This window comes from Curtobacterium sp. MCSS17_006, from assembly GCF_003234215.1.
Lineage (GTDB): Bacteria > Actinomycetota > Actinomycetes > Actinomycetales > Microbacteriaceae > Curtobacterium > Curtobacterium flaccumfaciens.
Window position 1 is genome coordinate 55,330 of record NZ_QKSO01000012.1, and the last position, 57,671, is coordinate 113,000.

At 70.4% G+C, this 57,671-nt stretch carries 46 protein-coding genes (2 of these 46 only partly in view); 25 read left to right on the forward strand and 21 right to left on the reverse strand.

Annotation, left to right across the window (positions count from 1 at the left end):
* Positions 1 to 261, forward strand: partial view of an SDR family oxidoreductase gene (locus DEJ21_RS12475; protein ID WP_111224771.1) — the end only. Its footprint begins 435 nt before the window's first position; 261 of the gene's 696 nt are visible here — the last part of the coding sequence; the start codon falls outside the window, past its left edge; it ends in the stop codon at positions 259 to 261.
* Positions 262 to 316: 55 nt separating this feature from the next.
* Here the strand turns inward: DEJ21_RS12475 and DEJ21_RS12480 are convergent, their stop codons facing one another.
* Positions 317 to 1,948 carry an ABC-F family ATP-binding cassette domain-containing protein gene (locus DEJ21_RS12480; RefSeq protein WP_111224772.1) on the reverse strand — a complete coding sequence of 544 codons (1,632 nt, stop codon included), beginning with the start codon at positions 1,946 to 1,948 and terminating at the stop codon, positions 317 to 319.
* Between the two features lie 274 nt (positions 1,949 to 2,222).
* On the opposite strand from DEJ21_RS12480, the gene DEJ21_RS12485 reads away from it, so the two are divergent.
* Complete coding sequence (locus DEJ21_RS12485; RefSeq protein WP_017886408.1) at positions 2,223 to 2,648, forward strand: DUF3151 domain-containing protein; 426 nt, start codon at positions 2,223 to 2,225, stop codon at positions 2,646 to 2,648.
* Between the two features lie 49 nt (positions 2,649 to 2,697).
* On the opposite strand, the gene DEJ21_RS12490 is transcribed toward DEJ21_RS12485, so the two are convergent.
* From DEJ21_RS12490 to DEJ21_RS12525, 8 genes are all read right to left on the reverse strand, one after another.
* Positions 2,698 to 3,672 carry a hypothetical protein gene (locus DEJ21_RS12490; RefSeq protein ID WP_181435867.1) on the reverse strand — a complete coding sequence of 325 codons (975 nt, stop codon included), beginning with the start codon at positions 3,670 to 3,672 and terminating at the stop codon, positions 2,698 to 2,700.
* An 8-nt stretch (positions 3,673 to 3,680) separates the two neighbouring features.
* On the reverse strand, positions 3,681 to 4,193 hold the full coding sequence (locus DEJ21_RS12495; protein WP_111224774.1) for an SdpA family antimicrobial peptide system protein: 513 nt from the start codon (positions 4,191 to 4,193) through the stop codon (positions 3,681 to 3,683).
* A gap of 63 nt (positions 4,194 to 4,256) precedes the next feature.
* Positions 4,257 to 4,931 carry a hypothetical protein gene (locus DEJ21_RS12500; RefSeq protein WP_111224775.1) on the reverse strand — a complete coding sequence of 225 codons (675 nt, stop codon included), beginning with the start codon at positions 4,929 to 4,931 and terminating at the stop codon, positions 4,257 to 4,259.
* Positions 4,932 to 5,023: 92 nt separating this feature from the next.
* Complete coding sequence (locus DEJ21_RS12505; RefSeq protein WP_181435868.1) at positions 5,024 to 5,335, reverse strand: SdpI family protein; 312 nt, start codon at positions 5,333 to 5,335, stop codon at positions 5,024 to 5,026.
* 307 nt (positions 5,336 to 5,642) lie between these two features.
* Positions 5,643 to 8,684, reverse strand: a complete 3,042-nt coding sequence (locus DEJ21_RS12510; protein WP_111224777.1) for a glycoside hydrolase family 2 TIM barrel-domain containing protein — start codon at positions 8,682 to 8,684, stop codon at positions 5,643 to 5,645.
* Positions 8,681 to 9,616 (reverse strand): carbohydrate ABC transporter permease, encoded by a 936-nt coding sequence (locus DEJ21_RS12515; protein WP_027464914.1) that lies wholly within the window; start codon positions 9,614 to 9,616, stop codon positions 8,681 to 8,683. Before DEJ21_RS12515 ends, DEJ21_RS12510 begins: the two co-directional genes overlap by 4 nt.
* Positions 9,613 to 10,728, reverse strand: coding sequence for a carbohydrate ABC transporter permease (locus tag DEJ21_RS12520; RefSeq protein ID WP_111224778.1), 1,116 nt, complete (start codon positions 10,726 to 10,728; stop codon positions 9,613 to 9,615). The genes DEJ21_RS12515 and DEJ21_RS12520 overlap by 4 nt, the downstream gene beginning before the upstream one ends.
* Complete coding sequence (locus DEJ21_RS12525) at positions 10,725 to 12,083, reverse strand: extracellular solute-binding protein (protein WP_111224779.1); 1,359 nt, start codon at positions 12,081 to 12,083, stop codon at positions 10,725 to 10,727. The genes DEJ21_RS12520 and DEJ21_RS12525 overlap by 4 nt, the downstream gene beginning before the upstream one ends.
* 204 nt (positions 12,084 to 12,287) lie before the next feature.
* Between DEJ21_RS12525 and DEJ21_RS12530 the strand changes: the two genes are divergently transcribed.
* Together DEJ21_RS12530 and DEJ21_RS12535 are read left to right on the forward strand one after the other, a co-directional pair.
* Positions 12,288 to 12,629: a hypothetical protein gene (locus tag DEJ21_RS12530; protein ID WP_111224780.1), complete on the forward strand. Its 342-nt coding sequence runs from the start codon at positions 12,288 to 12,290 to the stop codon at positions 12,627 to 12,629.
* The gene (locus DEJ21_RS12535) at positions 12,610 to 13,776 is read left to right on the forward strand and encodes a Vms1/Ankzf1 family peptidyl-tRNA hydrolase (protein ID WP_111224781.1); all 1,167 of its coding nucleotides are present in this window, start codon (positions 12,610 to 12,612) and stop codon (positions 13,774 to 13,776) included. Before DEJ21_RS12530 ends, DEJ21_RS12535 begins: the two co-directional genes overlap by 20 nt.
* Before the next feature lie 77 nt (positions 13,777 to 13,853).
* Here the strand turns inward: DEJ21_RS12535 and DEJ21_RS12540 are convergent, their stop codons facing one another.
* On the reverse strand, positions 13,854 to 15,065 hold the full coding sequence (locus tag DEJ21_RS12540; RefSeq protein WP_071404949.1) for an MFS transporter: 1,212 nt from the start codon (positions 15,063 to 15,065) through the stop codon (positions 13,854 to 13,856).
* 98 nt (positions 15,066 to 15,163) lie between these two features.
* On the opposite strand from DEJ21_RS12540, the gene DEJ21_RS12545 reads away from it, so the two are divergent.
* A complete protein-coding gene (locus tag DEJ21_RS12545) occupies positions 15,164 to 15,865 on the forward strand; it encodes a GntR family transcriptional regulator (protein ID WP_231564062.1) in 702 nt (233 codons plus the stop codon).
* Between the two features lie 79 nt (positions 15,866 to 15,944).
* Here DEJ21_RS12545 and DEJ21_RS18260 read toward each other — a convergent pair whose 3' ends face one another.
* Positions 15,945 to 16,094, reverse strand: coding sequence for a hypothetical protein (locus tag DEJ21_RS18260; protein ID WP_155896754.1), 150 nt, complete (start codon positions 16,092 to 16,094; stop codon positions 15,945 to 15,947).
* A 228-nt stretch (positions 16,095 to 16,322) separates the two neighbouring features.
* Between DEJ21_RS18260 and DEJ21_RS12550 the strand changes: the two genes are divergently transcribed.
* The 7 genes from DEJ21_RS12550 (at position 16,323) to DEJ21_RS12580 (ending at position 25,286) form a co-directional block, all read left to right on the forward strand.
* Positions 16,323 to 17,423 (forward strand): LacI family DNA-binding transcriptional regulator, encoded by a 1,101-nt coding sequence (locus DEJ21_RS12550; RefSeq protein WP_071250632.1) that lies wholly within the window; start codon positions 16,323 to 16,325, stop codon positions 17,421 to 17,423.
* A 235-nt stretch (positions 17,424 to 17,658) separates the two neighbouring features.
* Positions 17,659 to 19,419: an ABC transporter substrate-binding protein gene (locus tag DEJ21_RS12555; RefSeq protein ID WP_258375042.1), complete on the forward strand. Its 1,761-nt coding sequence runs from the start codon at positions 17,659 to 17,661 to the stop codon at positions 19,417 to 19,419.
* Positions 19,416 to 20,396 carry an ABC transporter permease gene (locus tag DEJ21_RS12560; RefSeq protein ID WP_111224783.1) on the forward strand — a complete coding sequence of 327 codons (981 nt, stop codon included), beginning with the start codon at positions 19,416 to 19,418 and terminating at the stop codon, positions 20,394 to 20,396. The genes DEJ21_RS12555 and DEJ21_RS12560 overlap by 4 nt, the downstream gene beginning before the upstream one ends.
* Complete coding sequence (locus DEJ21_RS12565; RefSeq protein WP_111224784.1) at positions 20,393 to 21,343, forward strand: ABC transporter permease; 951 nt, start codon at positions 20,393 to 20,395, stop codon at positions 21,341 to 21,343. Before DEJ21_RS12560 ends, DEJ21_RS12565 begins: the two co-directional genes overlap by 4 nt.
* Positions 21,340 to 23,196 carry an ABC transporter ATP-binding protein gene (locus DEJ21_RS12570; protein ID WP_111224785.1) on the forward strand — a complete coding sequence of 619 codons (1,857 nt, stop codon included), beginning with the start codon at positions 21,340 to 21,342 and terminating at the stop codon, positions 23,194 to 23,196. The genes DEJ21_RS12565 and DEJ21_RS12570 overlap by 4 nt, the downstream gene beginning before the upstream one ends.
* Positions 23,193 to 24,065, forward strand: coding sequence for an alpha/beta fold hydrolase (locus DEJ21_RS12575; protein WP_111224786.1), 873 nt, complete (start codon positions 23,193 to 23,195; stop codon positions 24,063 to 24,065). Before DEJ21_RS12570 ends, DEJ21_RS12575 begins: the two co-directional genes overlap by 4 nt.
* A gap of 24 nt (positions 24,066 to 24,089) precedes the next feature.
* The gene (locus DEJ21_RS12580; RefSeq protein ID WP_111224787.1) at positions 24,090 to 25,286 is read left to right on the forward strand and encodes a glycoside hydrolase family 1 protein; all 1,197 of its coding nucleotides are present in this window, start codon (positions 24,090 to 24,092) and stop codon (positions 25,284 to 25,286) included.
* 108 nt (positions 25,287 to 25,394) lie between these two features.
* Here the strand turns inward: DEJ21_RS12580 and DEJ21_RS12585 are convergent, their stop codons facing one another.
* The gene (locus DEJ21_RS12585) at positions 25,395 to 26,582 is read right to left on the reverse strand and encodes an ankyrin repeat domain-containing protein (RefSeq protein ID WP_146247764.1); all 1,188 of its coding nucleotides are present in this window, start codon (positions 26,580 to 26,582) and stop codon (positions 25,395 to 25,397) included.
* Between the two features lie 144 nt (positions 26,583 to 26,726).
* Here DEJ21_RS12585 and DEJ21_RS12590 point away from each other — a divergent pair, with 144 nt between their 5' ends.
* The 7 genes from DEJ21_RS12590 to DEJ21_RS12620 are packed head-to-tail and all read left to right on the forward strand — an operon-like array spanning position 26,727 to position 34,681.
* A complete protein-coding gene (locus tag DEJ21_RS12590) occupies positions 26,727 to 27,347 on the forward strand; it encodes an acyltransferase (protein WP_111224789.1) in 621 nt (206 codons plus the stop codon).
* Positions 27,344 to 28,441 (forward strand): DegT/DnrJ/EryC1/StrS aminotransferase family protein, encoded by a 1,098-nt coding sequence (locus DEJ21_RS12595; RefSeq protein WP_111110425.1) that lies wholly within the window; start codon positions 27,344 to 27,346, stop codon positions 28,439 to 28,441. Before DEJ21_RS12590 ends, DEJ21_RS12595 begins: the two co-directional genes overlap by 4 nt.
* Complete coding sequence (locus DEJ21_RS12600) at positions 28,438 to 29,454, forward strand: Gfo/Idh/MocA family protein (protein WP_111224790.1); 1,017 nt, start codon at positions 28,438 to 28,440, stop codon at positions 29,452 to 29,454. The genes DEJ21_RS12595 and DEJ21_RS12600 overlap by 4 nt, the downstream gene beginning before the upstream one ends.
* Positions 29,451 to 30,758 carry a nucleotide sugar dehydrogenase gene (locus tag DEJ21_RS12605; protein ID WP_111224791.1) on the forward strand — a complete coding sequence of 436 codons (1,308 nt, stop codon included), beginning with the start codon at positions 29,451 to 29,453 and terminating at the stop codon, positions 30,756 to 30,758. The genes DEJ21_RS12600 and DEJ21_RS12605 overlap by 4 nt, the downstream gene beginning before the upstream one ends.
* Before the next feature lie 4 nt (positions 30,759 to 30,762).
* Positions 30,763 to 32,055: a lipopolysaccharide biosynthesis protein gene (locus tag DEJ21_RS12610; protein WP_111224792.1), complete on the forward strand. Its 1,293-nt coding sequence runs from the start codon at positions 30,763 to 30,765 to the stop codon at positions 32,053 to 32,055.
* A 41-nt stretch (positions 32,056 to 32,096) separates the two neighbouring features.
* The gene (locus DEJ21_RS12615; protein ID WP_111224793.1) at positions 32,097 to 33,275 is read left to right on the forward strand and encodes a glycosyltransferase; all 1,179 of its coding nucleotides are present in this window, start codon (positions 32,097 to 32,099) and stop codon (positions 33,273 to 33,275) included.
* A complete protein-coding gene (locus tag DEJ21_RS12620; protein ID WP_111224794.1) occupies positions 33,272 to 34,681 on the forward strand; it encodes a right-handed parallel beta-helix repeat-containing protein in 1,410 nt (469 codons plus the stop codon). Before DEJ21_RS12615 ends, DEJ21_RS12620 begins: the two co-directional genes overlap by 4 nt.
* A 1,600-nt stretch (positions 34,682 to 36,281) precedes the next feature.
* On the opposite strand, the gene DEJ21_RS12625 is transcribed toward DEJ21_RS12620, so the two are convergent.
* From DEJ21_RS12625 to DEJ21_RS12650, 6 genes are all read right to left on the reverse strand, one after another.
* The gene (locus DEJ21_RS12625; protein WP_111224795.1) at positions 36,282 to 37,424 is read right to left on the reverse strand and encodes a glycosyltransferase; all 1,143 of its coding nucleotides are present in this window, start codon (positions 37,422 to 37,424) and stop codon (positions 36,282 to 36,284) included.
* A 47-nt stretch (positions 37,425 to 37,471) separates the two neighbouring features.
* Positions 37,472 to 38,779 carry a glycosyltransferase family 4 protein gene (locus DEJ21_RS12630; protein WP_181435869.1) on the reverse strand — a complete coding sequence of 436 codons (1,308 nt, stop codon included), beginning with the start codon at positions 38,777 to 38,779 and terminating at the stop codon, positions 37,472 to 37,474.
* Positions 38,776 to 39,417, reverse strand: coding sequence for a sugar transferase (locus tag DEJ21_RS12635; RefSeq protein ID WP_111224797.1), 642 nt, complete (start codon positions 39,415 to 39,417; stop codon positions 38,776 to 38,778). The genes DEJ21_RS12630 and DEJ21_RS12635 overlap by 4 nt, the downstream gene beginning before the upstream one ends.
* Before the next feature lie 14 nt (positions 39,418 to 39,431).
* Entirely contained in the window at positions 39,432 to 40,796 is a 1,365-nt protein-coding gene (locus DEJ21_RS12640; protein WP_111224798.1) for a polysaccharide biosynthesis tyrosine autokinase, read from the reverse strand.
* A 124-nt stretch (positions 40,797 to 40,920) separates the two neighbouring features.
* Positions 40,921 to 41,349 carry a DUF3060 domain-containing protein gene (locus DEJ21_RS12645; RefSeq protein ID WP_111224799.1) on the reverse strand — a complete coding sequence of 143 codons (429 nt, stop codon included), beginning with the start codon at positions 41,347 to 41,349 and terminating at the stop codon, positions 40,921 to 40,923.
* Positions 41,350 to 41,443: 94 nt separating this feature from the next.
* Positions 41,444 to 43,738 (reverse strand): hypothetical protein, encoded by a 2,295-nt coding sequence (locus DEJ21_RS12650; RefSeq protein ID WP_181435870.1) that lies wholly within the window; start codon positions 43,736 to 43,738, stop codon positions 41,444 to 41,446.
* A 997-nt stretch (positions 43,739 to 44,735) separates the two neighbouring features.
* On the opposite strand from DEJ21_RS12650, the gene dnaK reads away from it, so the two are divergent.
* The 4 genes from dnaK (at position 44,736) to DEJ21_RS12670 (ending at position 48,846) form a co-directional block, all read left to right on the forward strand.
* The gene (gene dnaK / locus DEJ21_RS12655) at positions 44,736 to 46,601 is read left to right on the forward strand and encodes a molecular chaperone DnaK (RefSeq protein ID WP_111224801.1); all 1,866 of its coding nucleotides are present in this window, start codon (positions 44,736 to 44,738) and stop codon (positions 46,599 to 46,601) included.
* A gap of 2 nt (positions 46,602 to 46,603) precedes the next feature.
* Positions 46,604 to 47,263, forward strand: a complete 660-nt coding sequence (locus tag DEJ21_RS18480; RefSeq protein WP_111224802.1) for a nucleotide exchange factor GrpE — start codon at positions 46,604 to 46,606, stop codon at positions 47,261 to 47,263.
* Between the two features lie 41 nt (positions 47,264 to 47,304).
* The gene (locus tag DEJ21_RS12665) at positions 47,305 to 48,309 is read left to right on the forward strand and encodes a DnaJ C-terminal domain-containing protein (RefSeq protein ID WP_111224803.1); all 1,005 of its coding nucleotides are present in this window, start codon (positions 47,305 to 47,307) and stop codon (positions 48,307 to 48,309) included.
* A 126-nt stretch (positions 48,310 to 48,435) separates the two neighbouring features.
* Entirely contained in the window at positions 48,436 to 48,846 is a 411-nt protein-coding gene (locus DEJ21_RS12670) for a heat shock protein transcriptional repressor HspR (RefSeq protein WP_111039442.1), read from the forward strand.
* A 63-nt stretch (positions 48,847 to 48,909) separates the two neighbouring features.
* On the opposite strand, the gene DEJ21_RS12675 is transcribed toward DEJ21_RS12670, so the two are convergent.
* Positions 48,910 to 50,835 carry a hypothetical protein gene (locus DEJ21_RS12675; protein WP_111224804.1) on the reverse strand — a complete coding sequence of 642 codons (1,926 nt, stop codon included), beginning with the start codon at positions 50,833 to 50,835 and terminating at the stop codon, positions 48,910 to 48,912.
* Between the two features lie 220 nt (positions 50,836 to 51,055).
* Here DEJ21_RS12675 and DEJ21_RS12680 point away from each other — a divergent pair, with 220 nt between their 5' ends.
* Positions 51,056 to 52,414, forward strand: a complete 1,359-nt coding sequence (locus tag DEJ21_RS12680; RefSeq protein WP_111224805.1) for a right-handed parallel beta-helix repeat-containing protein — start codon at positions 51,056 to 51,058, stop codon at positions 52,412 to 52,414.
* Between the two features lie 78 nt (positions 52,415 to 52,492).
* Here DEJ21_RS12680 and DEJ21_RS12685 read toward each other — a convergent pair whose 3' ends face one another.
* Positions 52,493 to 54,541 (reverse strand): hypothetical protein, encoded by a 2,049-nt coding sequence (locus tag DEJ21_RS12685; protein ID WP_111224806.1) that lies wholly within the window; start codon positions 54,539 to 54,541, stop codon positions 52,493 to 52,495.
* Between the two features lie 115 nt (positions 54,542 to 54,656).
* Between DEJ21_RS12685 and DEJ21_RS12690 the strand changes: the two genes are divergently transcribed.
* Positions 54,657 to 55,796, forward strand: a complete 1,140-nt coding sequence (locus DEJ21_RS12690; protein WP_111224807.1) for a class I SAM-dependent methyltransferase — start codon at positions 54,657 to 54,659, stop codon at positions 55,794 to 55,796.
* Positions 55,797 to 55,820: 24 nt separating this feature from the next.
* Here the strand turns inward: DEJ21_RS12690 and DEJ21_RS12695 are convergent, their stop codons facing one another.
* Positions 55,821 to 57,671, reverse strand: partial view of a M60 family metallopeptidase gene (locus DEJ21_RS12695; protein WP_111224808.1) — the 3' portion only. The gene runs 600 nt beyond the window's last position; 1,851 of the gene's 2,451 nt are visible here — the last part of the coding sequence; its start codon lies off the right edge, out of view — the gene reads right to left on this strand; its stop codon occupies positions 55,821 to 55,823.

A 57,671-nucleotide genomic window follows, 5' to 3' on the forward strand; every position in this document is an offset into this window, starting at 1 on the left:
GCGTCGAAGTTCGCGCTGCGGGCCTTCGCCGACGCCCTGCGCGAAGAGGAGCGGGCGAACGGCGTGCGGGTGTCGAGCGTGCACCCGGGCCGGACCGACTCGGACATGCAGCGGCAGCTCGTGGCGAAGCTCGGGGAGTCCTACGACACCGACTACTACCTGGCACCGGAGGACGTGGCCGCCGCGGTCCGCACCGTCGTCGACCTGCCCGAGCGCGGCACCGTCGAGTCCCTCGCGATCCGGCCGACCCGACGGCGCTGACGCGCTGACGCGCTGACGCGCTGACGGCTCCGACGGCGACGGCGCCGACCACCGACTACCGCAGCTCGATCCGTTCGTCGAGCTCGAGCCGTTCCAGGAACGTCTCGTCGTGGCTCACCACGACGAGGGCTCCCCGGTAGGCCCGCAGCGCGTCGACGAGCTGGTCGACGCTCGTCAGGTCGAGGTCGTTCGTCGGCTCGTCGAGCACGAGCAGCTGCGGCGGCGGGTCGGCGAGCACCAGGGCCGCCAGCGCCACCCGGAACCGCTCCCCGCCGGACAGGTCCCCGGCCGGGCGGTCGACGGTGTCCCCGCGCACCAGGAACTTCGCCAGCCGGTTGCGGACCTCGGCGACGGGCACATGCGGGGCGTCCCGGCGCACGTTGTCGAGCACCGTGGCGGTGTCGTCCAGGCTGTCCTTCCGCTGCGGCAGGTACGCGATCCGGTCGACGTGTGCGACGGCCGTGGTCTCGGGCAGCGGGTGCTCCCGGGCCGCGGGGTCGCCGACGAGCTGCTCGAGCAGGGTGGACTTGCCGACGCCGTTGTCCCCGGTGACGGCGATCCGTTCCGGCCCCTGCACGATGACGTCCCGTCCGCGGACGGTCACGGTGGCGATCCGACGCGACGCCGGCACGTCCAGGTCGGGCAGGGAGACGTGGATCGACTCGTCGTCGCGCAGGCGGAGCTCGGCCTCGCGCTTGGTGGCGAGTGCGGCGGCTTCGTCGTCCGCGTACCCGACGCGGAGCCGGCCGGCGGTCTCCTGCGCCTTCTTCCGCTGCTCGTTCGCCAGGATCTTCGGCATCGAGCGGCCCGCTTTCTCGCCGGCCTTCGCACGTCGGGCGAACTTCGTCTCCGCCTCGATGCGCTGCCGCTTCTCGGTGCGGTGCCGCTGTTCGGCGACGCGGACCTCGCGCTCGACGGCCGCCTGCTGCACGGCCAGGTGCTCCTCGAACGCGCTGAACGTCCCGCCGAAGACCGTCATCGACCCGGCGCGGAGCTCCACGGTCTCGTCGACGTGCTCCAGGAGTTCCCGGTCGTGGCTGACGAGCACGAGGGTGCCGCGCCAGTCGTCGACCAGGTCGAGGAGCAGCCCGCGGGCCCGGCGGTCCAGGTTGTTCGTCGGCTCGTCCAGGAACACGATCGGCCGGGCGCGCAACCGGACCCCGGCGACGGCGGCGAGCACCGACTGCCCGCCGGACAGCGTCGACACCGGCCGGTCGAGGTCGGTGCCGTCGAGCCCGACCCGGTCGAGCACCGCGGCGGCCCGTTCCTCCAGGTCCCAGTCGTCGCCGACTGCCTCGAGCTGTGCTGGCGTGGCGTCGCCGGCCAGGACGGCCCGGAGCGCGGTGAGTGTGGGCCGGACGCCGAGCAGGTCGGCGACGGTGTCGTCCTCGCTGGCGTGGGCCCACGCCGCCGGTTCCTGATCGACGCACCAGCGGCGATCAGGCCGTGCCGGTGGGGAGAGGCGTTGCGGCAGGTGGTCGACGGGACCCGACGTCGCGATGCTGCCCGACGTGGGGTGGAGCTGGCCGGTCGCGAGCCGGACCAGCGTGGACTTGCCGGCCCCGTTCCTCCCGACCAGGCCGGTCCGGCCACGTCCGAAGGCGGCGGTGAGGTGGTCGAGCGCGACGGTGCCGTCGGGCCAGGCGAAGGTGACGTCGTGCAGGACGACGGACGGACTGGTGGGCATGGGGGTGTCTCCCGGTGTCGATGCTGGGCGCACGACACCGAGGCCACCGCGGTGCGGTGGAGCGCCCGACGGGGCGCGCGATCACGGTGTCAGCGCGTGGGCTGAGCGGTACCGGTGATCGACAGCAATCCGTCTGCTTCCGTCGGGGGACCCCCGTGTCCGCCATCCGTTCCGCCGGTCGGTCTCCCGCCCCGGCGGCCCCGCGATGACGACGAGGTGACCTCCACGGTAATCCCGTGACACGGGCACCCGCAAGGGATGACAGGCTGGGGGCATGCCGGAGAACCTGTTGCCGACCCCGTCGTCGAACCCCGAGACCCTGCTGCCCGCCGAGCCGGAGGTGACCGCCGCGATCGAGGCGGACGCCCCCGTCGCCAGCGTGGTGGTGTCCCACCCGTCGTCGAGCCTGGCGTGGGCGCTGCTCGCCGACGAGGCGTGGGCGCGCGGCGCGACCCTCGAGTCCTACGCGTACGCCCGTGTCGGGTACCACCGTGGGCTCGATGCCCTGCGCAAGGCCGGCTGGCGCGGTGTCGGCCCGGTGCCGTGGTCGCACGAGCCCAACCGTGGCGTGCTGCGGGCGCTGTTCGCCCTGCGGCGTGCGGCTGAGGCGATCGAGGAGCCGGGCGAGGCCGAGCGCCTCACCGACTTCCTGAACGCGAGCGACCCCGAGGCGCTGCGCGCCCTGTCCGCCGGCGCGTAGGCGGCGGGAGCGACTCGTCCTGCGCCAGCGACTCGTCGTAGACGCGCGATCAGCCGGACCATTTCTCGGTCGACTGGACCAAAGGGCCACGGCGCGAGCTCCCGTCACCTCGCTCATGGGAGCCAGAGCGCGCCAGGCGAAAGACTTTCCACGGCATCGCGTCCCCTGAGCGCCACATGAGGACGAGCATTGAACCGAGCATCGAGATCTCGAACGTGACCAGTCCGAGAACCATCGAGAAGACGAGGTGCAGCGTCGCGGAGGCACCGAGCGTCAGCAAGCGAGGCGTACGAGATCGGGCGGCGAGCACTGAGACAGCGAGAACGTACTCGGTGACGATGACCCCCCACGTCGCAGCATGGAGGATGGTTCCATGTGACAGAACCCATTCGAGGAACTCTCGAACCTCGGAGCGGGCACCAAAGTTCGGTTGTTGCACCCAGTACCACAAGGCGCTTCCATCTGCCCATATGGGATGGGCTTGTTTGACGGTGGCGGCTTCGAGGTACACGTAGGCGAGTTGCAGCTTGAGCGCGAGCAACAGGACGTGGGCCGGGATGTTCCGCCGCTGGCGGAGCGCCGTATCGCGCGGACGCCAACCGTTCCACCGTCGATCGGTGCAGCAGACGACCGCCAGCACGACGCTGACAGTGGTCTCGAGGTAGTCGCCTCCCTCGATCCCGACCGTGTTCGATGCAAGGCTGAAAGCGGCGTAGGCGTGCAAAGGAGCCGATACCGCGGGCATGACCCCGAGCAGCGTGGGGATGCACATCGCCACCAGGAGCCAGCGAACCAGTTCGCCGAGGTTATCCGGTGCAAGGCAGAACGCACCTGCCGAAGCGATACCAGTGCAGGACGACGGTGTCGTACCGACCAGTGAAGGATCGTGTAGCAACACTGAAGTCGGATTGAGCAGCAGCACGAGGAAGGTCGACGAGGCCAGCACCGAGCGTGCGAGCGTTAGCTGGAAGCCGTGGGGTGACCGCCCCCACGCAATCATCACTCGATCGCCCCAGCGATCCAAGAGACGACTCAGCCGAAGCATCTGACCTCCAGCGCCAGGACAGCTCCCGGAGCCGCGACCCGGAAACGGGAGAACGCGAACGGAATCGGCGGTTGTCGGGTGAGGATCAGCGTTCCGCATAGAGACTCCGATGAACTGTGAAGCCGCACCACCGGAGCGTTTCGCAGGCCCGTCGTCGTCAAGCACGAGCCAGGGGCACTCAGTGCCCGGCAGTCGGTCCAACGGGTGCCGGCAGGCAGGCTTTCGAGCAGGAACGACAGGTCCTGGTCGAAGTTCCGGGATCGGCGTGAGAAGCCGAACAAGTTCTCCCTCGATGAAGTGACGTTGCCCTCCGCTACCCGCCATTCGTTGCCGTGCCGATGAGCGACTCGGACTATGTCTTCGCGTGCATCGCGGGTGAAGAAGCCCCATCCTTGTCGGAACAGTTGGGCGGCGGGCTGTCCTGAAAGTTGCCGTCCTGTCGGATCGCTCACGGTCTGTGACACCTTGTTGCCGGCGAACGACGCGAGCGTCAGGATCATGGCTCCTGCTACGGCGAGAACGGCGATTCCGAGCGCGATCTTCGACCGCTGCGCACTCACGTTCTACGCGAAGACCGTCGCCACTCGTGCGGCGACCTCGGACTCGTTCAGGTGGGGGTACTGCTCCACGATTCGGGCGGGATCGGGGGAGGGGAGGTTTCCGTCGACGCGTGGAGTTGACCGTGAACCGAACACCCCGTTGTTCGACCACAAGCCGTTTTGATTGACGACCATGTTGACGTTGCCGGCGACGTTGAAGTTGACCGCGGCGAGAACCGTTCCGACCGCGATCACTGCCACGAGTGCCGCAGCGCACACAGTGGGCCCACACACTCGTGGTTGCGTTGCGTCTGATCGCTCTGAGATCACCTCTGGGTACTGCGAACGCAGCGACTTCTCGAAAGCTTCGCGGAGATCACCGAAGGCCGACAGCGTTTTGTAGGGATCTCCGGACTTCACGGCTTCGATGGAGCTGTCGGTTCCGTACGCGCTGTTGTCGACCAGGTCGGTGACGATGTTGTCCATCACCTCGTCGTACTTCTTCAGTCCGGATTCGTCGAGATCCTCGGGAAGTTCGACCCTGGTGTTGATGCGGTCGGCGAATTCACCCTGGCCGAAGACCAAGCCTCGGACGATCTGCTCATCGGAGAACACATCGCGCTGGTCCGCGTGTGCGGCTGTCACGCTCCCCAAGGCGATCACTGCGGTGAGTGTGACTGCGGTGGTGATCAACTTCATGGCTACCCCTTTGTGAGTTGGTGGGTCGTGCTGTTGGTCTTCAGCGGCGGCGAATCAAGTGGTCCGGCTGCGGGTCGTTTCGAAGCGTCAGTTCAGTCGTCATCTCTGTTGGCTTCAACCAGCCGGGCGGCGCGATGGGCGACAACGGCACCGACGATGAGGAAGCAAACTGCGAGCGCCATCCCGATGGGGAGGTACGTGTCAGCAACGCGACTGGGTGCCACGATGTCCAGGACCCCGGAGCCGGCCAACGCTGCAGCACCGGAGTGGAGCCACCTTCGGGCCGCACGGTGGCCGACCTGCCAAGCAGCTTTGGACCGCATCACGGAAGCGATGCGGATTCCAGCGCCACCGTTCGGCCCGACGCTGCCGCGCGCAGTCAGCTCGGCGACGACGGTGATCACCGACGCGCTAGCAAAGAGGGCCAAGCCGGAGAGAAGCATATGAGTACTGAAACGTAGAATGTCACCTGTGTCAAGAGCCAATGAACCCCTTTGTGCATGCGGCATTGAGCAGCTGCCTCGCTGTGCTTCGATCGGAGGAGGTTGCGTCAACGGAGCGCTCTTGCAGGAGCGCGGCACACGGGAAGCGCCAACGGCCCCAATAGATTGGTGGGCTATCCGCTGCGCACGCAAAACACCGGTGTTCGCACTGCACGCCGCGGGATGCGGGTGTGCAACGTGCGAACACCGGTGTTTTGCGCGTGACCGACTAGCCCAGCAGCACGCTCCAACTGAAGGCCTGCGGCCAGAGCTGGTGCTCGGGCAGCACGTCGAGCCCGCACGCCCGGCTGCCGAGCCCGTGCTGCGCAGCGTCGAGGTACAGGTACAGGTGGTCGGACGTGGGCAGCTCGTGCGGGTGCTCGGCGCGGTCGATCTGCTGCGCGGTCCAGGGCGACAGGGCGAACCCCGCACGGTGCGACCCGACCGTCGTCACGGTGAACGGCCCGACCGCCAGCTCCCGCAGGTCGGGCCGGTGCCCGGTCTCCTGCGGCCGCGAGTACTCCACCCCGAGTGACCGCACCGGCGCGGTGAACCGCCCGACACGGGCAGCGTGCGAGGAATCGGCGTACGACTCCAGCGGTCCGGTCCCGAACCAGGTCGCGTCCCCGTCCGCCAGCGATGCCGGCAGGTCGAACCGCACCCCGATCCGCGGCCACGTGACGTCCCACGCGCCGAACGGCACGGCGTCGGTCTGCAGCACGAGCCCGTCGGACGTCAGGGTCCAGCGGTGCGTGACCTCGAGGCCCCACCCGCTGTTCGCCGCCGCGACGCGCACCCGCTGCTCCAGACCGGAGTCGGTCCGCGACACCGACACCAGCCGGTGCGTCAGCCGGTCCAGCCCTCGGTCGCGCCAGCGCGTCGCGGACGGGGGAGCGGTCGGGTCGCCGACCCCGTGCGTGAGCACCGGGTCCGCGGTCTCGTAGCCGCCCTGTGACGCCAGACGGTCGTTGTCCGTCGGCGCACGCCACAGCTCCAGGCGGGGCCCGGCGACCTCGTGGCCCTTCCAGGACACCAGGTCACCGCGGGCGTTGAAGGTGCCGTCACCCAGGTGGTCGCCGTCCCACCCCTGCCGGGAGGCCCGTGGTGCGTCCGCCGCGCGCGCCGCGACGAGCCGCTGGGTGCGTGCGACGACGTGGCCGGTGTCCGCCCACGCGGTCGGCCCCGCCAGTTCCACGGTCAGATCGAGCCAGAGCTCGTCGCCGGGTGTGAGTTCGGACGTGGCCGCGTCGAGCACCTCCGCGGGCACCGGGACCGTCGCCGACTCCCGAGCGGCGACGATGCCCGTGGACAGGCGTCCCGAGGCCTCGACGACGCCGTTCCGCGACAGGGTCCAGCACAGCCGGAGCCCGGCGGTCGAGGCCGAGTGGTACCGGTTCTCGACCAGCACCGTCGTGTCCGAGACCGCCAGGCGGATCGGGGCCACGACGGCGGCGAACTCGGCGAGCCCCGGCGTCGGGGTGTCGTCGGGCAGCACCAGGCCGTCCATCACGAAGTTGCCGTCGTGCACGACCTCGCCGAAGTCGCCGCCGTAGGCGTAGTAGTCCTCGCCCGTGGGCGTCTTCGCGAGCAGGCCGTGGTCCCGCCACTCCCACACGAACCCGCCGTGCAGCCGCGGGTACCGGTCGACCAGGGCCTCGTACTCGGCGATCTGCCCGGGGCCGTTGCCCATCGCGTGCACGTACTCGCAGTGGATGAAGGGCTTCGACCGCTGCCGCGCCGCCTCGGCCGGGCCGCAGCCGAGCAGGGGCGTCGGGGTGCCGCCGCCGATCGACTCGGTCTCCTGCAGCGTCGGGTACATCCGCGAGTAGACGTCGGTGTACTCGCCCGTGTAGTCGCCCTCGTAGTGCACGGGGCGCTCGGCGTCGCGGTCGTGCACCCACTGCGACATCGCCGCGAGGTTCCGGCCGGTGCCCGACTCGTTGCCGAGCGACCACATCACGATCGATGCGTGGTTCTTGTCGCGCTCGACGGTGCGCGCGATGCGGTCCACGTAGGCCTCGGCCCACGCCGGGTCGTCGGAGGGGTTGCCGACCCAGTCGGTGAACAGGAACCCGTGGGTCTCCAGGTCACACTCCAGGATGACCCAGAACCCGAGCTCGTCGGCCAGGTCGAGCACGCGGGGGTGCGGCGGGTAGTGCGAGGTGCGGATGGCGTTGACGTTGTTCCGCTTCATCAGCGCCATGTCGGCGCGCGCGTGCTCCTCGTCGAACACCCGGCCGCGCACGGGGTGGGTCTCGTGCCGGTTCACGCCGTGGAAGACCACGCGCTCGCCGTTCACCAGGAACCGGTCGCCGACGATCGACACGGTGCGGAACCCGAGCCGGAGCGACACGGTCTCACCGCCCGAGGCACCCGCGCCGACCGCCGCGGAGCCGGTCGACAGCGTCGCGTCGTACAGCTTCGGCAGCTCGGCGCTCCACGGTTCGACGCCCTCGACCTCGATCGGGGCGACGTCGTCCACCGTGGCCCAGGTGACGTCGACGCCCAGGTCGGGCACCGCGAACCGCACCGGGAACACCGCGTCGAGGGTCGGGAACGTGATCGTGCCGGTGCCCGTCTCCGGGCGCCCCGACGCCGCGGTGCCCGCCGAGGCAGCCGTGCCGAGCGTCGCCCGCCAGCCGGCCCGCACGAACACGTCGTCGATCGGCGCCGTGGGTCGGGCGAGCAGGGTGACGTCGCGGAAGATGCCGGGCAGCCACCACTGGTCCTGGTCCTCCAGGTAGGACGCCGCCGACCACTGGTGCACCCGGACCGCGAGCTCGTTCGCCCCCGGGCGCACCAGTTCGGTGACGTCGAACTCGGTCGCCAGGCGCGAGCCCGTCGACCACCCCACGAGCGTCCCGTTCAGCCACACCCGGAAGTGCGACTCGACCCCGTCGAACCGCAGCAGCACCCGGCCGGCACCGTCGAACGACGACGGTAGCTCGAACGTGCGGCGGTGGTCACCGGTCGGGTTCTCCTCCGGCGGGTGCGGCGGGTCGATCGGGAACGGGTACTGCAGGTTCGTGTAGCTCGGAGCGCCGTGCCCGTGCAGCACCCAGTGCGACGGCACCGGGAGCTCGCCCCAGGCCGGGTCGTCGTCCTCCCCACCCTCGGTCGCGAAGTCCTCGGAGACCGAGGCGACGGGCGACCACCGGAACCGCCAGTCCCCGTTCAGGGACAGGGACGGGGCGTCGGTGTGCAGCCAGGCACGGGGCGCCAGCCGCGAGTCGGAGCCGGGTGCGGTGGACGAGAGTGCGGAGTGGGTCAACCCTTGACCGATCCTTCCGTGAGGCCTCCACGCCAGAAGCGCTGGAGGACGATGATGGCGATGACGAGCGGGATGACCGAGACGAGCACCCCGCCGGTGGTGAGCTGGTAGAACTCCGGCAGGCGGTCGACCTGCGAGCGCCAGTTGTTCAGCCCCAGTGTTATCGGGTACAGCTTCTGGTCTGCCAGCATGATGAGCGGCAGGAAGAAGTTGTTCCAGATCCCGACCACCTGGAACAGGAACACGGTGACGAGCGCCGGGGTCATCTGCCGGAGCACCACGGTGTGGAAGATCCGCAGCTCACCGGCACCGTCGATGCGTGCCTGTTCGAGCAGGGTGGTGTCCACCGACGCGGCGGCGTACACCCGGCACAGGAACAGCCCGAACGGTGACACCAGGCTCGGGATGAGCACGCTCCAGTACGTGTCGGTCAGGCCCATCGACGAGAACAGCAGGAACAGCGGCAGTGCGGTCGCGGTCCCCGGCACGAGCACGCCGCCGAGGATCGTGCCGAACACGAACTGGCGCCCCCGGAAGTCGTACTTCGCCAGCGCGTACCCGCCGGCCGCGGCGAAGTAGGTCGCCAGGACGGCACCGACGCCGGAGTACAGGATGCTGTTCGCGATCCACCGGACGAAGATGCCACCGTCGTAGGTGAACACCTGCTGCAGGTTGCTCCAGAGCGCGAACTCGCCGCCGAACCAGAACCCGTTGGTCGAGAACAGCGCGCCCGTGGTCTTCGTCGCGGCGATGACGACCCAGTACAGCGGGACGATGAAGTACAGCGCGACGACGACGAGGATGCCCGTCACCACGATCTGCGAGCGCGGCGACCGGTCGAGCTTGCGGCGCTGGTGCGCCGAGATCGACGTGGTGTCCACGGGGACGGCGGTCTTCGCCGTGGCCGGCGCTTCGATGGCTTCGCTGGTCATCGGTCAGTCCCTTCGGTGGTCGCGACGCGACCGGCCTGGAGGCCCGGGTCGGCTTGGGTGGTGACCGTGCTGCCCGCCGCAGCGCGCGTCTGGAGCGCGGTGCGGGCCTCCCGGCCGTCGCGCCGTGCGCGCTTGCGTCGGTCGCGTTCGTCCTTGGGCGGTCGGTTCGTCAGCGCGAGGAACGTGAACGACAGGATGAACGCGGCCAGCGCGATGATGACCGCCTGCGCACTCGCGACGCCGTACTCGTTGAACGCGAACGCGTTCGTGTAGGCGGCGTAGTTCGGCGTGTACTCGGTGTCGATCGCCGGGGCGACCGTCGACAGGATCTGCGGCTCCGCGAAGAGCTGCAGGGTGCCGATGATCGAGAACACCGTCGTGAGCACCAGGGCCGGCGCGATGAGCGGGATCTGGATCCGCCACGCGACCTGGAACGCGTTCGCGCCGTCGACCTTGGCGGCCTCGTAGACCTCGCCGGGGATGGACTTCAGCTGCGCCACGATGATGAGCATGTTGTAGCCGGTGTAGGTCCACGTGACGATGTTCGCGATCGACCACAGCACACTGTTCGCGCCGAGGAAGTCCGGCTGCAGCCCCATCGACTGCAGCAGCGACACGATCGGTGACAGGCCGGGCACGTACAGGAACGACCACAGGATCGTGGCGATGACGCCGGGGACGCCGTAGGGCATGAAGTAGATCGCCCGGAAGAAGCCCGGCCAGCGGGCGCTCGCCGACTCGAGCAGCAGCGCGAGGATCGTGCACGCGATGATCATCACCGGGACCTGGACGATGCCGAACAGCAGCATGCGGCCGATCGAGGCGACGAACCCGCTGTCCTGCAGGGCGATCGCGTAGTTGTCGAACCCGGCGAACCGGCCGACGACGCCGTCCTCACCGAACAGGCCCTCGCGGTCGACGGTGGTGAACGACTGGAACAGGGCGCTGATGATCGGGATGACGAACGTCAGCAGGAACAGGGCCAGGAACGGGGCGAGCAGGATCCACGGGGCACGCTTCTGCGCGCTCGTGGCCTTCGTGCTCGTGCGGAAGGCGGGGGTGCCGCCGGCCGGTCGACCGGTGGACCGTGGGGTGGTGGTCTGCTGGGTCATCGTGCCGTCCTGACGCTGAGGCCCTTGTCCTTGAAGGACTGGACGATCTCCCGCTGTGCGAGCTCCACGGCGTCACTGAGCTTCAGGCCTGAGGTGAGCTTGCGGCGGAACTGGTTCTGCAGGCTGGTGAAGGCCGACTGGGTCACCGGGGACCACGACCAGTCGATGTTCTGCTCCTTCGAGGCCGGCACGAAGACGTCCTCGTTGTAGTTCTGGCCGGAGAACCACTTCGACGGCTTCTCGCGCTGCGCCCCGATGTAGTCGACCGCGGGCGACCAGCCGATGCCGCAGTACTTGATCATGGCGTCGATGCCCTCCTTCGAGGTGGTCATCCACGTGATGAACTCGAGCGCCTCCTTCGGGTGCTTCGCGTTCGCCAGCACCGCGGCCGTCGAACCGCCGATGGCGCTCGAGCCGAAGCCGTCGGCGCCCCACTTCTGCATCGGGGCGACCTTCCACTTGCCCTCGCCGCCCTGCACCGACTCGATCAGGGCGTCACCCCAGCTCGCGCTCGTGACCGCGGCGATCTTGCCGCTCGCGGCCGCGGCGTACCACCCGGGGGAGTAGGCACCGGCGCTCGTGTCGACGAGCTTGTCGTCGATCACCCCGTCGAAGAAGTCGGCGACCATGAGGGTCTTGTCGTCGGTCATGTCGACGACCCACTCGTCGCCGTCCACCTTGAACCAGCGCGCACCGGCCTGCTGCGCGTACGCGGCGAACGGTGAGGCGTCGGCGACCGGGAACACCTCGAGGTAGTTCTGCTTCCCGGTGCTCCGGACCTTGTCGGCCAGGTCACGCCACTCGTCCCAGGTCGTCGGGGGTTCGCCGCCGGCCTGCTCGAGGATCGCGGTCTGGTAGTAGAACCCCATCGGGCCGGTGTCCTGCGGGATGCCGTAGATGCCGTCGACGAACGACACCTGCGCCCACGCGGCCTCGTCGTACTTCGACTCGAAGTCCTTCGCGCCGTACCGGGCCAGGTCGACCAGGCCGTTCGCGAGCATGAACTCGGGGATCTGCCGGAGCTCGACCTGTCCGATGTCCGGGCCGCCGCCGGCCGCGAGCGCGGAGTACATCTTCTGGTACCCGCCGCTGTTGCCGCCGGGGATCCAGTTCGCCGACACCTGGATGTCCGGATGTGTCCTGTTCCAGACGTCGCAGACCTTCTGCAGGTCCTTGAGCCAGGCCCAGTAGGTGAGCTGGACGGTCTCACCCGAGGCCGCGGCGGGCACGAGGGCCGCCTTGTTGACGTTGGTCGAGCCCGGGACCGCACAGCCGGCGAGGAGTCCCGCCGCCGCGGTGCCGAGGCCGAAGCCCAACAGGTGTCGTCTCGTGATGGGTCGTGGTCGTGGCGCCATTGCCGCACTCCGTTCGTCGTTGATCGGGGTTGCCCACACCCAACCACAGAACCGAACGCCGTTGTGGTTTCGTGACCGTACCGACACTGCGCATTCCCGGCTGACCTTGGAACGGCCCCAGGCCCGGGCGCGGACGGTGGGTCCAGCAGACACCGACGCCCCGGACGGCGAAGGCCGCCGGTGGCACGACCGGGAGGAGAAGCGATGATCGAACGCGGGAACACCACCCACCGCGCCGAACTCGACGAGCAGCTCGCGCACGAGGCGCAGAGCATCGTCCAGGGGCACGGCAGCAACGCGCACGTCGAAGAGTTCCGACAGTCGGAGCCCGTCCCCGACGACACCGACGCCCCGGAGACGGTCACCGCCTCCGGGTACGACGGCGAACTCGAGGGCGAACTGCAGGACGACGCCACCAACGTCCTCCCCGAGGACGACGCGGACCTGGCCGACCCCCTGCCCTCCGGCGAGGGCGACGGGGCCGACGCCACCGTGTACCGCACCGAGACCGGGGAGGGCAGCACCGATGGCACTGACGCAGAATGAGGCACCGCACCTGCAGTCCGGCATCGCCGAGCGGCTGAAGCGTGGCGGCACCTGGACCTGGGCGTACGTGGACGCATCGGGCGACCGCGAGGACCCGCAGCACCTCGCCGCGCTGCAGCGCCGGAAGGCCGAGGACGTGCTCCGGTCGGCCGGTGCGGACGCCGACGTCATCGACACCGTGATGGCCGAGCTCGAGGAGACGCCCGGGGTGCCGGCGCCGGTCAGTCGGTACGTGCTCGTGCACGACGGCGAGCTCGTGCTCAGCGAGGTCCTGCCCGGCGCGATGCACGCACCGACCTCGATCGGCCACGACCCCGTGCCCGACCTGCTGCCGCTCCTGGCGCACCGGCCGCTCGACCTGCCGTTCCTGATCGTCGAGGTGGGCCGTGAAGGTGGTGGCTACCGCGCCTACCGCCTGGGCCACGCCGACGTGCCGGACCAGCGCGACGAGCAGCGCGTGCAGGGACGTACCGACACGCTCCACAAGTTCCAGGGCGGCGGCTGGGCGCACCTGCGGTGGCAGCACCACACCGAGGAGATCTGGCGCGACAACCAGAACGAGGTCGCGACCGCCATCGACGAGGCGTTCCGACGGCTGCAGCCGAAACTCATCGTCGTTGCGGGGGACATACGCGCACGGGGCCTCCTGCTCGACCAGCTGTCCACCGAGGCGCGCGCGGTCGTCTCCGAGGTCCCGGTCGACACCCGGGCGTCGGACGCGTCCGAGACCGCCCTCGTCGAGCACGTCGACATCGCGCTCGCCCGGGTGATCGCGACACGGCGGCACGACTTCGAGGACCTGCTCCGCACGCACGTCGGTCGCGGGGACAACCAGACGGTCGCCGGCATCGGCTCCGTGGTCGAGGCGCTGCAGCAGGCGCAGGCCTCGGTCGTCGCGATCGACGCCGCCGCGATCGGCGACCGCACCCTGCTCGCGCTGGGAGCGGTGCCGTGGATCGCCACGGCACCCGAGCAGGCGGCCGGGGCGCCGGTCATCGGACCGGTCCCGGCCGTGTGCGCGATCGTCCGGGCGGTCGCCCTCACCGACGCGGAGCTGCTGCTCGTGAACGCCGCGTCGCTGCCGAACGGCGCGCCGGCCGCGGCGTTGCTGCGGTGGCCGGTGGGACCGGCGGTGCCGGCCGCCTGAGTGGTGACCGGACGACGGACGGGAGGCCCGGTGCCGGCTGGTACCGGGCCTCCCGTCCGTCTCGGCGCGGCGCGCGGTCAGTCGTGCGAACGGTCGCGTCGGGGCACCAGCGGGACCGCGAGCAGCGGGAGCACCGCCACGATGCCGAACGACGCCGCGAACCCGAGCGCACCGACCAGCGCCCCGATGCCCGGACCGACGGCGCTCGCCGCGATGAACTGCCCGGTGTTCTGCGCGCCGAGCGCCCGGCCGGACCAGAACGGCCCCGCCGCCTCGGCGACCGACGTGTACGCCAGCCCGTTGTCGGCGACCGTCACGCTCGTCGCGAGCACCAGGAACACCGCGGCCCCGGCCAGGTGCGTCGCGTCGACGACCGCGAGCACCGCCATCACCACCGCGGCGCTCACCGCGACGATGCGCAGGGGTCCGACGCGCGATCCGGCACGGTCGCTCCAGCCACCGACCAGGATCCGGCCGATCGCCCCGACGAACTGCGCGGCGCCGACGAGCAGCCCGGCCGCCGGTGTCGACCAGCCGAGGCCGACGAGCCAGACGAGCCCGTACGTCGACAGGGTGAACTGCGGCACCACGAGCAGGACCGACACCGCGTGCACCCGCCACAGGAAGCCGCTCGAGCGGTAGGGGTTCGCGGTCGCCGTCGTCGCCACCGTGGCCCGGGCAGGGCGTGGCGGGTCGGTGATCCCGATCGCGCAGCAGACGGCGAGCACGGCGCACAGCACGATCGGCAGGACCAGGGCCGTGCGGATCCCGGAGCCCTCGGCGAGCTGCGGCACCGTGACCGCCGCGAGCGTCACCCCGAGCGGCTGCGACATCTGCCGGATGCCCATCGCGAGTCCCCGGCGCTCCTTCGGGAACCACCCCACCACGACCCGACCACTCGCGGCGTTCGTCGAGGCGCTCGTCATGCCGCCGGCCAGGAACGCCAACCCGAGCAGCACCGGGTCGCCCGCAGCGAGCCAGGCGCCGACCACGGCCAGCGTGGTGAGCACGAGCCCGCCGGCGATGACGACGCGCTCGCCGAACCGGTCGGTGATCGCGCCCCAGGCGATGAGCGTCAGCACCATGCCGAAGGTGGGGGCGGCGGCGAGCAGCCCGGCGGCCGGCAGGGACGTGCCGCGGCTGAGCAGGTGGGGGATGAGGAGCGCCGGGGCGGACACGACGAGCGTCCCCGCCGCCTGGGCCGCGACCCCGAGGGCGAGCATCGTCCAGGCGCGGGCGGAGACCGGCGGCGTCGTGGTGGATCGCTGCGGGGCGTCGGTCGTGGGCATGGGTCGTCTCGGCCGTTCGTCGTCGTTCCATCGCGGAACGGATTGGTATACCAGAACGGTATACCATTCCCGCCGTCACGCCGCTAGGCTTGTCCGCCGTGACCGACACGACCGACGCCGCGCCCGTGTCGCAGACGGCCCAGCTCTACGACAACCTGCGCGCAGCCATCCTGACCCTCGACATCGCACCGGGGGAGCGCATCTCGGAGCGGGGGCTCGAGGCACGGTTCCACGCCTCGCGCACGCCGGTCCGCGCCGCACTGTCGCGGCTCGAGCGCGAGGGACTCATCCTGCACGAGGGCCGCTCGTGGACGGTCACCCCGATCGACCTCGACGAGATCGCCTCGCTCGCCGAACTCCGCGGCATCCTCGAGCCCGCTGCCGTGCGGTTGGCCGTCCAGCGTGCCACCCCCGAGCAGCTGGCCGAGGTCCGCGGGCACCTCGACGCGCTCCAGCCCACCCCCGACCAGCAGGCCGGCATCCGCATGGGGTCGACGTTCCACCTCGACCTCGCCGCGCTCGGTGGCAACCGGTTCGTCACCGACGCCATCGCCGACGCCCTGACGCGGCTCGAGCGCACGCGCTGGATCGAGGTCCGCACGCCCGAGGCACGCGACGCTGCCTGGGACGAGCACAGCGCCATCATCGACGCCGTGCGCGACGGGGACGCGGACCGCGCAGCGGAACTCGTCGCCGCGCACGTCGCCGGCACGAACGACCGGCTCCTCAGCTGGATCGCGCAGGAGCGCCGACGCCTGCGCGGGGCAGGCATGACGATCGTGGGCGCGACCGAGCGCTGAGTGCGCGCGGACGTGAGCGGTCTGCGGGCGCCTGCCCGGGCCTCCTGGCCGTGTCCGGGGGGAGGCCGGGCGCGAGCCGCTACCGCAGGTCCGTCGTCTCCTGCGGTGCGTCGAGGTCGTCGAACGTGCGGATCGAATCCGTGCGTTCGAGCAGCGCGTCGCGCACCTCGGCCTCGTCGTGGCTCGCGCGGAGTGCGAGCTTGCTCCCGGAACGTGTCGACTGTGACATGTCGTGTCCTTCCCCTGTGTGTGGGCAACCTGATCGGTGCGGGCACGCGGCCCGCTGGTGCGCTTCCTCACGGGACGTACTGAGGTCGGAACAGTGTCGCGCGACCCCCGCTGTCCCGCAAGCGTTTCCGGCACCGTGTGGAGAACTCCCGGGACACGGCATGCCTAGGATGGTCCGGCCGCACAGCGCGAGGCGCGGCACCAGCGGACGTCGAAGGGGAGGCACGGGTTGGCCGACCAGCGCACCGCACCTCCCACGGTCTACGACGTCGCCTCTGCGGCCGGCGTCTCCATCGCCACCGTCTCGCGCGTGCTCCGCACGCCCGACGCCGTCCGCGAGGGCACCCGGGACCGCGTGCAGGCGGCGATCCGGAGCCTCGGCTACGTCCCGTCGGGCAATGCCCGCGCCCTCGCCGGCAAGCGCACCGGCGTCGTTGGACTGCTGCTGCCCGGGTTCGACGTGGTGCCCGACGAGCGGCCGGACCTGGTCACCGACGGCGGCGTCCGCGTGGTCGACGACCGGCGGCACGTGACGCAGCCGTTCTCGTCCAACCTGTACTTCGACGAGGTCCTGCGCGGTGCCGAGACCGAGGCCTGGCAGCGGGGGCTCGCGCTCATGGTCGCCGCCGGGCGGGGTTCGTCGCGCGACGTCATCGTGAACGACGTCGCCGGCCGGGTCGACGGGCTCGCCGTGCTGGCGCAGACCGTGCCCGACGACCTGCTCGAGCACGTCGCCCGCCGCATCCCCGTCGTGGTGCTCGCCGACGACCGGCGCTCGCACGGGTTCGACTCGGTGAGCGTGGACAACGCCGCGGGCATGCGGACCCTGGCGTCGCACGTGATCGGGCGCCTGGGGATCCGGTCACTCGCCTACGTCGCAGGGCCGATCGACTCGCCCGACGACATGGAGCGCTCGGCGGGGTTCCGCGCGGCGCTGGCCGACCACGGGGTGCCGGCCTCGGCGGTGCGCACCGTGCACGGCGACTTCGGCCGGGCCCGGGCGCGGGAGCTCGCGGTGTCGCTGCTGGCCGACGACGTCCCGCGCGCCGTCGTCTGCTCGAACGACCAGTCCGCCCTCGGGGTGCTCGACGCCGCCGCTGCCCGGGGGCTCCGCGTGCCCGAGGACCTCGTCGTGACCGGGTTCGACGGCATCGACGCCGGTCGGTTCTCGTCGCCGCGCCTGACGACGGTGCACCAGCCGATGGGGGCGCTCGGGCGTGCTGCCGTCCTGGCGATCGTCGACCGGCTCGAACGTCGCGAGGGGCCGCCGCGCGCCGTGCGCCTGCCCGTCGAGGTGCTGCTGCGCGAGAGTTGCCCGCCCGCGCTGTAGGCGTGCGTGCCGTCGCGAGGCCGCACCGTGCGAGGGGCGTGTGGTGCGAGGTTCCGTGTTCGGTGCGAGCCTCGCGACCTCGCACCACGGACGGAACCTCGCACCACGCGCGACGACCCTCGCACCGTGCGACGCCCCGCGCCGACGACACCTCGCACCGTGCCGCCCCGCGAAACAACACCCGCAGTTGCACGCCACGATGTAAGCGCATACATTGAGCACGTACCGAATCGACATGGAGGTCGACCGAGCAATGACGCTTCCCCCACAGCGCACGCGCGGCACGCGTGACCCAGGCCCCCGCCGCCGAGGCCGCCTCGTCGCGGCCATCGCCGGCCTCGCCGCAGTGGCCCTCGTGGCCACCGGCTGCAGCATCCAGGTCCGCTCCGAACCCGATCCCACCATCGGCAAGGACACGATGCTCATCAACGCGGACCGCGGCAACCCGCTGTTCGACCGCAACTTCAACCCGTACATCACCAACGCCCGGACGGCCTCCAAGTGGATGTACGAGCCCCTCATCGAGGTGAACCCCCTCGACGGCAAGCGCAACCCGTGGCTCGCCAGCGCATGGAGCCAGCCCGATGCGAAGACGATCGACATGACGATCCGCTCGGGCGTCGAGTGGTCGGACGGTTCGCCGTTCAGCGCGAAGGACGTCGTCTTCACCTTCGACCTGCTCAAGAAGTTCCCCGCCATGGACGTCAAGGGCGCCTGGCAGCACATCAAGAGCATCGAGCAGGACGGCGACCACGTCGTCTTCCACCTCAAGGGCGAGGACGTCCCGAGCCTGACGATCATCGGGCAGACGTACATCCTGGGTGAGGACCACTGGAGCGGTGTGAAGGACCCGACGACCTGGCGCGACCCGAACCCGGTCGGCACCGGGCCGTTCGTCCTCGGCAACTACACCGACCAGCAGTACTCGATGGACAAGAACCCGAAGTACTGGCAGGCCGACAAGATCGCCATCAAGCACCTCATCCTGCCGGCGACGAACACGCAGCTCGACACCGTCACCCGCGGCTACGACTGGGCGTACTCGTTCATCTCCGACGTCAAGGGCACCTGGGGCGCCGCGTCGAAGACGAACGAGTGGTGGTTCCCGGCCGGCGGTGTGATCGGCCTCATCCCGAACCTCACGAAGGCGCCGTTCAACGACGTCAACGTCCGCCGGGGCATCTCGCTCGCGCTGGACCGCGACGCCATCGCCGAGACGGCGTCCGAGGGCAACCTGGCGGCGGCGGGCCAGACCGGCCTGATCCTGCCGAACCAGGAGCGGTACCTCAACCCGGACATCCCCGACCAGGGCATGATCACCCAGGACCTCGAGGCCGCGAAGGCGAACTTCGCGAAGTCCGGGTACGTGGAACAGGGCGGGAAGCTCGTCAAGGACGGCAAGCAGCTGTCGATCACGATCACCACGGCCAACGGCTACTCCGACTGGCTCCGCGCGGCGCAGGAGGTCCGCAAGAACCTCGCCGCGATCGGCGTCGACGTGACCATCAGCGCACCACAGCCCGCCGGGTACCAGCAGTCGATCAACAACGGCGAGTTCGACATGGCGATGGGCGGCATGGGCAACGGTGACGTCTACCAGGCGTTCAACTCCCTGCTCAGCAGCGAGTTCTACCAGCCCGTCGGCAAGTCGACCGTCAACAACTACGAGCGGTACAAGAACGCCGACACCCAGAAGCTCCTCGACGAGTACAAGGCGACGACGGACACCGCGAAGCAGCAGGAGATCCTCGACCAACTGCAGCAGACCGTGTACGACGAGCTCCCCGTCATCGGCATGTACTACGGCGGGCTCTGGGGCCTGTTCAACACCGGCAAGTTCGTCGGCTGGCCGAGTGCGAAGGACCCCTACATGGCACCGCAGAACTACGACTCCGCACCGCTGCTCATCTTCACGAAGCTCCGGCTGCGCGACAGCGCCGCGGGCAAGCAGATCCTGCAGGAGCAGAAGGCTGCGGAGCAGGAGGACCAGAAGTGAAGTACATCCTCCAGAAACTCGTCCTCTTCGTCCTGACCCTCTGGGCCGCGGTCACGCTGAACTTCCTGCTTCCGCGTCTCATGCCGGGCAGCCCGTCGGATGCCGCCCTGGCGAAGCTCAGCCGGAACGGCCCCGTCACGGAGGCCACCAAGAACGCCGTCGAAGCCCAGCTCGGCGTCCCCACCGGCAACCTGTGGGACCAGTACGTCAGCTACCTGCACCAGGTCATCACCCTCGACTTCGGGGTCAGCTACACGTTCTACCCGCAGCCCGTCGGTGACCTCGTGTCGAAGGCCCTGCCGTACACGCTGATCCTCGTCGGGGTCGTCACGATCCTGGCCTTCGTCCTCGGCACCCTGATCGGTGTCGCGGCGGCGTGGAAGCGCGGCACCTGGCTCGACTCGCTGCCCACCCTGTCGGGCAGCTTCATGTCGACGTTCCCGTACTTCTGGACCGCCCTGCTGCTGCTGTTCTTCCTCGGCTACGTGCTGCACTGGTTCCCGACGACGGGTGCCTACTCGGCCACGACGACGCCCGGCCTGAACGGTGCGTTCTTCGGTGACGCCCTGCAGCACGCGGTGCTGCCGGCGGTCACGATCCTGGTGACGAGCCTCGGCGGCTGGATCATCGGCATGCGCAACGCGATGATCAACACCCTCGGTGACGACTACGTGACCTTCGCCGAGGCCAACGGCCTCCGCGGGCGCACCGTCGCCATCCGCTACGCGGCCCGCAACGCGATCCTGCCGAACCTGACCGGCTTCGGTCTGGCGCTCGGTGGCGTGGTCGGCGGTTCCGTCCTGGTCGAGCAGGTCTTCGGCTACCCGGGCATCGGCTACCTGCTGTTCAACGCCGTCATCGGGCAGGACTACCCGCTCATGCAGGCCCTCTTCCTGATGATCACCGTGTCGGTGCTCATCGCCAACTTCATCGTGGACGTCATGTACGGCGTCCTGGACCCGAGGACGCGTCGATGACCAACACCACCACCCCGGACGCCACAGTCGCAGTCCGCACGCAAGAAGAAGCAGCCCAGGCGCCGAGCAAGCTCCGCGCCGCAGCCCGCCAGTTCGGCGTCGTCTGGTCGAACAAGAAGGCCCGGATCGGCATCATCATCCTCGGCGTCTTCGTGTTCGTGGCGATCTTCGCCCCGCTCCTGGCCCCGTACGGCGCCAGCCAGAACGGCTTCGCCCGGTCCGCCGACGCGACGCCCGACCACTGGATGGGCACCACCGCCGCCGGCGAGGACGTCCTGTCCCAGATCATCTACGGCGCCCGCATCTCGGTCATGGTCGGCGCGGTCGCGGGCATCCTGTCCACGCTCGTCGCCGTCGCGATCGGCCTCAGCTGGGGCTACGTCCGCGGCTGGATCGCCGAGGTCATCGGGTTCATCGTGAACCTGTTCCTCGTCATCCCGGGTCTGCCCCTGATGATCGTCATCGCCGCCTACTTGCAGAACGGCGGCATCGCGGTGATCATCGCGGTCATCGTCGTGACCGGTTGGGCGTGGGGCGCTCGCGTGCTCCGCTCGCAGACGCAGTCGCTGCGCGGTCGGGACTTCGTCACCGCCGCCCAGTTCTCCGGTGAGGGCGCGACCCGCATCGTGTTCCGCGAGATCCTGCCGAACATGACGAGCCTCATCGTCGGCAGCTTCTTCGGGGCCGCCACCAGCGCCATCCTCGCCGAGGCGGGCCTCGAGTTCCTCGGACTCGGCGACTCGTCGATCGTCAGCTGGGGCACGATCCTGTACTGGGCGCAGAACTCGAACGCGCTCCTCACCGGGCAGTGGATCCTGCTCTTCGCGCCGGGTCTCTGCATCGCGCTGCTCGCGATGAGCCTCACCCTGATCAACTTCGGCGTCGACGCCGTGTCCAACCCGCGGCTGCGCGACGGCGCACGGCCCCGTAAGGAGAAGCGCGCATGAGCGGCTTGCCAGAAACGCACCCGGCAGACGGCCTGGGCCCACGCCGCCGGTACCGGACCGACGCGTCAGCGGCGGGCCGGCCGAGCCGGTGGGGAGAGGCGCCCACCGGCGCCGCCACGGGCCTCCAGTCCGACGCACGTCACGACCAGGGCGACGCCTCCGTCCTGCTCGACGTCCGCGACCTGTCGGTCGTCTACGAATCGGCCGGCCAGACGGCCGTCCAGGCCGTCGACCACGTGTCGTTCCAGCTCAAGAAGGGTGAGTTCGTCGGCCTGGTCGGCGAGTCCGGTTCCGGCAAGTCGACGCTCGGCTACGCGCTGACCCGGCTGCAGAAGCCGCCGGCGCGCACGAACGGCGGCAGCATCGTCTTCGCGGGCAAGGACATCCGCGACCTCGACGACGAAGCCCTGCGCCAGCAGCGGCAGGGCGGCTTCGCGATGGTGCTGCAGTCCGGCATGAACGCGCTCAACCCGGTGCGCACCATCCGGAACCACTTCATCGACGTCTTCAAGGCGCACGGCCACGTGTCGCGCGACCGCTGGGACGCCCGGATGAAGGAGCTCATCGAGAAGGTGAAGCTGCCGACCTCGATGCTCGCCCGGTTCCCCGGGGAGCTCTCCGGCGGCATGCGGCAGCGCGTCTCCATCGCGCTGGCGCTCTCGCTCGAGCCGCAGCTCATGGTGTTCGACGAGCCGACGACGGCGCTCGACGTCCTCGTGCAGCACGCCGTGATGGACACGATCATCGAGCTCCAGCGCAGCGAGGGCTTCACGGCGATCCTCATCAGCCACGACCTCGGCATCGTCCTCGAGGCCACCGAGCGCGTCCTCGTCATGCACGAGGGCCGGATCGTCGAGGATGGCGGCTCCCGCGAGATCCTCCGCGACCCGCAGGACGAGTACACGCAGATGCTCCTGTCGCACTACGCCGACCCCCGCGCCGAGGTGGTGTCGCTGCCGGGCTTCCCGGACCGCTCGCTCCGCGCCGAGGCCGGCGAGAAGCGGCAGGAGACGACCTCGTCGTTCAGCACCGTCGGCTCCCGCGAGCGCAGTGCCGCCCGCAACCCGATCGTCGTCGACCACATCGTGAAGACCTACCCGGCTCCCCGCCGCGGTGAGCAGCCGGTGCAGGCCGTGCGCGACGTGTCGTTCACCCTCGAGCCCGGGCAGTCGCTCGCCCTGGTCGGCCAGTCCGGTTCGGGCAAGTCGACCATCGCGAAGCTGCTCACCGGCGTCGAGAAGCCGACCACCGGCACGGTCCGGTTCGGGGACCTCGACGTCGCCCGCCTCGGCAAGCGCGGCCTGCGGGACCTCCGCTCCGAGGTGCAGATGGTCTTCCAGGACCCGTACTCGGCGCTCAACCCGCTGCACACGGTCGAGTACACGCTGTCCCGGCCGATCGCGAACTACACCGGGCTGACCGGCCGCGATGCCCGGCGCCGGGTGCTCGAGCTGCTCGAGACGGTCGGGCTCACCCCCGTCGAGCAGTTCGCGCAGAAGCTCCCGCACCAGCTCTCCGGCGGGCAGCGGCAGCGCGTGGTGATCGCCCGGGCGCTCGCGAGCGACCCGCAGGTGATCATCGCCGACGAGCCGGTGTCCATGCTCGACGTGACGCTGCGCGCCGGTGTGCTCGCACTGCTCGAGGACCTCCGCGAGCAGTGGGGCGTCTCGCTCCTCTACATCACGCACGACCTGCTGAGTGCGCGGCTCATCACGGACGACATCATGGTGCTCCACGAGGGCGCCGTGGTCGAGCGGGGGCACACGGCCCAGGTGCTGCAGGACCCGCAGGACCCGTACACGATCGCCCTCCTCGACGCTGTTCCCAACCCGCGGAGGACCCTGCGCGCATGACGAACCTGCACGACTTCCCGACGGTCCCGCCGTTCGGGCACCTGCCCACCCCGGACGGCGTCGACGTCGTCGGGATCGACGTCCCGGTCGGGCGGCTCACGGCCTACCGGATCGTGCCCGAGGGGGTGTCGAAGGGCACCGTGCTCATCGTCCCCGGCTACACCGGCTCGAAGGAGGACTGGCGGACCTTCCTGCCCGTGCTCCGCGACGCCGGGTGGACCGCGGTCGCGATCAGCCGGCGTGGTCAGGCCGACTCGGCAGCGCCGACCGAGCCGCGGGACTACTCCCTCGACGAAGAAGCCGCCGACGTCGTCCGGGTCGCGCGCCTGCTCGACGACGGTGCCCCCGTGCACCTGGTCGGGCACTCGCTCGGCGGTGTGATCGTCCGGGCCGCCGCGATCCAGGACCCGACGGCGTTCCGCGACGTCGTGCAGTTCTGCTCCGGGCCGCACGGGTGGCCGTACCGCAAGGTCGCCGAACTGACGATCCTGCACGACACCGGCGGGAACCTCCGGCAGCTGTTCGACTCGACGAACCCGCTCTGGGCGTACCGCCCCGACGCCGAGCTGCCCGACGACGTCCGGATGGTCCGAGACCGCTTCGACGCGACGAGCCCGCTCAGCGTCGTCGCCGGTGGCCACATCCTCGAGGACCACACCGACGCCTCCGACGCCCTGCGCGCCACCGGCCTGCCGGTCCTCGTCGCCCACGGCGAGTGGGACAACGCCTGGCCGATCCCGTGGCAGCGGGTGATGGCCGAGCAGACCGGGGCCGAGTACGTCGTCATCCCCGCGAGCTACCACGGCCCCCAGGTCGAGAACCCGCTCGGGACGGTCGCCGTCTTCGACGCATTCCTGAGCCAGCACTGACTCGAACAAGCACTGAAAGGCACCATCATCTCCACGCTGCAGTTCCCCGACGGCTTCCTCTGGGGTGCCGCCACCGCCGCCCACCAGATCGAGGGCAACAACGTCAACAGCAACTGGTGGGTGCACGAGCACGAGCCGGACACCACCATCGTCGAGCCCTCGGGCGACGCGGCGGACAGCTACCACCGGTACCGCGAGGACATCCGCATCGCGGTCGAGCTCGGGCTGAACTCCTACCGGTTCAGCATCGAGTGGGCCCGCATCGAGCCCGAGCGCGGGTTCGTCAGCCGTGCCGAGGTCGACCACTACCGCCGCATGGTCGATGCCTGCCACGAGTTCGGCATCGAGCCGATCGTCACCCTCATGCACTTCACCGTGCCGCGCTGGTTCGAACGCGACGGCTTCTGGCGGGCACCCGACGCCGCCGACCTGTTCGCCCGCTACACCGAGGCCGCGCTCCCCGTGGTGCAGGACGGTGTTCGCTACGTCTGCACGATCAACGAGCCGAACATCGCGGCCATGCTCGCGGGCGGCGAGGACGCGGCCAACCTGGTGGCGTTCGGCCTGCCGAACCCGGACCTGGGCGTCGCCGATGCTCTGCTGGCCAGCCACAAGCGGTCGCGCGAGGTCCTGTCACAGGTGTCGGGCCTCCAGTCGGGGTGGACCATCGCGACGCAGGCCTTCAAGTCGTCCGGTGAGCCCGGGGCGGACGCCATGCTCCGCGAGTACGGGTACCCGCGCGACGACTGGTACCTCGAGCAGGCCGCCGGCGACGACTTCCTGGGCGTGCAGGCCTACACCCGCACGTTCATCGGTCCGGACGGGCCCCTGCCCGTGTCCGACGACGTCGAGACCACCCTGACCGGCTGGGAGTTCTACCCCGAGGCCTCGGCCGACGGGCTCCGCAGCGCGTGGGAGCTCTCCGGCGGCGTCCCGCTGATGATCACCGAGAACGGCATCGCCACCGCCGACGACTCCCGCCGGCAGGCCTACACGCAGGGCGCCCTCGAGGGCATCCACCGCTGCATCGAGGACGGCATCGAGGTCCTCGGCTACCAGCACTGGTCGCTCCTGGACAACTACGAGTGGGCCTCCGGCTTCCGCCCGACGTTCGGGTTGGTCGCGTGGGATCGCGAGACCTTCGAGCGCACGCCGAAGGACTCCGCCCGCTGGTACGGGCGGGTCGCGCAGGCGAACGCCATCGAGCAGGTCACCGTCTAGGGCGGTCGATCCCGCAGGCGCGCGGCGGACGGGAGGCCCTGCTCCCGTCCGCCGCGCTTCCGCGTGCCCGGCACGTGGCCGGGGCACGGGCCGTGGTGCGGACTGCGCTCAGGCCGCGGTGAGCAGGTCGGCGACGGCCGTCTCGCGGAGCAGCTCCGCGCGGTCTGCGGCGGTCGAGCCCTCGTCGTCGACGGCGTCCCGGTCGACGTCGAGCGACAGCACGACCCGGACGGTGTCGAGGTCGCCGGAGTCGACGGCCGCGATCAGCAGCGTCGCGCCCCGTGACCCGCGCGCCCTGGTGTCCGCGCCCGCGGTGGCGAGCGCACGCACGATCGCGGCGTGCCCACCCCACGCAGCGCGGACGATCGGGGCGTTGCCGTCGCCGTCACGGGCCTCCAGGTCGGCACCCGCTCCGACCAGCACGTCGACCGCCCGTCGCGCGTCGCGGTCGATCGCCAGCGTCAGCGGCGTCCGCCCCTCGGTGTCCTCCAGCTGCAGGGTCGCGCCGCGGCGCAGGAGTTCCTCGAGCATCTCGGGGTGGTCGAACCACGCGGCGGCGTGCAGCGGGGCGAAGCCCCAGCGGGGGTCGACGTCGTCGACGTCGCTCGCGTCGTCGGCCAGGTGCAGTCCGCCGAGGTCGCCGTAGGCCGCTGCCCGCACCACCTCGGTCGTCCACTCGACCCAGCCGTCCGGCACCGGGCCGTGCCAGCCGCGTGCCGGGCGCGCCTCGAGGTCGGCGTACACGCTCTCGGCGACGCTCCGGATCGCCACCCGGACGCCCCGGAACCGGATCGCGACTTCGCCGACGGGTGAGATCAGCAGGCGGAGTTCCCAGGCGTCGTGCTCGTTCAGGTACTCGAGCTCGCCCCGGGCGACGTGGGCGTCACCGGCGAGCAGCGCTGCGGCGTCGACAGTCGGCGGGTCGATGACGGCGTCCCGGAGCCGGAGCGACACCCTGGCGTGGTTCCAGCGACGCCACAGGCCACTCGGGGTGTCGAGGACCTCGTCGTTGCGGACCACGATGTCGGCGTGCACGACGACCGGGTCGGGCACACCGTGCCCCGGCAGGTCGACGGGGGTCGTCACGTCGTCCTCGTCGGCGTCCGGGTCGACGACGGCGTCGGCGGACTCCACGACCCAGCGTTCGATCCGCGAGTCGGTCCACTTGACGGTCAGGAGCGCGGCGACCGTGGGCGGGGCGTCCTCGAGCAACCGGGTCACGTGTTCGCGCTGGCCGTCGAAGTCCTCGAGGGAGACGTAGCCAACGGAGGGCCAGTTCACTCGACTCCATCGCACGGGACGACACTACCGGCGTCCGGCGACAGGGCTGCGGTGCCATTGCATCGCACTCGCGATCATCACACTTGATATGTCGTACCGGTATATCGTATGGTGGTCCGGCAGCGGAGGTCCCGCCGCGCCTGATCCGGAAGCGCACCCATGACCCCCAGTCCCACCCTCCCGACGGCGTTCATCGCCCCGGCAGCCGTCGTGTCGCCCTCGGCGGCCGTCGCTCCCGGGGTCCGCATCTGGGACGACTCCCACGTCGAGGCGCACGCGTCCGTCGGCAGCGAGACCCTCGTCGGCCGCGGCGTCACGATCGGCGCCGGTGTCCGCATCGGTGCGCGCTGCAAGATCCAGAACGGCGCCCTGGTCTACGGACCGGCGGTCGTCGGCGACGGTGTCTTCATCGGCCCCGGTGCCGTCCTCACCAACGACAACACGCCGCGGGCGATCAACCCGGACGGTTCCGTGCAGGACGCCGACGACTGGCGGCCCACGGCCGTCGTCGTCGAGCACGGCGCGTCGATCGGCGCCGGGGCGCTCTGCGTCGCCCCCATCCGCATCGGCCGGTGGGCGATGGTCGCGGCCGGCGCCGTCGTCGTCCACGACGTCCCGGACCACGCGCTCGTCGCCGGGGTTCCCGCCCGCCGCATCGGCTGGGTGAGCCGGACCGGCCGACGGCTGGCGCAGATCGACGACCGCACGCTGGTCTGCACCGAGACCGGTGACCGCTTCCTCCACTCCGAGACCACCGACACGATCGAGGCGATCCGTTGACCACCACACTGGAACTCATCCCCGCGGCGAAGCCCCTCATCGGCCTCGAGGAACGCCGCGCCGTCGATGCCGTCCTCGAAGGGGGTGGTCTCGCGCAGGGCCCCGAGGTCGCGGCCTTCGAACGCGAGTTCGGCGACGTCCTCGTCGCCGGAGCCTCGGTCACCGCGGTCAACAGCGGCACCGCTGCACTGCACCTGGCGCTCGTCGCGCTCGGCATCGGTCCGGGTGACGAGGTCATCGTGCCCTCGTTCACCTTCGCGGCCACGGCGAACGCGGTCCGACTCGTCGGCGCCGAGCCGGTGTTCGTCGACATCGATCCCCTGACCTACTGCGTGGACCCGGCGGCTGTCCGGGCCGCCGTCACCCCGGCGACCCGCGCGGTCATGCCGGTACACCTCTACGGGCACCCGGCCGACATGACCGCGATCGCCCGGATCGCCGAGGAGCACGACCTGCTCGTCGTCGAGGACGCTGCGCAGGCGCACGGAGCCCGGTGGGCCGGCACGCGCGTCGGCAGCTCGTCCGACGCCGCGGCGTTCAGCCTCTACCCCACCAAGAACATGACCGCGGGCGAAGGGGGCATGGTCTCGACCCGCGACGCCGCGGTCGACCGGATGCTCCGGCTGCTGCGGAACCAGGGCATGGAGCAGCGCTACGCGAACGAGGTCATCGGCTTCAACGCGCGGATGACCGACATCCACGCCGCGATCGGGCGTGTGCAGCTCCGCAAGGTGCTCGGGTGGACCGCACAGCGCCAGGCGAACGCGGCCTACTTCAGCCGTGAACTCGACGGGGTGGTGACACCGACGACCGACCCCCGAGCCGAGCACGTCTTCCACCAGTACGTCGTGCGGGTGCCGTCCGACCGCGACGGCTTCGCGGCCGCACTGCGCTCCGAGTTCGGCATCGGGACCGGGGTCTACTACCCGACGCCCGTGCACCGGCTCCCGTCGTTCGCACACGACCTCGACCTGCCCGAGACCGAGCGTGCCGCGTCCGAGGTCCTCGCGCTCCCCGTCTACCCGACCCTGACGCTCTCGCAGCTCGACCGCGTCGTCGAGGCCGTCAACACCCTCGCCGGGGCCGGACGATGAGCGGCGTGCTGCGAGCCGGGGTCATCGGCCTCGGGATGATGGGGCGGCACCACGCCCGGGTCCTCCGGTCGCTCGAGGGGGTCGAGCTCGTCGGCGTCGCCGATGCCCTCGGTGACCCGCACGACGTCGCCCAGGGCGTGCCGGTCGTCCGGTCCGTCGGTGAGCTCGTCGCACTCGGGCTCGACACTGCGGTCGTCGCGGTCCCCACGGCGCACCACGAAGCCGTCGGTCTGGAACTCGCCGCGGCGGGGGTGCACGCCTTGATCGAGAAGCCCGTCGCGGTCGACGGTCCGGCTGCCGCGCGCCTCGTGGCCGGCTTCGACCGCGCCGGACTCGTCGGTGCCGTGGGCCACATCGAGCGCTACAACCCGGCGCTCCAGGCGCTGCGACAGCGGCTCGACGCCGGTGAGCTCGGCGACGTCTACCAGATCGTCACGCGTCGCCAGGGGCCCTTCCCCGCACGGATCGCGGACGTCGGCGTCGTGAAGGACCTCGCCACGCACGACATCGACTCGACGTCGTGGATCGCCCGGTCACCGTTCGTCCACGTCGGAGCGCTCGCGGGCACCAAGAGCGGGCGTCCCCACGAGGACCTCGTCACCGTGACCGGACGCCTGGCCGACGGCACCCTGACCTCGCACCTCGTGAACTGGCTCACCCCGTACAAGGAGCGCTTGTTGGTCGTCACCGGTGACCGCGGCACGTTCGTCGCCGACACCCTCACCGCCGACCTGACCTTCCACGCGAACGGCACCGTCCAGACCGAGTGGGACCAGGTCGCCGCGTTCCGGGGTGTGTCCGAGGGGGCCAGTACCCGGTTCGCCATCACCAAGCGCGAGCCGCTCCTGGTCGAACACGAGGCGTTCCGCGACGCCGTGCTCGGGCGGCCGTCGGACATCGTCACCCTCCGCGACGGCCTCCGGACGGTGCTCGTCGCCGAGGCCGTCCTCGAGTCCTCGCGGATCCAGCAGACCGTGCAGCTCGGCACGGACGCCGAAGGAGCAGCAGCATGAACGTCGTCGTCGTCGGTCTCGGCAAGATCGGGCTCCCGCTCGCTGTCCAGTACGCACGGTCCGGTGCACACGTCACGGGCCTCGACGTCGCGAGCGGGGTGGTCGACGCCGTGAACGCTGCGACCGAGCCGTTCCCCGGCGAGCACGGGCTCGCCGACGGCCTGCGTGAGGTGGTCCCCACAGGGATGCTCCGCGCGACCACGGACGCCGCGGCAGCGATCCCCGGCGCCGACGTCGTCGTGGTCGTCGTGCCGCTCTTCGTCGATGCCGACGGCATCCCCGACTTCGGCTGGATGGACGCCGCCACCGACACGATCGGCGACCACCTGCGACCCGGCACCCTGGTCGCGTACGAGACGACGCTGCCGGTCGGGACGACCCGCGGTCGCTGGGCACCCCGGCTCGAGGCGCGCTCCGGACTCGTCGAGGGGCAGGACTTCCACGTGGTGTTCTCGCCGGAGCGGGTCCTGACCGGCCGGGTGTTCGCCGACCTCCGGCGCTACCCGAAGCTCGTCGGTGGTCTCTCCGACCAGGGCTCGGCGCGCGGCCGGGCCTTCTACGAAGCGGTGCTGCAGTTCGACGAGCGCGACGATCTCGGTCGGCCGAACGGCGTCTGGGACCTCCGCACCGCCGAGGCCGCCGAGCTCGCGAAGCTCGCCGAGACCACCTACCGCGACGTCAACATCGCGCTGGCGAACGAGTTCGCCCGGTTCGCCGAACGGCAGTCCATCGACATCGCCGCGGTCATCGACGCCTGCAACTCCCAGCCGTACAGCCACATCCACCGGCCCGGGATCGCCGTCGGCGGTCACTGCATCCCGGTGTACCCCCGGCTGTACCTCTGGAACGACCCGGAGGCGACGGTCGTCCGCGCCGCTCGTGCACGGAACGTCTCGATGCCGGCGCACGCGGTCGACCTCCTCGAGCGCCTGCACGGGGACCTGCGGGGCCAGCACGTGGTGGTCCTCGGTGCTGCGTACCGCGGCGGCGTCAAGGAGACCGCGTTCTCCGGGGTGTTCGGCACCGTCGACGCGCTCCGGGCGCACGGCGCGGTCGTGACCGTGTCCGACCCGCTGTACTCCGACGACGAGCTCCGCAACCTCGGCTTCGAGCCCCACGTCGACGGCGGAGCGGTGGACGCAGCGGTCGTGCAGGCCGACCACGCCGAGTACGCGACGTGGGACGAGTCCCGGCTGCCCGGCGTCCGGACGGTCGTCGACGGCCGACGCATCCTCGACGCCGCGCGGTGGGCCTCCGCCACGGTGACCACGATCGGCGCTCCGCCCGTGGTCGCCGTGGCCTGACGCCGTGCGGCCCTCGCCCCGGCGGCGCCTCCCGGCGATCGCGACGATCCTCGTCGGCACGATCCTCGGACAGGGCCTGGTCGTGGCGATCTCACCGCTGCTGACCCGGCTCTACACCCCGGCGGACTTCGGCACGCTCGCGGTCGTCACGGCGGTCGCGAGCATCCTCGGAGCCGGAGCGACGCTCGGCACCGACCGTGCGCTGGTCGTCGCACACGACCGGTCGACGACCAGCGCGCTGGTCACACTCGGTCTGCTCTCGACGCTCGTCGTCGGTGCCGGCACCACCTGGGCTGCCTGGGGCCTCCGCGACGACGCGGCACGGTGGTTCACCGCACCGGCCCTCGAAGACCTGTGGTGGACCGTCCCCGTGACGGTCGTCGCAGTGGGGGTGCAACGGATCGCCTCGGCCGTGCTCGCGCGGCGGCAGCAGCACCGGTCCATCGCCGTGCGCAACGCCTGTCAGGGCATCGGCCAGTCCGTCTGGAACCTGGCGATGGCCGCGGCCGGTCCGGTCGGGCTGGTGGGCGGCCTGGCGGTCGGCCGGATCGCGGCCGTGCTCGGGATGGTCCGGTTCCGGCGGGGCGACGGCGAGCGGATCACCCCTCGGGCGCTCTCGGCCGCTGCCCATCACCACCGACGGTTCCTCGTCATCACGCCGTGGTCCTCGATGCTGAACGTCGTCGGACAGCAGGCGCCGGGCTTGCTCATCGCGGCCCTGCACGGCAGCGTCGCCGCAGGCTTCGTCGCCCTCACGATGCGGGTGCTCGGTGCGCCCGTCGGCATGGTCGCCGACGCCACCGCGCAGTACGCCGCCGGGGCGTTCGGACTCCGCATCCGCTCGGCCGATCCGGTCCGCGGGCTGCTGGTCCGCCTCGTCGTGCGGTTGGCGCTCGCCGGGGCGGTGGCCGCGGTGGTGGTCGTGCTCCTCGGCCCGGCGGTGTTCTCGACGGTGTTCGGCCCGGAGTGGGCCGTCTCGGGGACGTACGCACAGGTGCTCGTCCCGGCCTTCGCGATCCAGGTCGCGGTGTCGCCGGTCACGCAGGTGCTGTCGATGCTACAGCGGCAGGGAGCACAACTGGCCTGGGACGGAGCACGGCTCGCGCTGTCCGCTTCGGCAGTGCTCGTGCCGTCGCTGCTCGGTGCGCCGATGCCCGTCGTGCTCCTGTCGCTCGCCTCGGCGATGGCGATCTCGTACGCGGCGGTGCTCCTCATGGTCCTCCGGGCCGCCCGGATCCACGACCGTGGCGCAAGCGGTCGACGGGCTACCAGACGACGACGAAAATATGACATGTAGATAACTCGCGTCGTGGGTGAACGGACCCATAGTTTCGGTGCATGGCTTCTCGACCGCGTCCGTTCGACATCGTCCACGTCTCGAGCGCGCACCCATGGACCGACAACCGAGTGCACCTCCGTGCTGCGGCGAGCGCAGCGCGTGCCGGGTACCGCACGGCGTTGGTCGCCGTCGCTGCCGCCGGTGCCGGCGCTGATCCGGACTGGCACCTGCCCGATCCCGAGACGGGGGTGTACGTCCGACGCATCCCGGCTCGGCGTCGCGGGCGGCGGGTCCTGGTGTCCTCGGTCCAGGTCATCGGGGCGGCACTCTCGTCACGTGCGCCGATCGTGCACCTGCACGACCCCGAACTGCTCTGGGCGCTCCCGCTCCTGCGTGTGTTGCACCGGACGGTGGTGTACGACGCCCACGAAGACCTGCCGGAGCAGGTGCGGGGCAAGGAGTACCTCGGCCCCGTCGCCCGCCGTGGCAGCACGGTTGCGGCGCACGCGGCAGTGGCCCTCGCACGCCGGTCACGCACCGTGGTGGCCGCGACGCCGACCATCGCGCGCCGCTTCCGCGCCGACCGGACCGTCCTGGTCCGGAACGTCCCACGGCTCCGTGCCCAGGACACCGACGCCCCGCCGGCCGCTGCTCGTGGTCAGGTGGCCGTCTACCTCGGGTCGATGAGCCGCGACCGGGGGATCGACGTCCTGACCGGCGTCGCGGCCTCACCCGGGCTCCCGGACGGCTGGCGTGTGATCACCGCCGGTCCGATCGACTCGGCGGTCGACCGCGGTGCGTTCGACGCACTGGTCGACACCGGGCGCATCGACCACCGGGGCGTCCTGGCACCGCACGCGGCCCGCGACCTGTTGGTCACGGCTCGCGTCGGGCTCCTCCCACTCCTGCCGACGCCGGCCTACGCGGCGTCGATCCCCACGAAGCTCTTCGAGTACCTGGCGGCCGGACTGGCGGTCGTCGCCACCGACGTCCCGCTCTGGCGGGAGCTGCTCGACGGCGCCGACTGCGCGACGTGGGTGCCACCGGGCGACCCGGAAGCCGTCGTGGCCGCACTCCGCCGGTACGACGGCGATCCTGACCTGCTGCGACGGCACGCCGAAGCCGGCCGCGCCCTGGTGCTCGAACACTTCCGGTGGGACCACGAAGAGCACGTCCTGCTCGACCTGTACCGCTCGCTGTCCGGCGCCTCGCCGATGCCGGAAGCAGTCGGGCGGTGACGCCGCTCCGGACACCCCGGTCGGTCGTCAGCCGCCGGGGTGCGCTGTTCGGCGCGGCCGGAGCGATCCCCGCAGCGCTTCTGGCCACCGGGACCCGGCCGGCCGCCGCGTCCGGGCGCTCGAGTCCCGCGCCAGCGGACACGGCCCGGACGGCGACCGACGCCGGGGCCGCCCTGTTGCAGGACGCCGTCGCGGCCACCGACGCGGGTGCCGTGCTCGTCGTGACCCGGCACTGGGTGCTGTCCGAGCCGCTGCGGATCGACCGCGCGATGACGATCCGGTTCGTCGGCGGATCGCTCTCCACCACGCGCGACATCGACCTGGTCGCCGTCGCCGCGTCGGACGTCACCATCATCGACGCGGTCCTCCGGGGTTCCGGGTCGGACCACTCCGGACTCGGTCGGGGTGTCCACGTCGTCGGCACCGTCACCCGGCCGTTCCGCGACGTCCGGATCCTCGGCGCTGACATCCGCGACTTCTCCCACGACGGTGTCCTGCTCGACCACTGCGCGGCGTTCACCGTCGCGGACTGCGTCATCGCCGACGTCGGTTACGCCGGCGTGCTCATGTTCTCGTGCACCGACGGCACGGTGCGCGGCAACCGCATCGCCCGGGTGACCCAGCCTGCGCCGTACCCGAACTCGTACGGCATCGAAGCCGTCCGGGCGACCACCACCGGACTCCTCGGCGCACCACGTTCGGCCCGGATCGTCATCGCGGACAACCACGTCTCCGACGTCCCCGCGTGGGAAGGCATCGACACCCACGGCGGACAGTCCATCGCGATCCTCCGGAACCTCGTCGAGAACTGCCGGGTGGGGATCGCCGTCGTCCCCTCGAAGGACGAGACGAACGCCGGCGCCACGAAGTACGCGCCCCTCGACTGCTCGGTCATCGACAACGTCGTCCGCCGCACGACGTCCGGCCCCGGGTCCGGCATCGTCATCCGCGGCGCGGGCGAGACCGTCGGCGACCCCGCCGAACGGGCGAACGGCATCGTCCTCCGCAACACGGTGACCGGTTACGGGGACGGTGACCGCGACGGGGCCGTCCTCGTCTACCTGACGCGGCACCTGATCGTCGCGCACAACCACTGCCCGGGTGGAGTCCGACGCGGCCTCTCGCTGTACCACTCGAACGATGGCATCACGCTCGTCGGCAACCGGATCGCGGGGCTGCGGCGACAGGGCACGGCGACGTCGGTCGCGATCGACGTCCGCGCCACCGAGAACCGCGGGCACCTGGTGGGCAACCGGTACGAGGGCAGCGTCGAGAGCGGTGCGCTCTACGGGGTGCTGTGCCGCCAGACGGCCAACGACCTGGTGCTCGTGGACAACGACTGGGCCGCGACGACGACCGCGGTCGTGGCCGGTGCCGGCGCGGTGCTCCTGGTCCGCGAGGGCTGAGCTGTTCGACGGCCGGGCACCTTCCGCCGGTCGGTCCGGCCAGCGGTCCACGCACGTGCGGCAGCATCGCGGCGCCCCGCGCCCTGCATCGGCACCGCGCGGAGCAGCATCGGTGCCGGTGCCGATGCCGCTGCCTGTGACAGCGCGGGTGCGGGTGCTCCGCCCACGAGTGCCGAGCGGCGCCCGGTCCGGGATCGTGCTCGCAGCCGATCGTCGCCGCGAAGCGTGGGCCGCCGTCTGGGCGTGGCCCGCTCCCAGCCGCTGCGCGGGGCGATCAGCAGGATCAGCGTGCCCATCAGCAGCCCGTGCGAGAGCATCGCCGTGAAGATCGACGTGTTCGAGAGCATGATGCTCGGCATTACCACTGCCATCGCCGCGACCCGCATCGGGAGCCCCCGGCTCGCGCCGTCGAGGAACCGCAGCCAGACGAACAGCGCAGCCGCCGCGACGAAGATCCCGATCCACCCCAGGTTCGCGAACCCGTCGGCGAACAGGTTGGCGTTCGCGTAGCCCACCGATCCGGGCACCAGGTAGTCGGAGATCCGTTTCGGCGGCGGCAGATCGTACGGGTACTCGATCCAGGGGCTGAGGAACGAGTACCCGTACCGGGCGACGGGGTTGTCGGAGAAGTAGTCGACGTACACCGAGGACAGCAGCCCCGGCGTCAGCATGAAGCGGCGGGTGAACACCGACGTCCAGGTGATGCCGCCCTGCACCTCGTCGGCGACCGCGGAGACGATCATGATCGCGAGGGGCGCACCGAGGAAGGCGAGCGACCGCGCCGGCTTCGTGCCCCGGAACAGCACCGCCATCCCGAGGACGGCGATGAACGAGAACAGGACCGCCTTGAACCCGGTGCTCGAGTACAGCAGGAACTGCCCGGCCAAGGCGAGGACCACCAGGGACGGGCGGCGACGGAAGATGCCGCGCGCGAGGACCAGCGGGTTGATCACGTACGCCTGACCGGTCAACAGGTACCCGAGGGCACCGCCGGTCCCGACGTCGGCCGAGTAGTCGGCACGCACCTCGTAGATGTCGTCGAGCGCCAGGAACCGGATGTGGATGCCGACCGTCGCCGCCATCAGGCCGTACGTGACGAGGGAGTAGAGGCCGCACACCAGCCAGGTGAGCGTGCCACGGTCGATCCGCCGCGCGCCGATGACCAGCACGTCGTCCGCCGGCTCGACCCGGGCTGCCGGAGCAGTCGCGACGCTCGGCGTGGCCAGGCTGACCAGTGCGAACGCCGTCCCGACCGCGGCACTCAGCGCGATCGCCGTGGCGGTGGACACGTACCCGGTCGAGATGCTCATGATCATCGTCGGGCTCACGCACACCACGAAGATCGTCCAGAGCACGACGTGCGACGGCCGGACGAGCACCCGGGGGAGCGTCAGTGCCACCCCGGTCGTCAGCACGATGACGACGAGCAGCGCCTGCCAGGGCGCGGGGACGTAGCCGTACCCCAGGTACGAGAAGATCGGTGCGACGAGGTTCGCCGAGATCCAGTTCATCGTGAGGCCGAGGAGCCCGACCGCGACGAACACGCCCGTCACCCGTCCGACCGGACGTGCGAGCTCGGCCCGGTCGATCGTCGCCCGCGTCACCGGGTGGCCGTCGGCGTCGATCGTGCTGCGCGGACGCCGGGCAGGAGTTCGTCGTACATCTCGACCAGCCGCTCGGCCTCCGGCGCCCAGGTGAACCGCGCGGCAGCCCGTCGGGCCTCGGCACCGTGCCGCTCGAGGAGCGCGGGGTCGTCCGCGTACCGGCGGATCGCCTCGGCGATGGCCGTGGGATCGTCAGCGGGGACGAAGGTCACGCACTCGACCCCGCGCAACAGGTGCCGCCACAGGGGGATGTCGGTGGCGATGACGGCGAGTCCGGCCGCGAGGTACTCGAACAGCTTCGTCGGGAAGATCTGGTCGGTGACGGGCGTCCGACGGAAGGGGACCACGCCGATCCGGGCGCGGAGGAGCAGGTCGCGCGCCTCCATCGGACCGACGACGCCGCCGTGCACAGCCCGGCCGGTGGCCTCGGCGGCACGCAACCGCTCCGTCGACGTCGCCCGGTCGATCGAGCCGACCATCTCGACCCGCCATCCGGCCGGGAACGACGGTTCCTCGACGACGGACGCGAGCACGTCGATGCCACGGTCATGACTCAGGACCCCGACGTGCGCGACCAGGGCGGGCCGCGCCTCCAGGCCGACCTGGGCGTCGTCTTCCGGACGCGCGAAGGGGAAGTTGTGGATCGCGATCCGGCGCGGTGCCGGGAACCGGCGTCCGGTCCACTCGGTCGCGGTCACCACCCGGTTCGCCGTCCCGGCCACGCGGAGCAGCCCGTGCGAGAGCCACGCGAACACAGCACGCTGCCGGTGGGTCAGGTAGTCCTTGCCCCAGACCTGGTCGGGCAGGTCCTCGTGCGCGTCGTAGACGACGGTGCGACCGGCCAGCCGGAGCACCGGGATGGTCCAGATGAGCTCGGGATCGTGCAGGTGCACCACCCGGGCACGCGACCGCAGCGCGAGGGTGAGCGCCTGCGTCGTCGACACGACCATGCGCCGGACACGCGCACGCCGTGGGATCCGCACTACCTCGACGGCCGTTGGTGGGGCGCCGAGGTCGGACTCGACGGCGATGAGGCGGACGCGGTAACCGGCGTCGGCGGCTGCCGCGGCTTCCCGCAGGTGGACGCGGTTGTCGACCCAGGGGTGGGCGCTGGAGACGTGGACGATGTCGGGGAGCATGCTCGGGTTTCCTCGGACGGGACGGGACGGGACGGGACGGGGGATGGTCAGGCGGCGACGGTGTCGTCGAGGACGCCGGCCAGGACGCCGGCCAGCCGGCGGTAGTCGTGCTCGCGCACGACGTGGTCGCGGCCGCGGGCACCCATGGCCTCGCGTTCGGCGGCGGGCATCGCCGCGAGCGTGCGGATGCCCTCGGCGATCGCCTCGGGGTCGTCCGGCCGGACGTGCAGTCCGCTGGCCGAAGCGGCCACCGGTTCGAGCGTGACGGGTGCTCCGACGAGCAACGGGCGGCCGAGCAGCATGTACTCGTACTGCTTGTTCATCGAGACACCGTGTCGGTAGAGCGGCAGGTCGTGCATGTTGACGACCAGGCAGTCCGCTCGGCGTCCGATGCGGCGGGCGTCGTCCTGCGGCACCCGTCCGTCCCAGGTCACGTCCACGCCGGCCTGGAGGCGCGACGCGCGTTCCCGGAGCGCGCTGACGTCCGATCCGTCCCCGACCATGCGGAGCACCAGACGCGGGCCGCCGCTCGCGGCGGCCCGGCGGGCGGCGAGGTCGAAGCCGTCGAGGACGGCTTCGAGCGCGTTCGCCGGCCCCATCGAGCCGATGTAGGTGACTGTGAAGCGGTCGTCAGCGGGCGCGGGCGCGAGTGCGGTGTCGGGCTCGTCCGTGGGCTCTTCGGGTGCGTCGGGTTCACCGGGCTCGCCGGGTTCGTCGGCTTGCTCGTCGAGCGCGACACCGTTCGGGACCCAGGTGAAGGGCGTGGGCTGACCGCGGTCGGCGTAGTACCGGCCGACGCCCTCGAGCGGGGAGACGATGTGCGCTGCCCGACGGACGACGGTCCGTTCCAGCCGTCGGAGCAGCCGGACCACCGGGTGCCGTTCGGTCATGCCCGCCAGCCCGAGGGCTGACTCCGGCCAGAGGTCGCGCGGCTCAAAGACGAACGGCACGTCCATCCGTCGAGCGAGCACCGAGGCGCCCCACGCGGCCAGGGGGTGGAAGGACCCACCGATCACGATGTCCGGTCGGGGGAGTCCCCGGAGCGACCCCGGTCGGAGCAGCAGCGCGGTGAACAGGCCGATGTCGGCGATGCGACGGATCGCCCGGCGGGCGCCGGCACCACGGTGGTCGACTCCGCGGAGCCAGCAGAACTCGTACCCGTCGCCCGTCCAGCGCTCGCGCAGCGTCCTCCCGTGCAGGTGGGAGCGGCCGGAAGGGTGGTCCGTGCCGGCGGCGATGACCACCGTGCGCCACCCGTGCTCGGTCAGCCCCGCGGCGAGGTGCTGGTGCCGGGTCGCGCGGCCGTCTCGCTCGCGGTGGTGCGCGTAGTGGTTGACGATCCAGACGGTCCTCACCGTGATCCACCCGTCATCGCCGCGGTCCCCTCGAAGACGTCGGAACTGACGTGGCCCGCCGCGGCGATGCCCTCGCGGCGGAGCACCACGACGACCGTGCGGAGCAGGATGCGGAGGTCGAGGCCGAGGGTCACGGTGTCGACGTACTCGACGTCCGACCGGAGCCGCTCGGGCCACGGGAGCGCGTTGCGGCCACGGACCTGGGCGAGACCGGTCAGACCGGGCAGGACGTCGTGTCGGCGGGCCTCCTCGGCGGTGTAGAGGTCGAGGTACCGGCAGAGGGTCGGGCGGGGGCCGACGAAGCTCATGTCACCCCGCAGGATGTTCCACAGGCTGGGGAGCTCGTCCAGGCTCGTCGACCGCAGGAACGAACCGAACGGCGTGAGGCGGTCCTTGTCGCTGACGAGGCCGGCCGCGGGGTCTGGCTCGAGCATCGTGCGGAACTTCACGATGGTGAACGTCTTGCCGTGGAGCCCGGGGCGGGGCTGCCGGAACAGCACGGGACGACCGAGCCGAGCCGCGACCAGGACGGCGACGACGGCGAGCGCCGGAGCGAGTGCGACGAGCGCGAGGGAAGCGCCGACGATGTCGGAGAAGCGCTTGGCGCGGAGCGTGCGCGTGCGGCGGGGGGACTGCATGGGTCGTGTCCTTGTCATCGGTCAGAAGGGCGAGCGCTCTTGTACTCGGAGCGGTAGTACGCGCTCCGGGATGCCTTGTGCTTGGTCTTGGTGAGGACGATGCCGTCGACCTGCTGGCCGACGCGCGCCAGTGCCTCGATGGCGAGTCGGACGTCGGAACGCCTTGTCTGGTTGGCGGCGGTGACCAGCAGGGTCGTCGACACGAGCGTGCTGACGAGTGCCGAGTCGGTGACCGCGAGGACCGGCGGGGTGTCCACCAGGACGACGTCGAACCGAGACGCCAGCTCGCCGAGGACACGAGCCATCGCCTCGGACCCGATGAGTTCGCTGGGGTTCGGCGGGATCGTGCCGGCGGGCAGGACTGCGAGACCGTCGACGCCCCAGTCCTGCAGGACGTCCTCGAGTTCGACCCGGCCGACGAGCAGGTCGGTGAGCCCGACGGCGCCCTCGAGGCTCATCACCGCGGCGACGTTGGGGCGACGGAGGTCGGCATCGATGATGACGGTCCGCATGCCGCTCTTGCTCAGGGCGATCGCGAGGTTGGCGGTCGTGGTCGTCTTGCCCTCGGACGGCCTGGCGCTGGTCACCGCGATGGTCGGTGCGCCGCTGGTCCGGAGGAACTGGATGTTCGTGCGGAGGCTGCGGAAGGCCTCGGACCGTGCCGAGTTCACCTCGTCGCGGATGATCAGCGGGTGCCGCGCTGCGTCGGCGTCGAACGCGATGTCGCCGACGACGGGCACGTCGCCGTCCAGGTCCTCGCCGGAGCGGATCCGCGTGTCGACCGCAGCGCGGAGCAGCGCGAGTGCCGCGCCCGCTGCGAGACCGCCGAGCAGACCGAGCGCGAGGTCGGCGGCCTTCCGCGGGGCGATCGGGCTCAGCGGTCGGGACGCCGGCGTGACCTCTTCGAGCCTGACGGACGGTGCCTGGTCGGCGCCTGCGGGCTCGATCTCCTGCACCACCGTGGCGAGGCTCTTGCCGATCTGTTCAGCGATCGTGGCCGCCGCCTTGGCCGACCCGTCCTGCACGCTGATCCGGATGATCACGGTGCCGGCGTCCACCGAGGTGGTGACCTGGGAGGCGAGGGCAGCGGGGGTGACGTCGAGGTCGAGCTGGTCGATGACGCCCTGCAGCACGCGGGGGGAGGCCGCGAGCTGCATGTACGACTTGATCTTCTGCTGCGCGGCGGTCGACCCCTGTGCGATCTCGCCCGCGGTCGCCGAGGTCTGGCCGGCGACCGAGACGTAGTACGAGGTCGAAGCCTCGTAGGTGGGCGGGGTGATGCTCGTGACGACGAGGGATGCACCGGCTCCGAGGAGCGTTGCACCGGCGATGATCCACCAGCCCGAGAGGAGGGCGCGGATGACGGCGAGGTAGTTCAAGAGGAGCCTCCGGTCGGGTTGCTGGACCAGTGTAAAACATCACATCTGAAAGAACAATACGGCGCGCAGAAGGGGACGGGAGAACACTCCCGTCCCCTTCCCGGTGCGGTTGTCCGCGGTGGCCTCAGCCGGCTGCGGCGATGGTGTTCCCCTTGCCCTGGTCGTCGACCTTGGGTGCCTCGCCCTTGTAGGTCAGGGTGTTGTTCGACCCGCTGAAGAAGACCTTCTTCGTCGAGGAGACCGAGATCGTGGCGTTGCTCGCCTCGACCGTGATGGTGTCGATCGTGCCGAGGTCGTAGGTGCGGTCCGAGCTGATGAGGTTCGCCGCGGCGCAGTCCTCGGTCGTGATCGTCTTGTCCGAGTCCTCGTCGTCGTCCCAGAGCTGCACAGCCCCGTCGATGCACTCGTTGTAGGTGGTCTGCGCCGCCTTCGCGGTGCTCGAGGCGGTCGGGGCGGGGTCCTTCGCGTCGGACGAGCTGCACGCCGTGACGCCGAGCGCGGCGACGAGGGCGATGGATGCTGCGGCGAGACCGCGGCGGATCGTGGTGTTCATCGGGTTTCCTCTCCGAGGAGTTCGTGCGGCGGTGACGCCGTGCGGAAGAAGGGGGAAGGCCCCTCCCGCCGAGGGAGCGGGAGGGGCCAGGGTGCTACTTGGTGTCGGCCGGCAGGGTGAAGAGCTCGCTGAGCTCCGTCCGGCCGTTCTTGGTCTGCTCGAGCGCGAAGCGGAACTCGGTCGCGCCGCGGGAGACCGCGCGGTCGAAGGTCCAGTTGCCCTGGGCGTCGACCTCGAAGGTGCCGGGGACGATCTGCGTGCCGGTGATGTTCAGCACGCGGTAGCTCGCGCCGGGCTCACCGGTGCCGGTGAAGGTGTTCACGACACCGGGGGTGACGGAGCGGTTCGCGACGGTCACCGGAGCGAGGCCGGCGGCCTCGATCGTGAACAGCTCGGACTTCTCGGTCTGGCCGTTCTTGCTCTGCTCGATCACGAACCGGAAGTTCGATGCGCCGTTGGACACGACACGGTCGAACGTCCAGTTGCCCTCGCCGTCGACCTCGAACGTGCCGGGGACGATCTGCGTGCCGGAGACGTTCAGCACGCGGAAGGTCGCGCCGGGCTCACCGGTGCCGGTGAACGTGTTCGAGCGACCCGGGGTGACGCGCTCCGGGGTGGTGACGGTCACCGGGGTGAGCGCCGCGGCGTTGACCGTGAAGAGCTCGGACTTGGCGGTCTGGCCGTTCTTGGTCTGCTCGATCACGAACCGGAAGTTCGATGCGCCGTTGGACACGACACGGTCGAACGTCCAGTTGCCTTCACCGTCGACGTCGAACGTGCCGGGGACGATCTGGGTGCCGGAGGTGTTCAGCACGCGGAAGGTCGCGCCGGGCTCGGCCTTGCCCGTGAAGGTGTTCGAGACACCGGGGCGGACCGCAGCCGGTCCGGACAGCGTGATCGGGGCCAGCGCGGTGGCGTCGACCGTGAAGAGCTCGGACTTGGCGGTCTGGCCGTTCTTGGTCTGTTCGATCACGAAGCGGAAGTTCGATGCGCCGTTGGAGACGACGCGGTCGAACGTCCAGTTGCCCTCGCCGTCGACCTCGAACGTGCCGGGGACGATCTGCGTGCCGGAGACGTTCAGCACGCGGTAGCTCGCGCCGGGCTCAGCCTTGCCCGTGAAGGTGTTCGAGCGACCCGGGGTGACCGATGCCGGACCGGTCAGCGTGATCGGTGCGAGTTCGGACGAGCCTGCCTCGATCGTGGTTGCCGTGCTGCTGGTGGTGTTGAACGCACCCTCGGTCGCCGTGCCGACGAGCTTGGTGGTCATCGGGGACGTCTCGGCCTCGGCGTCTGCCGGGGTGACGACGTCGATGTTCCACTTGAACAGGGTGTCGGCCGGCTCACGGAAGTACGAAGCCGTCCGGAACGTGTAGGTGTACTTCGTCCCGTCCTCGGATCGCTTGCCGTCGGTCAGGCGCAGGTAGGTGTTGTCCCACTCGCCGCCCGGCTTCTTGGCACCACCCATGATGGTGTTCTGACCCTCGGCGAAGGTGGTGCCGGCTGGAGCGGTGAACTCCACCGTGCCGCTCGGGTGGCTGATGACGCTGTTGGTCTTGAACAGGGACTCGACCGAGGTGACGCCGTCGCGTTCGAGCGTGACAGCAGCGCCGTCCTGCCCCGTGATCGCAGCGTCGTTGATGGTGACGTCGACGTCCTTGGAGTCGTGGTCCTCGCTGTCGATGGTCTGCACGACGTGCAGCGTGTTCTTGCCGGTCTCCAGGTCCTCGACCGTGATGCTCCACGCACCGGTCTCGGCATCGGCGTCGACGCTCTTCTCGCCGATCGTGACCTTCGCGCCCGGCGTCGCCGTGCCCGAGATCACCGCGGTCTTCGCCGCGTGATCGACGGAGGTGATCCGCGCGACGAGGTCGATGATCGCGGTCTCGATCGTGGTCGTCGTCTTGCCCTCGGCCAGGAAGTCACCCTTGCTGCTGGTGCCGGGCATGGAGAAGTCCATCGCGTCGGAACCGGCGGGAGCGTCATCGGCAGCGGTGACATCGACCATGAAGCGGTACTGCTGATCAGCCGGGCGTTCGGAGGCCCAGTCGGCGTCGAACGTGATGGTCGTGTCGTCGTTCGACAGGGTGCCGTTGGTCAGCGGGATCGAGGTGGATGCGTTCCACGCGGTGTTGCCGACGCGGCGCCACGACCCCTGGACGGTGTCCTGCTCGGAGAAGGTCGCGCCGTCGGGGGCAGTGAGCGTGACGGTGCCCTTCGTGTCCGTGCGGGCCACACGGTTCTCGACGACGAACGGCACCGAAGTGCTCTCGCCACGCTCGAGCTCGACCGGTCCCTGGTCGATGCCGAAGAGGCCGCCGCCGTCGACGATCGTTACTTTGAGGTCTTTTGCGTCGATTTCGGAATCCTTAATTTCCTGAACGACGTGCAAGGTGGTGTCCCCTGCTTTCAGGTCCCGAATGGTCATCGACCAGGAGCCGTTGTCGGGATCGGCCGAGACTGTTTGTGTCCCAACCTTGACAGTTGCGCCCGGTGTTGCTGTGCCGGAAATTTCTGCGCTGCGGGCCAGATTGTGAGTCTTGACAACTACCGCTTGCAACGCACGTACGTCGTTCAGTCCGGGGATCACAGCAGCGTCGGCCCCCGAAGTGAACCCGACGAAAATATAGTTGTACAGACCGCGGACAGCTGCTTTACCCATGTAGACATTCGGCTTAGCCGAGAGGACGAGTCGATTGCTTGCATCCACGCTCCACAGGTCATTAACGCCGCAGGTTTTCGATAGACTCCGACTGATCGTCATGTCATTGGCTTGCACACCGGTCGAAACGCAGTACCCGCTGAGATCGCCGCTCATCCATCGGAGCCAGAACTTGCCGTCGCTGCCTGAGCGCTCAACCCTAAGAGTCGCTGCTCGCCGGTTTGCCTCATCGAGGCTCGAAGCCGAGTAGTAGAGGGTGCTATCGGTGAACGCGGCACCACTTCCAACTGGAAAAGCGAACTTGACGGTCGACCGGTCGACGGGCGCGCGGCTGTAGGCCGGAGCTTCCGCGGCTGCCGTGGGGGCGGCACCGAAGGACAGGCCGCTGACGATGGTGGCTGCGGCCAGTCCGGCCGCACCCATGGACTTGAGGGCAGTTGACGCCCTCTTCTTGTGAGACATGTGCATCTTTCAGGACAGGCCGCAGAACGCGGCTGTTCGGGAAGGGAAGCACGCGCGCTCACCGAACGGCTCGCCGCGCATGTGTATTCAGAATATCACGTGAAATACCAACATACGCACGCCCTACCAGCGTGACCGCCCCTGAGAGTTGAGTGTGACCGGCGCAAGTTCCCGTGCTCAAAGTTGACGCGCCTCCACTCAGGAGTAGAGTTGAGTGCATCGGACGCAAGTCCAACGACTTACCCCCAAGCAAGAGGAGCAACACATGGGACGTGCAGTAGGCATCGACCTCGGAACCACCAACTCCGTCGTCTCCGTTCTCGAAGGTGGCGAGCCCACCGTCATCGCCAACGCCGAGGGCATGCGCACGACGCCGTCGATCGTGGCGTTCACCAAGGACGGCGAGGTCCTGGTCGGCGAGACCGCCAAGCGCCAGGCCGTGACGAACGTCGACCGCACCATCGCGTCGGTCAAGCGTCACGTCGGCACCGACTGGACCACCGAGATCGACGGCAAGAAGTACACGCCGCAGGAGATCTCGGCTCGCACCCTCGGCAAGCTCAAGCGCGACGCCGAGCAGTACCTCGGCGAAGACGTCACCGACGCGGTCATCACCGTGCCGGCGTACTTCAACGACGCCGAGCGTCAGGCCACGAAGGACGCCGGTGAGATCGCCGGCCTCAACGTCCTCCGCATCATCAACGAGCCGACCGCGGCCGCTCTGGCCTACGGCCTCGACAAGGGCAAGGAAGACGAGCTCATCCTGGTCTTCGACCTCGGTGGTGGCACGTTCGACGTCTCCCTGCTCGAGGTGGGCAAGGACGACGACTTCTCGACGATCCAGGTCCGCGCGACCTCCGGTGACAACCGCCTCGGTGGCGACGACTGGGACCAGCGCATCGTCGACTACCTGGTCAAGAAGTTCAAGGACGAGCACGGCGTCGACCTGTCCACGGACAAGATCGCCAAGCAGCGCCTGAAGGAAGCGGCTGAGCAGGCCAAGAAGGAACTGTCGTCGCAGATGTCGGCGAACATCCAGCTCCCCTACCTGACGCTCACCGCCGAGGGCCCGCTGAACCTGGACGAGACCATCTCGCGCGCGCAGTTCGAACAGATGACCTCCGACCTGCTCGACCGCACCAAGAAGCCGTTCAACGACGTCATCAAGGAAGCCGGTGTCTCGGTCAACGACATCGCCCACGTGGTGCTCGTCGGCGGCTCGACCCGCATGCCCGCCGTGGCCGAGGTCGTCAAGTCGCTGACCGGTGGCAAGTCCCCGAACCAGGGCGTCAACCCGGACGAGGTCGTCGCCGTCGGTGCCGCGCTGCAGGCCGGCGTGCTGAAGGGCGAGCGCAAGGACGTCCTGCTCATCGACGTCACGCCGCTGTCGCTCGGCATCGAGACCAAGGGTGGCCTGATGACGAAGCTCATCGACCGCAACACCGCGATCCCGACCAAGCGGAGCGAGACCTTCACGACCGCTGACGACAACCAGCCGTCGGTCGCGATCCAGGTCTTCCAGGGCGAGCGCGAGTTCACCCGCGACAACAAGCCGCTCGGCACCTTCGAGCTCACCGGCATCGCGCCGGCTCCCCGTGGCGTGCCGCAGGTCGAGGTCACCTTCGACATCGACGCGAACGGCATCGTGCACGTGTCCGCCAAGGACAAGGGCACCGGCAAGGAGCAGTCGATGGTCATCTCCGGCGGCTCGTCGCTGCCGAAGGAGGACATCGAGCGCATGGTCCGCGAGGCCGAGGAGCACGCCGCCGAGGACAAGGCCCGTCGCGAGGCCAACGAGCGTCGCAACCAGGCCGAGCAGCTCGTCTACTCGATCGAGAAGCTGATCAAGGAGAACGACGAGAAGCTCCCCGCGGACGTCAAGTCCGAGGTGCAGGCCGATGTCGACGCGCTCAAGTCCGCACTCGCGGGCGAGGACGACGACGCCGTGAAGAGCGCCTTCGACAAGCTCAACGAGTCGCAGGGCAAGCTCGGCCAGGCCATCTACAGCCAGCAGGACGCAGCAGCCGGCGCCGCCGGTGGCGAGCAGCCCGCGGGTGAGCAGCCGGCCGACGACGAGGACATCGTCGACGCCGAGGTCGTGGACGACGAGGACGACAAGGACAAGAAGTAACGATGACGGATCCCAAGGACAACGCGCCCCACGAGGACGAGCCCCAGGTCGAGGGCGACGCCACGAACGCGGCCGACCCCGAGGACCTCATCGAGGCGGAGGGGCCCGACGTCGAAGTACCGACGGACGGCCCCGCCGCCGGGGGCCCGGCTGCCGATGCGGCGAACGACCTCTCCCCGGAGGACGAAGCCCTGCTCGCCGACGCCGCCCGCGGCATCGCCGAGGACAAGCTGAGCACCGAGGACCGCGACCTCGTCGCCGAGATGCGTGCGGACATGCTCCGTGCGCAGGCCGAGCTGGTGAACTTCCGGAAGCGCGTCGAGCGTGACCGTGAGGCCAACCGCGAGGTCGCCATCGCCGAAGTGGTGCGGGCACTGCTGCCGGCGCTCGACGACCTCACGCGGGCCGAGGCCCACGGTGACCTCACGGAGGGCCCGATGCAGGTCATCGGCCAGAAGATCCGCGGGGGCTTCGAGAAGTTCAAGCTCGTGCAGATCGGCGAGAAGGGCGAGGCGTTCGACCCGAACATCCACGAGGCGATCGTCCAGCTCCCCACCCCGGGTGCCACCGGACAGACCGTCGCGGACGTCGTCGAGCCGGGATACAAGCTCGGTGAGCGCGTCCTCCGCGCGGCCAAGGTCGCGGTGGCGGTCCCGGCCTGAGCCGGGCCCCCACGGTGACGACAGAAGAAGGCAGGTGATCCATGGCCAGTCAGGATTGGTTCGACAAGGACTTCTACAAGGTCCTCGGCGTGTCCAAGGACGCCTCCGACGCCGAGCTGAAGAAGACGTACCGGAAGCTCGCGCGGCAGTTCCACCCGGACTCCAACCCGGGTGACGCCGCCGCCGAGAACCGCTTCAAGGAGATCAGCGAGGCGTACTCGGTGCTCTCCGACAAGGAGCAGCGCCAGGAGTACGACCAGGTCCGTGCCATGGGCTCCGGCGCCCGCTTCACAGCGGGCGGCGGGGGCCAAGGCGGGTTCGAGGACGTCTTCGGCGGGATGTTCGGGCAGCAGGGCGGTGGCGGACAGCGTGTCCGCTTCGGCCAGGGCGGCCCGGGCGGCGCCGGCGGCTTCGAGGACATCCTCGGCGGCATGTTCGGCGGCGGTGGTGGCTTCGGTCAGACCTCCGGCGGCTACCGCGGCTTCGGTGGGCCGACGAAGGGCCGCGACGTCACGGCGTCGACGACCCTCGACTTCACCACGGCGATCACCGGCGACACCGTCAAGTTGTCGCAGGGCAACGGCCGACCGGTGAACGTCCGCATCCCCGCGGGCGTCGCCGACGGTCAGAAGATCCGACTCCGCGGTCGCGGCGAGCCCTCGCCGGACGGCGGCGAGGCCGGTGACCTGGTGGTCGCCGTGTCGGTGCGGAAGCACCCGGTCTTCGAACGCGACGGGCTCAACCTGCGCGTGGACGTCCCGGTGACGTTCACCGAGGCGGCGCTCGGCGCGACGATCGAGGTCCCGACGCTCGGCGGCTCGCCCGTGAAGCTCAAGGTCGCCCCCGGCACGCCGTCAGGTCGCGTCCTGCGCGTCAAGGGCCGCGGCGTCACGACGAAGAACGGCACGGGCGACCTGCTCGCGACCGTCCAGGTCGCGGTGCCGTCGCACCTGTCGGAGAAGCAACGCGAGGCCGTCGAGGCGCTCGCGGCTGCGCTGCCCGACGAGAACCCCCGCGAGGACCTCCTCGCCAAAGCGCGCGACTAGCGTCGCGTACTGCATGCAGTAGACCCAGCCTGGAGGCTCGGCGCGGCTTCCCGGCGGACGCTCGCTGAGCCTCCAGGCTGGTTTTCACCCCACGCGGACGACGGAAAGGAACGCGCCATGACCGACATGGACGAGAACTCGCCCGTCTTCGCGATCGCGGTTGCTGCGGAGCTCGCTGAGATGCACCCGCAGACGCTGCGGCAGTACGACCGGCTCGGCCTGGTCGTGCCGGGTCGCACCCGGGGCGGGTCGCGACGCTACTCGATGCGCGACGTGGTGCAGCTACGCGAGATCGCGCGCCTCGGTTCCGAGGGCGTGTCGCTGGAGGGCATCCGGCGTGTGCTCGACCTGGAGAACGAGAACAGGGCGCTGCGCGACCGGGTGCGCGAACTCGAGTCGGCGTTGGCCGACCAACTCATCAACCGGCCCGGGGCGCGGGTCTTCGCTGCCACCGCGAGTGGTGCGGCGATCTCGCTCAAGGCGGGGTCACGTCCGCAGCGGAACACGCAGATCGTGCTGTACCGCGGGCCGCGCTGACCCGCCGCCGCACGACGATGCCCCGGACCGATCGGTCCGGGGCATCGTTGCGTCAGGGGCGCGTCAGCGGGTGTTCGCGTACACGGTGAAGAGCGAGGTCGTGTACTCGGATCCCGAAACCGACACCGCGAGCTTGAAGTCGAACTTCGTGGCCCCGCGCGAAACCACCCGCTCGAAGCTCCAGTCACCTTCGGGGCTGACCGTCACGGTGTCGGGCACGATCTGGGTGCCCGACGCGTTCAGCACCGTCAGGGTGGCCCCGGCGGGACCGGTGCCCTCGAAGGTGTTCGCCGATCCGGGGTCGACGGCACGGGTCGTGAGTTCGATCGGCGCGAAGCCGTCGTTGGTGGCGAGGCTGAAGAGCTCGGATCGCTCGGGTCCCTGCTCGCCCTTCGTCTGTTCGATGACGAACTCGAACTTCGTCGCGCCGCTGGTGACCACGCGTTCGAAGGACCAGTTGCCCTCGCCGTCGACCTTGAGCGTGCCGGGCACGATCTGGGTGCCCGAGGCGTTCAGGACACGGTAGCTGGCACCGGGTTCGCCGGTCCCGGCGATCCGGTTCACCACACCGGGCGTGACGGTCTCCGGATCGGTGACGCGGACCTGCGTGAGTCGGCCGGACTCGCCCGGGTTGATCGTGACCTCGGCGCTGGTGGTGTTGGCACCCTTCGAACCCTGGACGACCCGCAGGACGTGCTCGGCCCGGTCGAGGGCATCCGTGTCGACGAACCAACGGCCGCTGGGCAGGACCCCCTCGGCGCTGCGGCCCACGAGCCGCTCGCCCTCGGCGGTCACCTCGACCACGCGGATGGTGGAACCCGGCGTACCGGTACCGGACATCGCAACGGAGCCCCCAGTGTGGGCCGAACCGTCCTCGGGGGAGGAGACGACGACGGCCGCGCCGTAGTCGACATCTCGAGTGACCTCGTTCGCGGTGTCCCGAGCGCCGTCGATGAACTGGGCGGCCGTGACACGGAGCACGCCGCCGGCACCCGGGGCCGGGATGGTGGTCTCCCAGGTGCCGTCGGTCTCGGCCGTGACGGTCTCGCCCAGTTGTGCGCCGGCGCTGTCGAAGAGCCGGACCTCGGCGTCGGCCTGCGCGGTGCCGCTCGCCGAGACCGGGGCGGTCAGGTCGTCGGGGTCGAAGACCGCCTCGAAGGTCAGGGGTGCCGCCGTCAGCGTGATCTCGAGTGCGGTCGAGCCGGTCCGCTCCGTCCCCTCGTACTGCTCGAGCGACAGCGTGCTCGTGCCGAGCGGGAGGTTGGTGACGCGGGCGGTCCAGCGGCCGTCGGATCCGACGTCCCGCCGGTTGCGGTCGTCGATGAGGACCGTGGCCCCCGGTGTGCCCGTCCCGGAGATCTGGGCGCTCCTGGTCGAGACGTCGGTCGAGTCGATGCGAGCGGAGAACGACGGCGTGAAGTCCTCGGTGTTGGGGAGCCGGTCGGCCACGTTCTGCGACTGGAGCCGCATCACGCGATCGGTGTTGAACAGGCCGAGGAACCCCCGGTTGTAGGTCGACTGCAGGCCGGTACCGATCGGGTTGTTCGAGCCGGTGTTCGCTGCGGTGCGGAACCGCTGCTTGGCGTCACCGTCGACGCACGTCTCGAGCGTGACCGGCGAGTAGCTCGTGATCGACGCGGTCCCGGCAGTCAGGCAGAGATCCGGGTCGGAGAGGGGACGCACGGTGGTGACCGCTCCGGGTGCCGGGATGGACCACCGCACTGCGGAGGCTCGTGCAGCTGCCAAGGTGCTGGCCCGGTTCGCTGGGACCTCTGACCCGGCCGTGGCTGCCGAGGGTGCGCTGAACGTCGGGGTCGACGGATCGCCGGCGAACGCCGAGGTCTCGGTGATGAGCGGGCCGACCACGGTCAGCTCCGACTCGTCCGTCTCTGCGGCAGCGGCCGGGGAGAGTCCGGCGGTCGCAGCGATCGCCAGGACCGTCAGGCCGGTCGCGGCGCGGACTGCGGCCCTGCGGGGGTGTGTCGTCATCGATGTCTCTCTCTCGTCTCTGAGGGCGGATGGGCGGCGCCGTCCGCGACCGGTCGACCCGGATTGCACGCAACATATCAGGGCTCAGAGCGCACAAGGGACGCGATGATGCGAAATACGAGATGGCCCTGCATTCTGGAATACCACTGCCTGGACAGCGCAGCGAGAGGTCCGTAGAGTTGCGCCTGACCGGCCGAGGGATCGGCTTGACGGGGGGCGTATGGGTGACCGGGGACGGCCGGGGGAACACGGCCGGCGTCGAGTGCTGGTCGCTGCTGTGCTCGGCGGAGTCGGGCTGGCGGCGACCGTGGTCCTCGGGCGGCGCCCCGGGTCGACCGAAGCGGCGGACGACGTGGACGGCGACCTGCTGCAGGCGGCACTGGACGCTGTGCGCCCCGGAGGGGAGTACGTGGTCGACCGTGCCTGGACGCGTTCGCGGAGCCTCGTCGTCCGGCATCCGCTCCTGCTGCGGTTCACCGGCGCGGGTGCCATCCGCATGGTGACCGAGGCGAGCGCGGTCCTGGTGCAGGCGTCCGACGTCGAGATCGTCGATGCCGTGATCACGGGAGTCGGTGCCGACAGTGGGGGTCTCGGACACGGGATCGCGGTGATGGGACTCCGGGGTGGTCCGTTGCACGGGATCACGGTGCGACGCGGACACTTCCGGGACATCCCGCACGACGGTGTGCACCTGGAGTACTGCGACCGCTTCGAGATCACCGGGACGACGATGGAGCGCCTGGGGTACGCCGGCATCGTCGGGGTCGGAGTCGTCGACGGGGCCATCGACGGCAACACGGTGCGAGACGTCCGGCAGCCTGGGCGTCGCGTCAATTCCTACGGCATCACGCTGACCAGGGATGCCCGGTACGCCACGTCGGAGGCCCGTCGATCGGCTCGTGTCAGGGTGGCGGGGAACCGGATCGCGGGTGTCCCCGCTTGGGAGGGCATCGACACGCACGCCGGTGAGGACATCGAGATCCGTGGCAACGTCGTGAGCGGGTGCCGAGTCGGCATCGCCGCCGTCCCGTCGAAGGACCCCGCTGATCGGGAACAGACCAGCGTGGCGCCGATCGGGCTGGTGATCGCGGACAACACGGTGACCAGGTCGCCCGGGCTCGCACCGGGCTCCGCGATCGTCGTGAGCGGTGCCGGGACGACCGTGGGATCCACCCGACCGCGCGCGACGGGGGTGGTCTCGGGTAACGTCCTGACCGGCGGTGGGGGGTCCTCCGGCGAGGCCGGCATCCTGCTCAAACTGACACGGGGGATGGTCGTCGTTCGCAACCGGATCGAAGCGAGCGTCGAGAACGCCGTCTGTCTCGCGCACTCGAACGAAGCCGTCACCATCCGCGCGAACCGCATCGTGGGCGTCGGTGGCGCCGGTATCGGGGTGAACGTCCGTGCCGGGGCGAACCACGGCGCGATCACGCGGAACCACTTCGAGTCCACGCCGCACGCCTTGGCTGTCGCGGTCCGCTTCGGGGACGCGGACAACCGGTTCGCCGTCCGGCACAACACCTGGGGGACCGCACGGGTCCGCATCGCCCACGGCGGGGCGACGGTGACGACGGATTGACGGTGTCCTCCGGACGTCACAGCACCCCCGGAGCCTCGTGGGCCTCGGGGGTGCCGTGGTTCACCCGTGGGTCGGCTGTCAGCTCGCCGCGAGCGAGAAGGTGCCGGACTTCTTCGGGGTGCCGTCGACCGTCTGTTCGATGACGATGTCGAGCTTGCTGGCTCCCTTCGAGACGACCCGGTCGAAGGACCACGTGCCGTCAGGGGCGACATCGTGGGTGCCGGGGACGATCTGGGTGCCGCTGGGGTTGAGGACGCGGATGGTGGCGCCGGGGGTCGCGGTGCCGGTGATGTGGTTCGACACGCCGGCGGTGACCGACTTCGTGGTCACGGTCGCATCTCGCACAGCCGAGGCGGCGAGCGAGTAGGTGCGGCTCTTGGTGACGGTGCCGTCGACGGTCTGTTCGATGACGAAGTCGAACTTGGTGGCGCCCTTGGACACGACGCGGTCGAACTCCCAACTGCCGTCGGTGGCGACGTCGTGGGTGCCGGGGACGATCTGCGTGCCGCTGGGGTTGAGGACGCGGATGGTGGCGCCCGGGGTCGCGGTGCCGGTGAAGTGGTTCGAGATGCCCGCGGTGACGGACTTCGTCGCGACCGTCGCCGGGAGGACCTCCCGCGGTTCGGCGGTGAACGCGATGTTCCGCATCACCGACGTGCGGCCGTCGGAGGTCGTCTGCGTGAACGTCAGCTCGTAACCGTCGCGGCTGGTCAGGTCGGCGTCGGCTTTCCACGTCCCGACGCCCGAACGTGCGCCGGTGACCTTCGCCTCGAAGACCTCCTTGCCGTTCTTGTCGGTCGCGGTGATGGTCGCGCCGGCCTCGGCCTTGCCGGAGAAGGCCCGCGCGCCCGGTGTGTAGGTGTTGTCGTCTGCGATGCCGTCGACCTGCAGCAGACGCGGGAGGTGCACGCGCTCCGACAGTCCGGCGAAGTCGCGGCCGTCGAACACCAGGTTCACCATGTCGAGCTGCTTGTCGGTCGAGTCAGCATCGATCGTGTAGCTCCACCCTGCGTCACCACGGCTGACGGACCCGACGACGCGGTCGCCGTCGAGGATCCAGAGCCCGGGTGCGTCGTCGTTCTCGCCGACCACCTGCACGCGTCCGTTCGGGTGGACGAACACGGAACGGAGGGACGGGGTCGCGGCATCCGCGTCGGTGGGCAGCTGTTCGAGCGGAACGGCCACCCGGGGTGACGGGGTGCCGTCAGCCGCACGGCCGACGACGTAGACCGTCGACCCGATGCGGTCCTGCGGGAGTCGCACCGCGTACCCGGTGGGGTTCAGGTCTGCTTCGGCGATGGTCGCGCCGGCTTCGTCCTCGACGTCGACCGAACCCACGGTCGAGTCGAAGGCCCCCGACACGACGAACGAACCGTCGAGACCTCGTTGGGTCACCTCGTGCGTGGGCGCGTTCGGGGTGTCGGACTTCGCCGGTGAGTACGTGACGCCGCGGAGCTCGTTGGTCAGTCCGTCGGTGGTGGACTGCGACAGGGTGATCACGTGGCCCCTGTCCGAGAGCACTGCGTCTGCGCTCCAGGTGCCGATGCCCGACCGAGTGTCAGTGACCTTCGCGTGGAAGAGCGTCTTGCCGCTGGTCGTGTCCGTCGCGGTGATGACCGCGCCAGCGGTCGCCGTGCCGGTGAAGTCGACCTTGCCCGGGGTGAAGGTGTTCTCGCGCTGGATCCCGTCGACGCGGATCGTGCGCGGGATCGGGACGCGCTCGCCGCGCGTCTGCGTGCCGTCGGCAGCGGTGTGGACGCGGATCACCTCGAGGGGTTCGTCCTGGTGGCGGTCCTGCACGTTCAGGAAGAACGCGCCCGGGCCCTGCCCGCGGGCATGCGCCGTGTTGCCGATGACGAGCCACGCGTCGTCGCCACCGGCGTACCCACCGACGATCCGCGACCCGTACGGGGTGCTCCAGTCGGTGAGGAACTGCGGGGCCGACAGCTTCGGGTCGACCGGGAGCGAGTCGAAGTCGGGGTTGGACGTGACCGAGGCGCTGGTCGACGGTGTCGAGGAGGGGGCGGTGGCCGCGGTCGCCGTGGCCGGGGTGAGGAGGCCGAAGCCGAGGGAGGCGGTGAGGACGCCGCAGACGACTGCGGCGCTCCGGAACGAGGTGGGTGCCATGAGGGCTCCTTCGATGGGGGAAGTCTCAGTGTATTGACATGTGAAATACACATCCTGTTCATATCGCGAGTGCGATGTCCACCGGCTCGGGTCGGGCTCCGGGTACGCTGACGCGGTGCCAGACTTCGCCGACCTCTTCCGCCGACGCGACGACGACGCGCCGGACCTCATCGCGATCGACGGCACCGACCGCTTCCTGCTCGACGAAGCGCCGCACGTGCACGGGGACGCGCTGCGCCAGCCCGGCGAGGTCGCTGTGGTCGACGACCGGTTCGGGGTGCTGACACTCGGTCTCATCACGCAGTACGGCGCGTCGGACATCCGCGTCGTGCAGGACTCCCTGGTCGGGGAGCGCGCGCTCGAGGCCAATGCCGGCACGTTCGGGCTTCGGGGGTTCCACCACCCCGACTCGTTCGAGGACGCTTTCCGCGACGTCCGGCTCGTGGTGCTGCGACTGTCGAAGTCGCACGACCGGCTCGACGAGATCGCCCGCGCGGTCGCCCGCTTCGCCGCGCCTGACGTCGTGCTGCTCTGCGGGGGCAACGTGAAGTTCATGCACGTGACGCAGAACGACGTGCTGCGCCGGTCCTTCGGGGACGTCACGGCGTCGCGGGGGCGGGGCAAGTCTCGTCTGCTCATCGCCCAGGACCCCCTGAAGGCGCAGGCCAACCGTGCCGCAACGACGAACCCCTGGCCGCGGTCGGTGCACGTCGACGACCTCGGCATGACCCTGGTCGCCCACGGCGGTGTGTTCGCCGGGACATCGCTCGACCACGGCACCCGGGTGCTGCTCGAGGCGATGGACGCTGCGGTGCCGTCGGCGCGCACCGTGGTGGACCTCGGCTCCGGCAACGGGGTCATCGCGGCAGCGATCGCGCTGCGCCGCCCGAACGTCCGCGTGGTCGCCACCGACGTGTCGCGCATCGCGGTCGAGTCGACGCGGGCGACCGCCGAGGCGAACGGTGTCGCCGAGCGGGTGACCGTCCTGCGGGCCGACGCGGGCGACGAGCTCGCGACCGGCTCCGCGCAACTGGTGCTGTGCAACCCGCCGTTCCACGCGGACACCACGGTGACCACGGACGCCGCCGAGGCGATGTTCCGGAACGCGGCCACGATCCTCCAGTCCGGCGGTGAACTGTGGTGTGTCTGGAACTCGCACCTGCGCTACCGGCCGTCCTTGGAGCGCGCGGTGGGACCGACGCGTCAGGTCCTCCGGACCGACCGGTTCACCGTGACCGCCTCGCGCCGCGCGTAGCGGGCGGGGCTGCCTGGTCGGCGCTCACCCCACCACGCGCGTCGCGACCCCGTCGACCGTGCCCGCGACGACGTAGCCGAGCCCGCTTGACCCGGCCGGAGCCCCGGGGACGACCCGGACGAGCGGTGACCAACGGATCAGGGTGCCGGACGGCAGGTCGATCGCGACCGGATCCAGCGTGGCGGTGAGCACGGTGCCCGACTCGTCCGTGGAGACCCCTCCGAGGTCCAGGCGGGTCTCGGGCGTCCAGGAACCGTTCGGACGACGGACTTCGGCGATCAGGGTGGTCTGGCCGGGAGTGAAGGTCGTCGCGTCCGGAGCGGTCAGGGTCACCGCAGCGCTGAGCTGTTCGATCGACCGCGTGGTCGAGAGTCGCGCTTCGACACGCGTGTCCGTGCGTCGGGACAGCGCCACCGAGGCAGCCGCGCTCGGGGTGATCGGGTCAGCGGCCATCGGCTCGAAGCGACCGTCCAGGATCCGGTACCGCTGCACCGTGGCGGGGTCCGTCGGCTGGAGCGCGCTGTCGGCCCAGCGATCGAGGCGTGAGCGTGCTTCGGCGTGGCGCACCTCGAGTACCTGACCGTCCTCGTACGCCTGCGCGAAACCGGAGGCCAAGGCGTGGGCCGTCTCGTTGCCGCGGACCGACCACGTGCCGATCTGCTCCCGGCGATCCGCGCTGCGGAGGGTGAAACCGACGTACTCGCTGCTGCCCCACGATGCATGCGCCGTGTAGGTGGTGCCGGCGAAGAGTCGCAGGACGTGGTCCCTCGGGTCCGTGACCAGCCGCATGACGTTGCGGTCGGCGAGGCCGTCGAAGGAGAACATGTTGCCCGGTTCCACGGTCACCGGACGCGACAGGACCTCGCGGATGCCCGAGTCGTTCCGGAGTGCCACCAGCAGGGTGCCGGCGCCGGGAGCGGCCGCCGAGACGAGTTGTCCCGCGTACTCGGGGACGCCATGGCCGTCGGTGTTCTGCAGGTCGGTGACCTCGGGGGCCTGGTCGAGGCGCTGCTGTCCCACCACGACCGACGGCTGGTCTCCGGTGATGCGTCCGACCGGGACCGAGTACGGGCCGAGGTCGTGGTCGAGTCGGTCGGTCGCCGACGTCCGGTTCTCCCAGATGTCCGTGGTGAGCGGGGGGAGTTCGGCGAGTGCCGCCGAGGTCTCAGCAGAGAGCGGGAATCCCCACTCGGCGAAGAACGGGCGGAGGTCACGATCGGCGATCGTCGCGGCGGTCCGCGCGAACAGCTGGTGCTTCGAGTCGCCGTTGTCGGGCGTGCTCACCTCGCCGAGCGCGAGCCCGGTCCGGAGCGCCTGGTTGAGCCTGGGGTAGAAGTGCTCGCCGAAGCCCCGACGGAGCTGATCGAACATGAGGATCTTCACCCAGCCGTTCTGGGAGTGGTACGTGCGCTCGTCGAGCGGCTTCGCGAAGAACGCGGCGACGTCGGCGGCGTTCTGGCGGTCGAGTCGGTTCTCACCGCTGATCGCGTGCTGCACGTCGAGCACGGACGCGTTCACCACGACCTCGCCCATGCCCGCCCAGTTGTACGCCGGCGTCTGGTAGGTGTGGCCGACCTCGTGCCAGAATCCCCACATGTCCCGTGGTGCTGCCGCGAGGAGCTCGGACGCTGCGCCGCTCTTCAGCGGCATCGTGATGCGGTCGTTCCCGGCGCTCGCGTAGGCGCCGCCGGTGTCCGGGGTCGTGATGTGCAGGCGCTGCGGAGACTTGCGGGCGAGTCCCACGGCGTCGTCGAGCAGTCCGAAGTGGTCGTTCGTGAGTGCGACGACCCGGTCCCAGAGTGCGACTCGGGCTGTGATGTCGTCGGGGATCCGGTAGAAGACGCCGCTCGGCGGCTCCGCGAAGGTCCGGTCGCC

Bases quoted from the DNA above. Each gene is read 5' to 3' on its own strand.
- DEJ21_RS18260 (WP_155896754.1), bottom strand. From the start codon at position 16,094: ATGTCACAGTCGACACGTTCCGGGAGCAAGCTCGCACTCCGCGCGAGC.
- dnaK (WP_111224801.1), top strand. From the start codon at position 44,736: ATGGGACGTGCAGTAGGCATCGACCTCGGAACCACCAACTCCGTCGTC.
- DEJ21_RS12575 (WP_111224786.1), top strand. From the start codon at position 23,193: ATGACGAACCTGCACGACTTCCCGACGGTCCCGCCGTTCGGGCACCTG.
- DEJ21_RS12540 (WP_071404949.1), bottom strand. From the start codon at position 15,065: ATGCCCACGACCGACGCCCCGCAGCGATCCACCACGACGCCGCCGGTC.
- DEJ21_RS12515 (WP_027464914.1), bottom strand. From the start codon at position 9,616: ATGACCAGCGAAGCCATCGAAGCGCCGGCCACGGCGAAGACCGCCGTC.
- DEJ21_RS12495 (WP_111224774.1), bottom strand. From the start codon at position 4,193: ATGATCCTGACGCTCGCGTCGTTCGCCGGCAACAAGGTGTCACAGACC.
- DEJ21_RS12590 (WP_111224789.1), top strand. From the start codon at position 26,727: ATGACCCCCAGTCCCACCCTCCCGACGGCGTTCATCGCCCCGGCAGCC.
- DEJ21_RS12680 (WP_111224805.1), top strand. From the start codon at position 51,056: ATGGGTGACCGGGGACGGCCGGGGGAACACGGCCGGCGTCGAGTGCTG.
- DEJ21_RS12615 (WP_111224793.1), top strand. From the start codon at position 32,097: ATGGCTTCTCGACCGCGTCCGTTCGACATCGTCCACGTCTCGAGCGCG.
- DEJ21_RS12645 (WP_111224799.1), bottom strand. From the start codon at position 41,349: ATGAACACCACGATCCGCCGCGGTCTCGCCGCAGCATCCATCGCCCTC.
- DEJ21_RS12565 (WP_111224784.1), top strand. From the start codon at position 20,393: ATGACCAACACCACCACCCCGGACGCCACAGTCGCAGTCCGCACGCAA.
- DEJ21_RS12555 (WP_258375042.1), top strand. From the start codon at position 17,659: ATGGAGGTCGACCGAGCAATGACGCTTCCCCCACAGCGCACGCGCGGC.
- DEJ21_RS12570 (WP_111224785.1), top strand. From the start codon at position 21,340: ATGAGCGGCTTGCCAGAAACGCACCCGGCAGACGGCCTGGGCCCACGC.
- DEJ21_RS12605 (WP_111224791.1), top strand. From the start codon at position 29,451: ATGAACGTCGTCGTCGTCGGTCTCGGCAAGATCGGGCTCCCGCTCGCT.
- DEJ21_RS12480 (WP_111224772.1), bottom strand. From the start codon at position 1,948: ATGCCCACCAGTCCGTCCGTCGTCCTGCACGACGTCACCTTCGCCTGG.
- DEJ21_RS12685 (WP_111224806.1), bottom strand. From the start codon at position 54,541: ATGGCACCCACCTCGTTCCGGAGCGCCGCAGTCGTCTGCGGCGTCCTC.
- DEJ21_RS12500 (WP_111224775.1), bottom strand. From the start codon at position 4,931: ATGAAGTTGATCACCACCGCAGTCACACTCACCGCAGTGATCGCCTTG.
- DEJ21_RS18480 (WP_111224802.1), top strand. From the start codon at position 46,604: ATGACGGATCCCAAGGACAACGCGCCCCACGAGGACGAGCCCCAGGTC.
- DEJ21_RS12625 (WP_111224795.1), bottom strand. From the start codon at position 37,424: ATGCTCCCCGACATCGTCCACGTCTCCAGCGCCCACCCCTGGGTCGAC.
- DEJ21_RS12635 (WP_111224797.1), bottom strand. From the start codon at position 39,417: ATGCAGTCCCCCCGCCGCACGCGCACGCTCCGCGCCAAGCGCTTCTCC.
- DEJ21_RS12665 (WP_111224803.1), top strand. From the start codon at position 47,305: ATGGCCAGTCAGGATTGGTTCGACAAGGACTTCTACAAGGTCCTCGGC.
- DEJ21_RS12675 (WP_111224804.1), bottom strand. From the start codon at position 50,835: ATGACGACACACCCCCGCAGGGCCGCAGTCCGCGCCGCGACCGGCCTG.
- DEJ21_RS12670 (WP_111039442.1), top strand. From the start codon at position 48,436: ATGGACGAGAACTCGCCCGTCTTCGCGATCGCGGTTGCTGCGGAGCTC.
- DEJ21_RS12530 (WP_111224780.1), top strand. From the start codon at position 12,288: ATGATCGAACGCGGGAACACCACCCACCGCGCCGAACTCGACGAGCAG.
- DEJ21_RS12485 (WP_017886408.1), top strand. From the start codon at position 2,223: ATGCCGGAGAACCTGTTGCCGACCCCGTCGTCGAACCCCGAGACCCTG.
- DEJ21_RS12520 (WP_111224778.1), bottom strand. From the start codon at position 10,728: ATGACCCAGCAGACCACCACCCCACGGTCCACCGGTCGACCGGCCGGC.
- DEJ21_RS12535 (WP_111224781.1), top strand. From the start codon at position 12,610: ATGGCACTGACGCAGAATGAGGCACCGCACCTGCAGTCCGGCATCGCC.
- DEJ21_RS12525 (WP_111224779.1), bottom strand. From the start codon at position 12,083: ATGGCGCCACGACCACGACCCATCACGAGACGACACCTGTTGGGCTTC.
- DEJ21_RS12600 (WP_111224790.1), top strand. From the start codon at position 28,438: ATGAGCGGCGTGCTGCGAGCCGGGGTCATCGGCCTCGGGATGATGGGG.